Origin of the sequence: Streptomyces sp. PA03-6a (assembly GCF_033792765.1) — a bacterium.
GTDB lineage: Bacteria > Actinomycetota > Actinomycetes > Streptomycetales > Streptomycetaceae > Actinacidiphila.
Map to the genome: position 1 here is coordinate 1 of NZ_JARAVK010000007.1, position 55193 is coordinate 55193.

General features: G+C 71.8%; 56 protein-coding genes and 1 pseudogene (1 of these 57 running past the window's edge). 15 read left to right on the plus strand and 42 right to left on the minus strand.

The window, feature by feature from the left end:
* From PV350_RS03005 to PV350_RS03015, 3 genes are all read right to left on the minus strand, one after another.
* Positions 1-783, minus strand: a 783-nt coding sequence (locus PV350_RS03005; RefSeq protein WP_500332746.1) for an NADH-quinone oxidoreductase subunit C, incomplete at its 3' end; no start/stop codon positions are given.
* Entirely contained in the window at positions 780-1397 is a 618-nt protein-coding gene (locus tag PV350_RS03010; protein ID WP_499513360.1) for an NADH-quinone oxidoreductase subunit B, read from the minus strand. The genes PV350_RS03005 and PV350_RS03010, both read right to left, overlap by 4 nt.
* Positions 1388-1756: an NADH-quinone oxidoreductase subunit A gene (locus tag PV350_RS03015; RefSeq protein ID WP_326572910.1), complete on the minus strand. Its 369-nt coding sequence runs from the start codon at positions 1754-1756 to the stop codon at positions 1388-1390. Before PV350_RS03015 ends, PV350_RS03010 begins: the two co-directional genes overlap by 10 nt.
* 202 nt (positions 1757-1958) lie before the next feature.
* Between PV350_RS03015 and PV350_RS03020 the strand changes: the two genes are divergently transcribed.
* The gene (locus PV350_RS03020) at positions 1959-3122 is read left to right on the plus strand and encodes a sensor histidine kinase (RefSeq protein WP_499513358.1); all 1164 of its coding nucleotides are present in this window, start codon (positions 1959-1961) and stop codon (positions 3120-3122) included.
* Between the two features lie 57 nt (positions 3123-3179).
* On the opposite strand, the gene PV350_RS03025 is transcribed toward PV350_RS03020, so the two are convergent.
* Positions 3180-4679, minus strand: a complete 1500-nt coding sequence (locus PV350_RS03025) for an MFS transporter (RefSeq protein ID WP_499513357.1) — start codon at positions 4677-4679, stop codon at positions 3180-3182.
* Between the two features lie 157 nt (positions 4680-4836).
* Here PV350_RS03025 and PV350_RS03030 point away from each other — a divergent pair, with 157 nt between their 5' ends.
* The 5 genes from PV350_RS03030 (at position 4837) to PV350_RS03050 (ending at position 11215) form a co-directional block, all read left to right on the plus strand.
* On the plus strand, positions 4837-5568 hold the full coding sequence (locus PV350_RS03030; protein WP_500332747.1) for a TetR/AcrR family transcriptional regulator: 732 nt from the start codon (positions 4837-4839) through the stop codon (positions 5566-5568).
* 152 nt (positions 5569-5720) lie between these two features.
* Positions 5721-7034: a sensor histidine kinase gene (locus PV350_RS03035; protein WP_499516914.1), complete on the plus strand. Its 1314-nt coding sequence runs from the start codon at positions 5721-5723 to the stop codon at positions 7032-7034.
* 259 nt (positions 7035-7293) lie between these two features.
* A complete protein-coding gene (locus PV350_RS03040; protein ID WP_500332777.1) occupies positions 7294-7953 on the plus strand; it encodes a response regulator in 660 nt (219 codons plus the stop codon).
* A gap of 258 nt (positions 7954-8211) precedes the next feature.
* Entirely contained in the window at positions 8212-10137 is a 1926-nt protein-coding gene (locus tag PV350_RS03045; RefSeq protein WP_499513355.1) for a 2-oxoacid:acceptor oxidoreductase subunit alpha, read from the plus strand.
* Complete coding sequence (locus PV350_RS03050) at positions 10130-11215, plus strand: 2-oxoacid:ferredoxin oxidoreductase subunit beta (protein ID WP_499513354.1); 1086 nt, start codon at positions 10130-10132, stop codon at positions 11213-11215. The genes PV350_RS03045 and PV350_RS03050 overlap by 8 nt, the downstream gene beginning before the upstream one ends.
* A gap of 73 nt (positions 11216-11288) precedes the next feature.
* Here the strand turns inward: PV350_RS03050 and PV350_RS03055 are convergent, their stop codons facing one another.
* Positions 11289-11684 (minus strand): winged helix-turn-helix transcriptional regulator, encoded by a 396-nt coding sequence (locus PV350_RS03055; protein WP_499513353.1) that lies wholly within the window; start codon positions 11682-11684, stop codon positions 11289-11291.
* Between the two features lie 105 nt (positions 11685-11789).
* Here PV350_RS03055 and PV350_RS03060 point away from each other — a divergent pair, with 105 nt between their 5' ends.
* Positions 11790-12647, plus strand: coding sequence for an SDR family oxidoreductase (locus PV350_RS03060; protein ID WP_500332748.1), 858 nt, complete (start codon positions 11790-11792; stop codon positions 12645-12647).
* Positions 12648-12845: 198 nt separating this feature from the next.
* A complete protein-coding gene (gene rarD / locus PV350_RS03065) occupies positions 12846-13790 on the plus strand; it encodes an EamA family transporter RarD (protein WP_499513351.1) in 945 nt (314 codons plus the stop codon).
* A gap of 44 nt (positions 13791-13834) precedes the next feature.
* Here rarD and PV350_RS03070 read toward each other — a convergent pair whose 3' ends face one another.
* The gene (locus PV350_RS03070; RefSeq protein WP_500332749.1) at positions 13835-14449 is read right to left on the minus strand and encodes a CGNR zinc finger domain-containing protein; all 615 of its coding nucleotides are present in this window, start codon (positions 14447-14449) and stop codon (positions 13835-13837) included.
* 65 nt (positions 14450-14514) lie between these two features.
* On the opposite strand from PV350_RS03070, the gene PV350_RS03075 reads away from it, so the two are divergent.
* On the plus strand, positions 14515-14964 hold the full coding sequence (locus PV350_RS03075) for a VOC family protein (RefSeq protein ID WP_500332750.1): 450 nt from the start codon (positions 14515-14517) through the stop codon (positions 14962-14964).
* Positions 14965-15069: 105 nt separating this feature from the next.
* The gene (locus tag PV350_RS03080; protein WP_499513348.1) at positions 15070-15627 is read left to right on the plus strand and encodes a flavodoxin family protein; all 558 of its coding nucleotides are present in this window, start codon (positions 15070-15072) and stop codon (positions 15625-15627) included.
* Positions 15628-15637: 10 nt separating this feature from the next.
* Here the strand turns inward: PV350_RS03080 and PV350_RS03085 are convergent, their stop codons facing one another.
* The 18 genes from PV350_RS03085 to PV350_RS03170 form a co-directional block, all read right to left on the minus strand.
* Positions 15638-16510 (minus strand): ABC transporter permease, encoded by an 873-nt coding sequence (locus tag PV350_RS03085; RefSeq protein WP_499513347.1) that lies wholly within the window; start codon positions 16508-16510, stop codon positions 15638-15640.
* On the minus strand, positions 16497-17462 hold the full coding sequence (locus PV350_RS03090; protein WP_500332751.1) for an ABC transporter ATP-binding protein: 966 nt from the start codon (positions 17460-17462) through the stop codon (positions 16497-16499). Before PV350_RS03090 ends, PV350_RS03085 begins: the two co-directional genes overlap by 14 nt.
* Positions 17463-17502: 40 nt before the next feature.
* Positions 17503-18789: a LolA family protein gene (locus PV350_RS03095; RefSeq protein WP_500332752.1), complete on the minus strand. Its 1287-nt coding sequence runs from the start codon at positions 18787-18789 to the stop codon at positions 17503-17505.
* A 273-nt stretch (positions 18790-19062) separates the two neighbouring features.
* Positions 19063-20049 carry a polyprenyl synthetase family protein gene (locus tag PV350_RS03100; protein WP_499516912.1) on the minus strand — a complete coding sequence of 329 codons (987 nt, stop codon included), beginning with the start codon at positions 20047-20049 and terminating at the stop codon, positions 19063-19065.
* A 399-nt stretch (positions 20050-20448) separates the two neighbouring features.
* The gene (nuoN, locus tag PV350_RS03105; RefSeq protein WP_499513344.1) at positions 20449-22101 is read right to left on the minus strand and encodes an NADH-quinone oxidoreductase subunit NuoN; all 1653 of its coding nucleotides are present in this window, start codon (positions 22099-22101) and stop codon (positions 20449-20451) included.
* Positions 22098-23693, minus strand: a complete 1596-nt coding sequence (locus PV350_RS03110; RefSeq protein ID WP_499513343.1) for an NADH-quinone oxidoreductase subunit M — start codon at positions 23691-23693, stop codon at positions 22098-22100. The genes nuoN and PV350_RS03110 overlap by 4 nt, the downstream gene beginning before the upstream one ends.
* Positions 23693-25591, minus strand: coding sequence for an NADH-quinone oxidoreductase subunit L (nuoL, locus tag PV350_RS03115; RefSeq protein ID WP_499513342.1), 1899 nt, complete (start codon positions 25589-25591; stop codon positions 23693-23695). Before nuoL ends, PV350_RS03110 begins: the two co-directional genes overlap by 1 nt.
* Positions 25592-25603: 12 nt before the next feature.
* Positions 25604-25903 carry an NADH-quinone/ubiquinone oxidoreductase subunit 4L family protein gene (gene nuoK / locus PV350_RS03120; RefSeq protein WP_499513341.1) on the minus strand — a complete coding sequence of 100 codons (300 nt, stop codon included), beginning with the start codon at positions 25901-25903 and terminating at the stop codon, positions 25604-25606.
* Positions 25900-26697, minus strand: coding sequence for an NADH-quinone oxidoreductase subunit J (locus PV350_RS03125; RefSeq protein WP_499513340.1), 798 nt, complete (start codon positions 26695-26697; stop codon positions 25900-25902). Before PV350_RS03125 ends, nuoK begins: the two co-directional genes overlap by 4 nt.
* Positions 26694-27350, minus strand: a complete 657-nt coding sequence (gene nuoI / locus PV350_RS03130) for an NADH-quinone oxidoreductase subunit NuoI (protein ID WP_499513339.1) — start codon at positions 27348-27350, stop codon at positions 26694-26696. The genes PV350_RS03125 and nuoI overlap by 4 nt, the downstream gene beginning before the upstream one ends.
* Complete coding sequence (nuoH, locus tag PV350_RS03135; protein WP_499516911.1) at positions 27343-28641, minus strand: NADH-quinone oxidoreductase subunit NuoH; 1299 nt, start codon at positions 28639-28641, stop codon at positions 27343-27345. The genes nuoI and nuoH overlap by 8 nt, the downstream gene beginning before the upstream one ends.
* Positions 28642-28676: 35 nt before the next feature.
* On the minus strand, positions 28677-31178 hold the full coding sequence (locus tag PV350_RS03140; protein WP_500332753.1) for an NADH-quinone oxidoreductase subunit G: 2502 nt from the start codon (positions 31176-31178) through the stop codon (positions 28677-28679).
* Entirely contained in the window at positions 31175-32506 is a 1332-nt protein-coding gene (gene nuoF / locus PV350_RS03145) for an NADH-quinone oxidoreductase subunit NuoF (RefSeq protein WP_499516910.1), read from the minus strand. Before nuoF ends, PV350_RS03140 begins: the two co-directional genes overlap by 4 nt.
* 2 nt (positions 32507-32508) lie before the next feature.
* Positions 32509-33336: an NADH-quinone oxidoreductase subunit NuoE gene (nuoE, locus tag PV350_RS03150; protein ID WP_499516909.1), complete on the minus strand. Its 828-nt coding sequence runs from the start codon at positions 33334-33336 to the stop codon at positions 32509-32511.
* A gap of 26 nt (positions 33337-33362) precedes the next feature.
* Positions 33363-34697 (minus strand): NADH-quinone oxidoreductase subunit D, encoded by a 1335-nt coding sequence (locus tag PV350_RS03155; protein ID WP_499513337.1) that lies wholly within the window; start codon positions 34695-34697, stop codon positions 33363-33365.
* Positions 34694-35431: an NADH-quinone oxidoreductase subunit C gene (locus PV350_RS03160; protein ID WP_499513336.1), complete on the minus strand. Its 738-nt coding sequence runs from the start codon at positions 35429-35431 to the stop codon at positions 34694-34696. Before PV350_RS03160 ends, PV350_RS03155 begins: the two co-directional genes overlap by 4 nt.
* A complete protein-coding gene (locus tag PV350_RS03165) occupies positions 35428-35982 on the minus strand; it encodes a NuoB/complex I 20 kDa subunit family protein (protein WP_018558792.1) in 555 nt (184 codons plus the stop codon). The genes PV350_RS03160 and PV350_RS03165 overlap by 4 nt, the downstream gene beginning before the upstream one ends.
* A gap of 15 nt (positions 35983-35997) precedes the next feature.
* Positions 35998-36357 carry an NADH-quinone oxidoreductase subunit A gene (locus tag PV350_RS03170; RefSeq protein ID WP_089226370.1) on the minus strand — a complete coding sequence of 120 codons (360 nt, stop codon included), beginning with the start codon at positions 36355-36357 and terminating at the stop codon, positions 35998-36000.
* A gap of 555 nt (positions 36358-36912) precedes the next feature.
* Here PV350_RS03170 and PV350_RS03175 point away from each other — a divergent pair.
* Positions 36913-37695 (plus strand): C40 family peptidase, encoded by a 783-nt coding sequence (locus tag PV350_RS03175; RefSeq protein ID WP_500332754.1) that lies wholly within the window; start codon positions 36913-36915, stop codon positions 37693-37695.
* 318 nt (positions 37696-38013) lie between these two features.
* Here the strand turns inward: PV350_RS03175 and PV350_RS03180 are convergent, their stop codons facing one another.
* From PV350_RS03180 to PV350_RS03225, 10 genes and pseudogenes are all read right to left on the minus strand, one after another.
* Positions 38014-38397: a hypothetical protein gene (locus PV350_RS03180; protein ID WP_499513334.1), complete on the minus strand. Its 384-nt coding sequence runs from the start codon at positions 38395-38397 to the stop codon at positions 38014-38016.
* A gap of 302 nt (positions 38398-38699) precedes the next feature.
* Positions 38700-39059, minus strand: a complete 360-nt coding sequence (locus tag PV350_RS03185; RefSeq protein ID WP_499513333.1) for a DUF4180 domain-containing protein — start codon at positions 39057-39059, stop codon at positions 38700-38702.
* Positions 39052-39516 carry a helix-turn-helix domain-containing protein gene (locus PV350_RS03190; RefSeq protein WP_500332755.1) on the minus strand — a complete coding sequence of 155 codons (465 nt, stop codon included), beginning with the start codon at positions 39514-39516 and terminating at the stop codon, positions 39052-39054. The genes PV350_RS03185 and PV350_RS03190 overlap by 8 nt, the downstream gene beginning before the upstream one ends.
* A 128-nt stretch (positions 39517-39644) precedes the next feature.
* Complete coding sequence (locus PV350_RS03195) at positions 39645-40934, minus strand: geranylgeranyl reductase family protein (protein WP_499513331.1); 1290 nt, start codon at positions 40932-40934, stop codon at positions 39645-39647.
* A 132-nt stretch (positions 40935-41066) separates the two neighbouring features.
* Entirely contained in the window at positions 41067-41756 is a 690-nt protein-coding gene (locus PV350_RS03200; protein ID WP_499513330.1) for a class I SAM-dependent methyltransferase, read from the minus strand.
* Positions 41757-41842: 86 nt separating this feature from the next.
* Positions 41843-42247: an imidazolonepropionase-like domain-containing protein gene (locus tag PV350_RS03205; protein ID WP_500332756.1), complete on the minus strand. Its 405-nt coding sequence runs from the start codon at positions 42245-42247 to the stop codon at positions 41843-41845.
* An 8-nt stretch (positions 42248-42255) separates the two neighbouring features.
* Complete coding sequence (gene mqnC, locus PV350_RS03210) at positions 42256-43455, minus strand: cyclic dehypoxanthinyl futalosine synthase (RefSeq protein WP_499513328.1); 1200 nt, start codon at positions 43453-43455, stop codon at positions 42256-42258.
* Positions 43456-43508: 53 nt separating this feature from the next.
* Complete coding sequence (locus PV350_RS03215) at positions 43509-44039, minus strand: hypothetical protein (protein ID WP_500332757.1); 531 nt, start codon at positions 44037-44039, stop codon at positions 43509-43511.
* Positions 44040-44068: 29 nt separating this feature from the next.
* Positions 44069-45127: pseudogene (locus tag PV350_RS03220) on the minus strand (serine/threonine-protein kinase); the annotation flags it as partial.
* 141 nt (positions 45128-45268) lie between these two features.
* A complete protein-coding gene (locus tag PV350_RS03225) occupies positions 45269-46141 on the minus strand; it encodes a menaquinone biosynthetic enzyme MqnA/MqnD family protein (protein ID WP_499513326.1) in 873 nt (290 codons plus the stop codon).
* Between the two features lie 306 nt (positions 46142-46447).
* Here PV350_RS03225 and PV350_RS03230 point away from each other — a divergent pair, with 306 nt between their 5' ends.
* On the plus strand, positions 46448-46651 hold the full coding sequence (locus PV350_RS03230; RefSeq protein ID WP_354796699.1) for a cold-shock protein: 204 nt from the start codon (positions 46448-46450) through the stop codon (positions 46649-46651).
* A gap of 86 nt (positions 46652-46737) precedes the next feature.
* On the opposite strand, the gene PV350_RS03235 is transcribed toward PV350_RS03230, so the two are convergent.
* A complete protein-coding gene (locus PV350_RS03235; RefSeq protein ID WP_500332758.1) occupies positions 46738-46911 on the minus strand; it encodes a hypothetical protein in 174 nt (57 codons plus the stop codon).
* 214 nt (positions 46912-47125) lie between these two features.
* Here PV350_RS03235 and PV350_RS03240 point away from each other — a divergent pair, with 214 nt between their 5' ends.
* Complete coding sequence (locus PV350_RS03240) at positions 47126-47980, plus strand: MaoC family dehydratase (protein WP_500332759.1); 855 nt, start codon at positions 47126-47128, stop codon at positions 47978-47980.
* A 152-nt stretch (positions 47981-48132) separates the two neighbouring features.
* Here PV350_RS03240 and PV350_RS03245 read toward each other — a convergent pair whose 3' ends face one another.
* From PV350_RS03245 to PV350_RS03265, 5 genes are all read right to left on the minus strand, one after another.
* Positions 48133-48465, minus strand: a complete 333-nt coding sequence (locus tag PV350_RS03245) for a DUF4229 domain-containing protein (RefSeq protein ID WP_499513323.1) — start codon at positions 48463-48465, stop codon at positions 48133-48135.
* A gap of 75 nt (positions 48466-48540) precedes the next feature.
* Entirely contained in the window at positions 48541-49059 is a 519-nt protein-coding gene (locus tag PV350_RS03250; protein ID WP_499513322.1) for a GNAT family N-acetyltransferase, read from the minus strand.
* 159 nt (positions 49060-49218) lie between these two features.
* Positions 49219-50382, minus strand: a complete 1164-nt coding sequence (gene mqnE / locus PV350_RS03255) for an aminofutalosine synthase MqnE (protein ID WP_499516908.1) — start codon at positions 50380-50382, stop codon at positions 49219-49221.
* 47 nt (positions 50383-50429) lie between these two features.
* Positions 50430-50885 (minus strand): Lrp/AsnC family transcriptional regulator, encoded by a 456-nt coding sequence (locus tag PV350_RS03260; protein WP_499513321.1) that lies wholly within the window; start codon positions 50883-50885, stop codon positions 50430-50432.
* 81 nt (positions 50886-50966) lie between these two features.
* Positions 50967-51656: a UbiX family flavin prenyltransferase gene (locus PV350_RS03265; RefSeq protein ID WP_499513320.1), complete on the minus strand. Its 690-nt coding sequence runs from the start codon at positions 51654-51656 to the stop codon at positions 50967-50969.
* 261 nt (positions 51657-51917) lie between these two features.
* On the opposite strand from PV350_RS03265, the gene PV350_RS03270 reads away from it, so the two are divergent.
* Both PV350_RS03270 and PV350_RS03275 read left to right on the plus strand, forming a co-directional pair.
* A complete protein-coding gene (locus tag PV350_RS03270; RefSeq protein ID WP_499516907.1) occupies positions 51918-52454 on the plus strand; it encodes a rhomboid family intramembrane serine protease in 537 nt (178 codons plus the stop codon).
* Positions 52455-52496: 42 nt separating this feature from the next.
* Positions 52497-53135, plus strand: a complete 639-nt coding sequence (locus tag PV350_RS03275; protein WP_500332760.1) for a magnetosome magnetite crystal formation protein family — start codon at positions 52497-52499, stop codon at positions 53133-53135.
* Positions 53136-53165: 30 nt separating this feature from the next.
* Here PV350_RS03275 and mqnP read toward each other — a convergent pair whose 3' ends face one another.
* Entirely contained in the window at positions 53166-54089 is a 924-nt protein-coding gene (gene mqnP / locus PV350_RS03280) for a menaquinone biosynthesis prenyltransferase MqnP (protein WP_499513318.1), read from the minus strand.
* A protein-coding gene (locus tag PV350_RS03285) for a menaquinone biosynthesis decarboxylase (RefSeq protein ID WP_499513317.1) crosses the window boundary here: on the minus strand, positions 54086-55193 show its 3' portion. 344 nt of this gene lie beyond the right edge of the window; only the last 1108 of its 1452 coding nucleotides appear in the window; its start codon lies beyond the right edge, outside the window; its stop codon occupies positions 54086-54088. Before PV350_RS03285 ends, mqnP begins: the two co-directional genes overlap by 4 nt.

The following is a 55193-nucleotide window of genomic DNA, read 5'->3' on the forward strand; positions in this document are numbered from 1 at the left end:
CTTTGGGTGTGTCGTGGCGCTCGCCGGGGCGGTGCGGGGAGGCGTGGGCGTGTGGGGGTGCGGACGGGGCTGGCGCGCGGAGCCCCCCGGGGCGCTGCGGGTGCGCCGGGCGGGACGCTCCGCGGCGCCCGCCGCACCGGCGGCACCGGCGGCTCCGGCCGCGCGCGGGGTACGGGCGGGCCTCGCCGGGGCGGGCGGCAACTGCCCCTTCAGCGGACCCCACTCGTTGGGGTCGGGCACGCCCGGCGGCAGCATCTGGCGGCGCTTGGGGCCGCCGTGCTCGGATTCGCCCGGCTCCTTCGCGCCCGGCCACGCCTTGGCGACGCGCGCCGCCAGCACGAAGTCCTTGCGCAGCGGATGCCCCTCGAAGCCCTCGGGCAGCAGCAGCGGCACCAGGTGCGGGTGGCCGGTGAAGTCGACGCCGAACATCTCGTGTGTCTCGCGCTCATGCCAGGCGGCGCCCGCGTAGACGCCGACGGCGGTCGGCAGGGCCGGGGCCTCGTGCGGGACGGTCGTACGGATCATCAGGCGCCGCACGGAGCCGACCGCGGGGGCCACAAGGTGGGCGCAGACCCGGAACCCGGTGCCGCCTTCGTCGACGGCGCTGAGCCAGTCGAAGAAGGTGCAGCCGAGGGTGTCCCGGGCGGCCCGCAGGGCATCGGTCCAGGAGGCGGCGGGGACGTCGACGGTCAGCAGGCCGTACGCCTCCTCCGCCGTGGCCTCGGCGCCGAAGACCTCGGCGACGGCGTCCGGCTCGGGGAGCCGGTCGAAGGGCGTGGTCACTTCGCGGCCTCCCCGGGCGGCGGCGGGGCCTGGACCAGGCCGCTGCGCAGCGCGGCGGTGGACGCGGGCGGGGTGCCCCCGTCGCCGTAGCGCTCGCCGAGCGACTCGCGGGCGATCTTCTCCTGGAGCTTGAGGATGCCCTGCAGCAGCGCCTCGGGCCGCGGCGGGCAGCCGGGCACGTAGACGTCGACGGGGATGATCTGGTCGACGCCCTTGGTCACCGAGTACGAGTCCCAGTAGGGGCCGCCGCAGTTGGAGCAGGCGCCGAAGGAGATGACGTACTTCGGCTCGGGCATCTGCTCGTACAGGCGCTTCACGGCCGGGGCCATCTTGTCGGTGACGGTGCCCGAGACGATCATGAGGTCGGCCTGGCGCGGGCCGGGCGCGAAGGGGATCACGCCGAGCCGGATGAAGTCGTGCCGGGCCATGGAGGCGGCGATGAACTCGATGGCGCAGCAGGCGAGCCCGAAGTTGAAGACCCACAGGCTGTAGCGGCGGCCCCAGTTCAGGACCACCTTCATCGGCTCGGGTGCCAGCCGCGCGAGCGTACCGAGGCGGCGCGGCTCCGGCAGGTACTCGGGAGTGCTCACATCGGTCACATCGGTCACGTCCATTCCAGGACGCCCTTCTTCCAGGCGTAGAGCAGACCGACGGCGAGGAAGCCGAGGAAGACGAACATCTCGACCAGCGTGGTGCCGCCGTACCCCTCGGCGGCGAACACCGTCGCCCAGGGGAAGAGGAAGATCGCGTCGACCGCGAAGACGACGTACAGGAAGGAGTAGACGTAGTAGCGGATCTGGGTGTGCGCCCAGCCCTCGCCGACGGGGTCGACGCCGCACTCGTACGTGAGCATCTTCTCCTGCGTCGGCACGACGGGCCGCAGCAGGCGACCGGCCCCGAAGGCCACGGTCACGAAGAGCACCCCGAGCACCGCGACCAGCCCGACGACCGAGTAGCCGTGGAAGTAGTCCACGTCCGTCCGCCCCTCGTTTCTCGTCGTAAGCGCGTTGTCCAGCGATCCCGGTGGATCTTTAGACGATCTGTACGAACGGAGTCTAGGCCCTGCCTCCCGGAGCGGAACCACCCGTCCTGACCGGTGGTACGGATAACCCCACCTTGTCCTGGCAGGCGCACCCCATGGCGGTGGCCGCCCGGTCCCCGGCAGGCTTGGCGTCATGACCATCAACTCCCAGCGCGGGGAAGCCGCCCCGCTGCCGCCGGCGCGCTTCGCCTTCGACGCCGTGACGTGGAAGGAGATCGCGTATCTCCTGGCGAACCTGCCCGTGGACCTCGTGGGCTTCGTCTACGTCGCCGTCGTGCTCTATCTCGGCATCGGGCTGTCGGTGACCGTGGTCGGCCTGCCCCTGCTGGCGCTGGGGCTGGCGGGGTGCCGGTTGCTGGGGCGACTGGAGCGGATACGGGCGCGCGGCATGCTCGGGGTGGCCGTGGACGAGCCCCGGTCGCTGCGTCCCGGGCGGATGGGGTTCTTCCCCTGGCTGTGGACCTCGCTGAAGGACCCGGTGGGGTGGCGGCACGCGCTGTACTTCTTCATCCGGCTGCCATGGGGGATCGCGACCTTCACCGTCGCCTTGACCTCGCTCTTCGTGGCGTGGCCCGTGCTGCCGTTCATCGCCCGGGGGCTGGCCAACGCGGACCGCGCGATGGTCCGCGGCCTGCTGTCGCCCTCCGACGAGCTGGAGCGGCGGATCGCCGAGCTGGAGTCGGACCGCGGCACGGTGGTGGACACCGCCGCCGCAGACCTGCGCCGCATCGAGCGCGACCTGCACGACGGGGCCCAGGCCCGGCTCGTGGCGCTCGCCATGGACCTGGGCCTGGCCAAGGAGAAGCTGCAGGAGGACCCGGAGGCGGCGGCGAGGATGGTCGGCGACGCCCACGGCGAGGTGAAGCTGGCCCTCCAGGAGCTGCGCGACCTGGCCCGCGGCATCCACCCCGCCGTCCTCACCGACCGCGGCCTGGACGCCGCCCTGTCCTCGGTGGCCGCCCGGTGCACGGTGCCGGTGCAGGTCCAGGTGGACCTGGCGGGCCGGCCGGCGCCGGCGATCGAGGGCATCGCGTACTTCACCGTCTCCGAGCTGCTGCAAAACATCAGCAAGCACAGCGGGGCGCGCCGGGCCGTCGTCGAGCTGTGGCGCTCGGACGGCCGGCTGATGATCCAGGTCCGCGACGACGGGCGGGGCGGGGCGAGCGCGTCGGACGGCGGCGGGCTGGGCGGGCTGGCCGAACGGCTGGACGCGGTGGACGGCCTGCTGGTGATCGACTCCCCGGCCGGCGGCCCGACGACGGTGACGGCCGAGCTGCCCTGGCGCGACCGCGGCTGAGCCGCGTGTGGGAAGGCCGGTGCCCTCAGGCGAGGGCACCGGCCTGCCGTGCTTGCGTCAGGCGGCGAGTTCCGCCTCCTGCGCCGGGGTGGCGGAGGGCTCGGGCCTGCTGTCGCGCATGACCAGGGCGGCCAGCAGGGCGGCGGCGAGGACGCCGATCGCGCTGATGGTGAAGGTGGCCGACATCGAGGCGGTGAACGCCTCCCGGGCCGCGCGGACCATCCCGCTGTCGCCCTGGGCGACGGCCAGCGCGCCGGCGATGGAGTGCCTCGCCTCCTCGGGGGTGCCGGCGGGCATCTCGCGGGCGAAGCCGCTCGCCAGCAGCGAGCCGAGGATCGCGATGCCGAGCGCGGTACCGGCCTGCTGGATGGTGTCGTTCAGGGCGGAGCCGACGCCCGCCTTCTCCGCGGGGATGGTCGCCATGAGGGCGCCGACGGCGGCCGGCATCGCCAGGCCCGCGCCGAGGCCGAGCAGGCCGAGGGCGGCCGCCGGGACGGCGAAGCCCGTACCGGCCGAGACGGTGGTCAGCAGCGCGAAGGAGGAGGCCATGACGAGCATGCCGCCGAGGATCAGCAGGCGGTTGCCGATCCGCGCGGCGAACGTGGTGCCCAGGACGTTGCCGGCCAGCGCTGCGACGGCCAGCGGCACGAAGGCGACACCCGCCTTCACCGGCGAATAGCCCAGCACGAACTGCAGGTACTGGGTGAGCACCAGCAGCAGGCCGCCGTTGCCGATCTGGACCAGGGTCAGCGAGAGCGAGCCGCCGCTGAAGTTGCGGTGCCGGAACAGGACCAGCGGGACCATCGGCGCCGAGGTGACGTTCTCCCAGACCACGAAGGCGCCGAGGGCGAGGACGGCGACGGTCAGGGTGATCCCGGAGCGGCCGCCGAAGGCCCCGTGCTGCGGGAGCTCGATGATCCACCAGACCAGGGCGGTCATGCCGGCCGCCGACAGCACCGCGCCGAGCGGGTCGGGCTTGCTCCACGGGCCCTTGGACTCCGGCATGAGGGTGAGGCCGGCGGCGACGGCGAGCGCGACGACCGGGACGTTGATCAGGAAGATCGCGTGCCAGGAGAAGTGGTCGATCAGCACGCCGCCGAGCACCGGGCTGCCGACCAGGCCGAGCATCGACACCGAGCTCCACGCCGCCATGGCCCTGCCGCGCTCCTCCTCGTCGAAGACGGTGATGAGGATCGACAGCGTCGAGGGCATGATCAGCGCGCCGCCGACGCCCATCGCGACCCGTACGGCGATGACCTCACCGGGGCTGGTGCAGAAGGTGGCCGCCAGGGAGGCCGCCCCGAAGAGCAGCAGCCCGACGAGCATCACCTTCCGGCGCCCGAACCGGTCCCCGAGGCTTCCCGAGGTCAGCAACAGACCGGCGAAGACCAGGATGTAGGAGTCGAGGATCCACTGCGTGTCCTGGGCGCTCGCGCCGATGTCCCCGGTCATCGCGGGCACCGCCACGGTCAGCGCCATGCTGTCGACCACCAGGACCAGCGAGCTGAGGCACAGCACGATCAGGATCCACCAGCGGCGGGGGTTGCGGGTCTCCATGGGGCGTCCTTTCGGGCGTCGGCTCGTGCGTACACCGTTCCTTTGATGCGAACACTGTACGCATGGCAGAACGATGTGCGCAATACTCGCTCCTGTACGCTGATTGCGAACGCCGTACGCAGCAATCCGCCCGCACACCGGTCCCCCAAGGAGCGCCATGGCCGCCAGGACGAAGCCGAGCCCGATCCCGTCCGTGTGGGCGCGGCAGCAGCGCGAGGCCGACCAGCCCGCGCTCAGCCGCGGCGCGATCGTCCGCGAGGCGATCGCCATGCTGGACGCCGAGGGCGTCGAGGCCCTCAGCATGCGCAAACTGGGGGCCCGGCTGAACGCCGGCGCGACCTCCCTCTACCGGCACGTCGCGACCAAGGACGAGCTGATGGAGCTGGCCGTCGACGAGGTCGCCGCCGAGATCGCCGTCCCCGCCGCCGGTGGCGCGGACTGGCGCGCCGCGGTCACCGAGGCCGCCGGGTCCTTCCGCGCGACGGCGCTGCGCCACCCGTGGCTGTCCTCGGTCCTGGGCCAGGCGGGCCTCGCCTACCTCGGCCCCAACCTCATGTCGTACTCCGAGCGGCTGGCCGCCCTGTTCGCCGCCGCCGGCTTCCCCGAGCCGGGCCGGGCGATCGACACCCTCCTGAGCTACGTGATCGGCATGAGCACCACGGAGGCCGCGTGGCTCACCACGGTCGCCCGCTCCGGCGAGACCGAGGCCGGCTTCATCGCCCGTCTCATGCCCGCCGCCCAGGCCGCCGCGGCCCCCCACGACCACCTGTCCGGCTCCTACGCCGACCCCACGGCCGCCCTGGAGGACCCGGTCGCGCTGCGCGAGGCCAAGTTCGCCTACGGCCTGGACGTCGTCCTCGACGGGCTGGCGCTGCGGCTCCCCCGCTGACACCGCCCCGGTCCCGGCCGCCGCACCGCGGGGGTGGGGTTTTCCCCAGGTCCAAGACGCCGATCCGCACCATGGGCGCGAGGGCCCCGCAGGACGAGGCTGGAGGCATCACCAGCGGACGCAGAGGTACGACGAAGAGGACGGACGTGACCATGGCATACGGTTTCCCGGAGCCGCGCGAGCACCGGCTGCCCGCGGCGCTGCGCGCGCCGATCGAGGCCCGCACCTGGCGCGAGTTCCTGTATCTCCTGCTGAACCTGCCGATGGGCATCATCGGCTTCGTCTTCACGGTGACGATGCTGTCGCTGGGCGCGGGCCTGCTGGTCACCTTCCTCGGGCTGCCCGTCCTCGCCGTGATGCTGGCCGGGTGCCGGGGGCTCGGCGTCGTGGAGCGCGAGCGGGCCCGCCAGTGCCTGCGCATCGACGTGGCCGCGCCGGAACCGCTGCGCCGGAGGCCGGGCCAGGGCTTCATGTCGTGGCTCGGCGGCCAGCTGACCAGCGGCGCCTCCTGGCGGCACATCCTGTACTTCTTCGTGCACTTCCCGTGGGGCGTGTTCACCTTCTCCGTGGCCATCTCCTTCTTCACCTACGGCTGGGGGCTCCTCACGTACCCGCTGTGGCAGTGGGTGTTCCCGGCCTACACCGACCAGCCCGGGCTCCAGCTGTACGGGGACGGCAACGGCAACGGCTGGTGGCTGGACTCGCCGTTCGAGGTGGCCATGACCTCCGTGCTGGGGCTGCTGCTGGTCCTGGCCACCCCCTGGCTGATCCGGGGCATGGCGTACGTCGACCGGGGCCTGGTCGCCGGGCTGCTGGGACCCTCGCGGCTGGCCAGCCGCGTCACGGAACTGGAGTCGGACCGCGGCACGGTGGTGGACACCGCCGCCGCCGACCTGCGCCGCATCGAGCGCGACCTGCACGACGGCGCCCAGGCCCGGCTCGTCGCGCTCGCCATGGACCTGGGCCTGGCCAAGGAGAAGCTGCAGGAGGACCCGAAGGCGGCGGCCACCATGGTCGAGGAGGCGCACGGCGAGGTGAAGCTGGCCCTCCAGGAGCTGCGCGACCTGGCCCGCGGCATCCACCCCGCCGTCCTCACCGACCGCGGCCTGGACGCCGCCCTGTCCTCCCTCGCGGCGCGCTGCACCGTGCCGGTGCAGGTGAGCGTGGACCTGCCGGGGCGGCCGGTGCCGGCGATCGAGGGCATCGCGTACTTCACCGTCTCCGAGCTGCTGCAGAACATCAGCAAGCACAGCGGCGCCTCGCGCGCCACGGTCGACCTGTGGCGGTCCGGGGACCGGCTGATGATCCACGTCGTCGACAACGGGCGCGGCGGCGCCTCCACGGCGCGCGGCTCCGGCCTGGCCGGGCTCGCCGAGCGGCTGGGGGCGGTGGACGGCGTCCTCGCGGTGGACTCCCCCGCCGGCGGCCCGACCACCGTCGCGGCCGAGCTGCCCTGGCGGACCTGACCCCGCGGGGGACCGCCCGGCAGCTCGGCCGCAGGAGCCGGAAGCGCTGGAAGCGCCGGAAGAACCAGAAGAACCGCAAGGACCAGTAGGACCGGGAAGACCGGAAGAACCGAGAGGACGCTGACCGCGCCCCCCTGCGTCCCTCCCCCGCACTCCGCCCCGGCGGCAAGGCCGTGTGCCCGCCGCCGGAAGCTGGAATGCTGGGGAGGGACAGCACGTCGACGTCGACACGGGGGAGCCGGTAGCGGTGGAGGACAGGGTGCGGGTGGTCATCGCCGAGGATTCGGTGCTGCTGAGGGAGGGACTGACCCGCCTGCTGACCGACCGCGGGCACGAGGTCGTCGCCGGGGTCGGCGACGCCGAGGCCCTGCTGAAGGTGATCGGCGAGCTCGCCGCCGAGGGCGCGGTGCCCGACGTGGTCGTGGCCGACGTGCGGATGCCGCCGACCCACACCGACGAGGGCGTGCGCGCCGCGGTGCGGCTGCGCCGCGACCACCCGCGGCTGGGCGTGCTCGTGCTGTCGCAGTACGTGGAGGAGCAGTACGCCACCGAGCTGCTGGCCGCCAGTTCCCGCGGGGTCGGGTATCTGCTCAAGGACCGGGTAGCCGATGTCCGGGAGTTCGTCGACGCGGTCGTACGGGTGGCCGGCGGCGGTACCGCCCTGGACCCGGAGGTGGTCGCGCAGCTGCTGGGACGCAGCCGCAAGCAGGACGTGCTGGCCGGCCTCACCCCGCGGGAGCGCGAGGTGCTGGGACTGATGGCGGAGGGACGGACGAACTCCGCGATCGCCAAGCAGCTGGTGGTGAGCGACGGGGCGGTGGAGAAGCACGTCAGCAACATCTTCCTCAAACTGGGGCTGGCCCCCAGCGAGGGCGACCACCGGCGTGTCCTGGCCGTGCTCACGTACCTCAATTCCTGATCGCCTGACGTATCGTCAGAGGACCCCGCGGAGGCGTAGAACCGGAGCGGCGCCGGAAGGCGTCCCATATGGAGGAAGCAGGCAGCACGGGCTCCGGGGGGCGGTGACCGTGACCCATCAGGGCACAAAGGGAGCCCAGCGCGGCGTTCACGATGCGGGAAGACCCGGGAAGGCGACCCTTACCCACGTACGATGGCGCGTGGGACACAAGGTCACGGCCCCGGTCGTGAGCCGCCGCCTCGAAGGAGGTCCGATTCAGTGACCAGCCAGGTCAGCAGCCCGACAACCCCCGATCATCCCGTTCTGGGAGAGCAGCGGAAACCGGCCAAGGAGACCAGGAAGCTCGATCGGGTGGTGATCCGTTTCGCCGGGGACTCCGGCGACGGCATGCAGCTCACGGGAGATCGGTTCACCTCGGAAACGGCGTCGTTCGGCAACGATCTGTCCACCCTGCCGAACTTCCCGGCCGAGATCCGGGCTCCGGCAGGCACCCTGCCGGGCGTGTCGAGCTTCCAGCTGCACTTCGCCGACCACGACATCCTCACCCCGGGTGACGCCCCGAACGTCCTGGTCGCGATGAACCCGGCGGCACTGAAGGCGAACATCGGGGACCTGCCGCGCGGCGCGGAGGTCATCGTCAACACGGACGAGTTCACCACCCGCGCGATGGCCAAGGTCGGCTACGCGGCCTCGCCGCTGGAGGACGGCTCGCTGTCGGCCTACGCGGTGCACCCGGTGCCGCTGACCACCCTGACGGTCGAGGCGCTCAAGGACTTCCCGCTGACCCGCAAGGAGGCCGAGCGCAGCAAGAACATGTTCGCGCTCGGGCTGCTGTCGTGGATGTACCACCGGCCGACCGAGGGCACCGAGGACTTCCTGCGCAAGAAGTTCGCGAAGAAGCCCGAGCTGGCCGAGGCGAACGTCGCGGCCTTCCGCGCGGGCTGGAACTTCGGCGAGACGACCGAGGACTTCGCGGTCAGCTACGAGGTGGCCCCGGCCGAGGCGGCCTTCCCCGCGGGCACCTACCGCAACATCTCGGGGAACCTGGCCCTGTCGTACGGCCTGGTCACCGCGAGCCGGCAGGCGGACCTGCCGCTCTTCCTGGGCTCGTACCCGATCACCCCGGCCTCGGACATCCTGCACGAGCTGAGCAAGCACAAGAACTTCGGCGTGCGCACCTTCCAGGCCGAGGACGAGATCGCCGGCATCGGCGCCGCTCTCGGCGCGGCCTTCGGCGGCTCGCTGGCCGTCACGACCACCTCCGGCCCGGGTGTCGCGCTGAAGTCGGAGACCATCGGCCTCGCGGTCTCGCTCGAGCTGCCGCTGCTGGTCGTCGACATCCAGCGCGGCGGGCCCTCGACGGGCCTGCCGACCAAGACCGAGCAGGCCGACCTGCTGCAGGCGATGTACGGGCGCAACGGCGAGGCGCCGGTCCCGATCGTGGCGCCGAGCACCCCCGGCGACTGCTTCGGCGCGGCGCTGGAGGCGGCCCGCATCGCGCTGACCTACCGCACCCCGGTCCTCCTGCTCTCCGACGGCTACCTGGCCAACGGCTCCGAGCCGTGGCGGGTGCCCGAGCTGGACGAGCTGCCCGACCTGCGGGTGCAGTTCGCGACGACGCCCAACCACGTGGCGGAGGACGGTACCGAGGAGTTCTGGCCGTACCTGCGCGACCCCGAGACCCTCGCGCGCCCCTGGGCGGTGCCGGGCACCCCCGGTCTGGAGCACCGGATCGGCGGCATCGAGAAGCAGGACGGCACGGGGCACATCTCGTACGACCCGGCCAACCACGACCTGATGGTGCGCACCCGGCAGGCCAAGATCGACGGCATCGAGGTGCCCGACGTCGTCGTCGACGACCCGGACGGCCAGGCTCGGACGCTGGTGATCGGCTGGGGCTCGACGTACGGGCCGATCACGGCGGCCGTACGGCGCATCAGGGGCGCAGGGGGCGCGGTCGCGCAGGCCCATCTGCGCCATCTGAACCCCTTCCCGAGGAATCTCGGGGAGGTCCTCGGGCGTTACCAGAAGGTAGTGGTCCCGGAGATGAACCTCGGCCAGCTCGCCCATCTGCTGCGGGCGAAGTACCTGGTCGACGCCCGCTCGCACACCCAGGTCACCGGCCTGCCCTTCAAGGCCGAGCAACTCGCTGCCGCCATCCAGGAGGAGAGCGCAGATGTCTGAGGCGCCTGCCGTCGAACACCGCACGCCGGGGCTGCCGGCGCTGTCCCTGGTCCCCAAGGCCGAAGCCAAACAGTCCATGAAGGACTTCAAGTCGGACCAGGAAGTGCGCTGGTGCCCCGGCTGCGGTGACTACGCGATCCTCGCCGCGGTGCAGGGCTTCATGCCCGAACTGGGTCTGGCCCGGGAGAACATCGTCTTCGTCTCCGGGATCGGCTGCTCCTCCCGCTTCCCGTACTACATGAACACCTACGGGATGCACTCCATCCACGGCCGCGCCCCGGCCATCGCGACCGGGCTCGCCGCCTCGCGGCGCGACCTGTCGGTGTGGGTCGTCACAGGTGACGGCGACGCGCTGTCCATCGGCGGGAACCACCTGATCCACGCGCTGCGGCGCAACGTGAACCTCAAGATCCTGCTCTTCAACAACCGGATCTACGGCCTGACGAAGGGGCAGTACAGCCCGACCTCCGAACTCGGCAAGATCACCAAGTCGACGCCGATGGGCTCGCTGGACGCGCCCTTCAACCCGGTCTCGCTGGCGCTGGGCGCCGAGGCCTCCTTCGTGGCGCGCACCGTCGACTCCGACCGCAAGCACCTGACGGGCGTGCTCCGGGCGGCCGCCGCGCACCCGGGCACGGCCTTCGTGGAGATCTACCAGAACTGCAACATCTTCAACGACAACGCCTTCGAGGTGCTGAAGGACCGGGCCTCCGCCGAGAACGCGGTGATCCGGCTGGAGCACGGGGAGCAGATCCGCTTCGGCGCGGACAACACCAAGGGGGTCGTACGCGACCGGGCCACCGGCGACCTGAAGGTCGTCGAGGTCGACGCCTCCAACGAGGACGAGGTCCTGGTGCACGACGCGCACGCCGCGTCGCCCACGACGGCCTTCGCCCTGTCCAGACTCGCCGACCCCGACACGCTGCACCACACGCCGATCGGCGTGTTCCGCAGCGTCGAACGGCCGGTCTACGACGTGCTGATGTCCGAGCAGCTGGAGCAGGCCGTCGAGCAGCACGGCAAGGGCGACATCGCCGCGCTGCTGGCCGGCAACGACACGTGGACGGTCGTGGGCTGACCCACCGCGTCCCTCACACCGACCGCACCGACCGCACCCGCCGCGGCGGCCGTACGGGGCCCGGGCCTGACGATCAGGTCCGGGCCTCGTCGTATGCCCGGCGGGCCGCCATCACCTGCTCCGTGCGGCCCTCGGTCCAGCGGGCCAGGGCCCAGACCTGGTCCGCGGCCTCCTTGCCGAGCGGGGTGAGGGAGTACTCCACGCGCGGCGGGATGACGGGGTGCGCCTCGCGGTGCACGAAGCCGTCGCGCTCCAGGGTCTGCAGGGTCTGGGCGAGCATCTTCTCGCTGACCCCGCCGACCGTGCGGCGCAGCTCGCTGAAGCGCAGGGTGCCGTCGGTCAGTGCGGCGAGCACCAGCACGCCCCAGCGGCTGGTGACGTGTTCGAGGATCACCCGCGAGGGGCAGTTGCGCGCGTTCACGTCCGGGGGCGCCTGCAGCACGGCGGTGAGCTCTTCCCTTACGTCCATACCACTAGCTTACTTTGAAGTGGGTACTTTCTGGAAGTTAGTACCTGCCCTAGGGTTAGTCCCGTCATCACGCACAAGGACACCAGGGACTGGAGTGAACCCGTCATGAGCATCGTCGTCACCGGAGCCACCGGACAGCTGGGCCGGCTGGTCGTGGAGCGGCTGCTGGCCGACCTCCCGGCCGGGCAGGTCGTGGCCGTCGTACGGGACGCGGACAAGGCCGCGGACCTCGCCGCCCGGGGCGTGGAGCTCCGGGTGGCCGACTACGACGCGCCCGGGACCCTCAAGGACGCCTTCCGGGCGGGCGACGTGGTGCTGCTGATCTCGGGCAGCGAGGTCGGGCAGCGCGTGGCGCAGCACACCGCCGTGATCGAGGCCGCCAAGGAGGCGGGGGTCGCCCGGCTCGCGTACACCAGCGTCCTCGGCGGGCCGGCCGCCGACTTCCGGCTCGCCGCCGAGCACCAGGCCACCGAGCAGGCCCTGCTGGACTCCGGGCTGACCTACACGCTGCTGCGCAACGGCTGGTACACCGAGAACTACACCGCGCAGATCGCCGTCCAGCTGGAGCACGGGGTCGCGGGCAGCGCGGGCGAGGGCCGCATCGGCTCCGCCACCCGCGAGGACTACGCGGCGGCCGCGGCCGCCGTGCTGACCGGCGAGGGGCACGAGGACGCGGTGTACGAGCTCAGCGGGGACGAAGCCTGGACGCTGGCCGAGTACGCCGCCGAGCTGGCCCGGCAGTCCGGCCGCCCGGTCGCCTACGCCGACCTGCCCGCCGACGCCTTCCTGGCGGTCCTGACCGGCGCCGGGCTGCCCGAGGCGGTGGCCGGGATCTACGTCGACGTCGACGTCGCCGGCGTCTCCCGCGGCCTCCTCCAGGGCGGCAGCGGCGACCTCGCCCGACTGATCGGACGTCCCACCACCCCGCTCGCGGACACGATCGCGGCGGCGCTCAAGGGCTGACCCCGGCCGCCCGCCCGGACGGCGGCGCCCCCGCGGCGGATCCCCTCCGGCCGCGGGGGCCCCGCCCCGCGTCCGCCCGGTCCCGGTGCGCTCCCGGCCCGCTGCGGGGGTGTCATGACCGTCATGCGATACGCAGATGACGGGAGAACGCCCCGCGCGCTACCTTCGAGCGGTCGGCCAGCGCCCCGGGAGGAACGAGTGAACGAGCAGCGTGCCGGACTGCTGTACGGATTCGCCGCCTACGGGCTCTGGGGGCTCTTCCCCCTCTACTGGCCGCTCCTCGAACCGTCCGGCGCGGGCGAGATCCTCGCCCACCGCATGGTCTGGTCGCTGGTCGTCGTCTCCCTCGTGCTGCTGGTGATGCGCCGCTGGGCGTGGGTCCCCGAACTCCTGCGCCAGCCGCGGCGGCTGGCGCTGCTGGCCGTGGCGGCGGCCGTCATATCCGTGAACTGGGGCCTGTACATCTGGGGCGTCAACAGCGGCCACGTCGTCGAGACCTCGCTGGGCTACTTCATCAACCCGCTCGTCACCATCGGCCTCGGCGTCCTCGTCCTGCACGAGCGGCTGCGCCCCGCGCAGTGGGCCGCCGTGGGCGTCGGCGCCGCCGCCGTCCTGGTGCTGACCCTGGGCTACGGGCGGCTGCCGTGGATCGCGCTGACCCTGGCCTGCTCCTTCGCCACCTACGGCTTCATCAAGAAGAAGGTCGGCATGGGCGGCCTGGAGTCGCTGGCGGCCGAGACGGCCCTCCAGTTCCTGCCGGCGCTCGGCTACCTGGCCTTCCTCGGCAGCCGCGGCGACACCACCTTCGCCTCGCACGGGGCCGGCCACGCCGCCCTGCTCGCCGCGTGCGGCGTCGTCACCGCCGTGCCGCTGATCTGCTTCGGCGCGGCGGCCATCCGCATCCCGCTGAGCATGCTGGGGCTGCTGCAGTACCTCGCGCCGGTCTTCCAGTTCGGGCTCGGACTGCTCTGGTTCCACGAGGAGATGCCGGCCGAGCGCTGGGCCGGCTTCGCCCTCGTCTGGCTCGCCCTGGCCCTGCTGACCTGGGACGCGCTGCGCGCCGCGCGGCGCGGCCGGATCGCGGTGCGCGACGCCGCGGTGGTGCCCGACGAGGCGGCGCCGCGCGGGGCCGTCACCGGCTGAGCGGCGGCGTCCACACGCACGGGTGCACGGGTGTACGCACGGCACTAACCTCCCGGGGCCTCGTACGCCTGCCTGCGGGAGCGGTGGGCACGGACCTTGTGGCGGTTGCCGCAGTGCTCCATGGAGCACCAGCGACGCCGGCCGGGGCGTGAGGTGTCCACGAAGACCAGTCGGCAGTCGTGGGCGGAGCATTCACGGACACGGTCGGCGTGGGGGCCGGAGAAGAGCTCCACTGCGTCCCGGGCTACGGCCGCCAGCACCTGGGTGCCGGTGACCGGGGTACGCCAGGAGCGGCCCCCGTCGGGAGCGAGACGCAGGGCGGGGGGACGCCAGGCGGCGGCCTCGTTGAGGACGACGAGGTCCGGGGCGGGGAGGGGTTCCCCGTGGACACGGGCGACGGCGATGTGCCAGAGCGCGTCGCGCAGGTAGCGGGCCGCGGCGACGTCCTCCGGGGAGACGGCGAGGCTACCCGGGTCGGGGCACAGCCGGGACGCCACCGCCCAGCGGACCAGGTCGGCGGGCTCGTGGAGGACCTCGTGGCGCGCGTAGGCGCCGGGGCCGCCCGTGGGCAGCAACTCAAGGGCGAGCGCGCCCGGATCGAAGCGGTAGGCGACTCCTTCGGATGAATGGAGGACCAGACCGATTGCGGGCTCCGTCATGTAACCAATATAACTGGTTACAGACCGGCCGAGAGCCGGAGGAGACGCGAACGAGGGGGCTCGGCATGGCAGTTCACTGGAAGCTCGTGGTCGACGCGGCGGATCCGCACCGGCAGGCCGCCTTCTGGGCGGAGGCCCTGGAGTACACGCTCGAGGACCACAGCGTGCTGATCGAGAAGTTGCTGGGGTTCGGCGCCGTGACGCAGGACGTCCTGACGGAGGCGGCCGGCCGCAAGGCCTGGCGGGACCTGGCCGCCGTGCGCCACCCCGACGACCCCTACGACGACGAGAAGGGCTCGGGCCTCGGGCGGCGCATCCTCTTCCAGCGGGTGCCCGAGGCCAAGACGGCGAAGAACCGGCTGCACATCGACCTCCATCCGGGCACGGGACGGCTGGAAGCGGAAGTGGCCCGGCTGGAAGGGCTCGGCGCGACGGTGCTGCGGCGGATAGCGGAGCCCTCCGGCACCTGGGTCACCATGGCCGACCCGGAGGGGAACGAGTTCGACGTCGAGTAGCCCGCCGGCCCTCCGGGCCTGCGGCACCCGCCTTGACGGCGGGGGCGGCGCGGTGACAACATCTCCATGCGTACGCAACTAATGCATACGCAAGGAGATGACGGGGTGTCGGACTCAGAGCGGACCTTCCTGTTCCTGGTGGGAAGCAGCCGCGCCGACGGCAACACCGAGACGTTGGCGCGGCACGCCGCCGAGCAGCTTCCGCCCGCGGTGGACCGGCGCTGGCTGCGGCTGAAGGACCTGCCGCTGCCGCTCTTCGAGGACCTCAGGCACGACGGCGACGGCCGCTATCCCGCACCGTCGGGGCACGCCGCCACACTCCTGGAGGCCACCTTGGCGGCCACCGACATCGTGGTGGTCTCCCCCCTGTACTGGTACAGCGTCTCGACCAGCACCAAGCTCTACCTGGACCACTGGTCGGGCTGGATGCGGGTGCCGGGGCTGGACTTCCTGGAGCGGATGCGCGGCAAGACCCTGTGGTCGGTGACCGTGCACGGCGGCCAGGACCCGGCGACCGCCGCCCCGCTGGTGGGGACGCTGCGCCACACGGCCGACTACGCAGGGATGCGCTGGGGCGGGGCGCTGCTGGGCTACGGCACCCGGCCGGGTGACGTGCTGCGGGACACGGCGGCCCTGGGCCGGGCCAAGACCTTCTTCGGCTGACCGGCGGCGGTCAGGCCGTGATGTCGCGGGTGGTGAAGCGGGCCCAGGCCGCGGAGCCGAACACGGCGACGTAGAGCGCCTGGAGCTGGAAGTTGCTGCGCATCTCGTCCCAGTAGACGGGGTCGCGGACCAGGTCGGCGAAGCTCAGCCAGTAGTGGGGGAAGAGGTAGGGCTGCACGGCGTGCAGTTGGGGGATGGTGTCGACGATCTGCACGGTGATCAGCAGACCCACGGTGGTGGCCATGGCGGCGATGCCGCTGTCGGTGAGCGTGGAGATGAACAGGCCCAGCGCGGCGATGCCGGTGAGCGAGGCGGCCACGACCACGGCGACCAGCAGGGCGCGCAACAGCCCCTCGGAGAAGGGGACCGTCGTGCCCGACAGCAGGGTGACGTCGCCGAGCGGGAAGAGCAAGGCGCCGGTCACCAGTGCCGAGACGGCCACGACGAGGGTGCCGATCAGGCAGAAGGCCAGGACGGAGGCGTATTTGGAGACCAGCAGACGGGTGCGCCCGGCCGGGGCCACCAGCAGATAGCGCAGGGTGCCCGCGTTGGCCTCGCCGGCGACGGCGTCACCGGCCACGACACCGATCGCCATGGGGAGGAAGAAGGGCAGCGTCGCGGCGAGCGAGGCGAAGACCAGGAAGAGACCGTTGTTGGTGATCAGCGCGACGAAGGCCGGGCCGTCACCGCCCCCGCCGCCGGCCGAGCCGCCGTCACCGGTCTCGATCCGCACCGCGATCCCGATGAGCACCGGGACCCCGGCCAGGACGGCCAGCAGCGCCAGGGTGCGCCAGCGGCGCAGCACGGTCACCAGTTCGCTGCGGAACAGCCCGAGCGAGCGGATCGGCCACACCGACCTGGTCAGGGTGTCAGCCTGCGACATCGAAGCCCTCTCCGGTCAGTGCGACGAACGCGTCCTCCAGTGACGCCCGTTCGACGCCGAAGCCGCGGACGCGGACCCCGGCGGCGACCAGTGCAGCGTTGAGGTCGGCCAGTTCGGGGAGTGCCGCGGGGTCCTGCGGCAGTTCCCCGGTGACCCGGTCGCCGTCGACGGCCAGGCCGGTGACCCCCTGCTCCTTCAGGACGCGCACCGCCTCGGCGGGGTCGGGGGTGGTGACCACCAGGCGTCCGGCGGAGGAGAGCGCCTCCACCGGGCCCTGGGTGATCAGCCGGCCGCGGGACATCACGGCGGCGTGGGTGCAGACCTGTTCGATCTCGTCGAGGAGGTGGGAGGAGAGGAAGACCGTGGTGCCGTCCGCCGCCAGCTCGCGGACGAGCGAGCGGATCTCCCGCATGCCCTGCGGGTCCAGGCCGTTGGTGGGCTCGTCCAGCACCAGCAGGTCGCGGGGCCGCAGCAGGGCGGCGGCCAGGCCGAGCCGCTGCTTCATGCCGAGGGAGTAGGCGCGCGCCTTCTTGCCCGCGGCGGCGGCCAGGCCGACCCTCTCCAGGGCCGCGTCGACCCGGTCCCCGCGGGTGCGGGGACCGGCGGTCGGATCGGCCGCGTCGAAGCGCAGCAGGTTGTCACGGCCGGAGAGGAAGCCGTACAGGGCGGGGCCCTCGATCAGCGCGCCCACGCGCGGCAGGACGCTGCGCACCGCGCGCGGCATGGGCTCGCCGAGTACCCGCGCCGTGCCTGAGGTCGGGGCGATGAGCCCCATGAGCATGCGGATCGTCGTCGTCTTCCCGGAGCCGTTGGGCCCCAGGAAGCCGAAGACGCTGCCCCGGGGGACGGCCAGGTCGAGGCCGTCGACGGCGAGCTGTCCACCGCGGTACCTCTTGGTGAGTCCGCTCGTGGAGATCGCGTGCTCACCGGTCTCGGCGGACGGCTCCCCCATCGGCGCTCCTTCGCTCTGTGCCGCTGCCTTGCTCCGTGCCCTACTCGGCGGCCGCGTCGGCGGCCTTGATCAGGGCGTCCTGGGTCACGGTGCCCACGTAGACCTTGCCGCTGTCGGTGATCAGGGCGTTCACCAGGCGGGTGCCGACCACCGTGCCGGTGCCGAACCCGCCCTTGACCTCCTTGCCGAAGGTGCCGAGCAGCCCCTGTCCGCCGAGGCCGGGGGCCTTGTCCCCGCCCTCGGACGGGCCGGCGTTCAGCGCCTCCTGAGGCAGCTTCAGCTCGGCGATCGAGTCCCAGCCCTTGCCGAGGACGCCAAGGCCCTCCAGGCCCTCCAAGCCGTCCAGGCCGCCGAGGTCACCGAACTCCTCGTGCGCCCCGCGGGCGTCCTGCCCGGCCTTCCCCTCGGCCTTCCCGTCCGCCTTCTCGCCGGCCTTCTCCGTCGTCACCTTCGCGCCCTTCGGCGGGGTGAAGTCGAAGACCGAGGCGGCGGGCCGGGAGAAGTCGACCTTGGTGAAGGCGACGTCGACGATGGCCTTGCCGCCGCCCCTCGGGGCGAGGGTGAACTTCAGCGGCACACCGGTGCCGGCGTCCACGCCGATCCGGATCGACCCGACCGTGGAGTCGGTGGCCTTGGGCCTGACCACCAGCTGGTAGGCGTCCCGCCCGGCGATGCGCGCGGTGCCGTCCACCGTGACGGTGGAGCTGTCGTCCGCCGCGTCGAGGATCTTCTTCGCGGCTTCCTGCGGGGTGGCCGGCCAGCCCTCGGGCAGTTCGCGGTCGCCCTTGGCCCGGTCCTCACCCTGCGCCTCCCGCGGGAGACCGGTGAGGTGGTAGGCCTGGTTGCTGCCGCTGTCGTAGGCCCAGACCTCGTCACCATTGTGGATGAGGCTGTACTCCGCAGCGTTCCGGACGATCGACACCTTCTGCTTCTGCGGGCCGTCGGCCGCGACGCGCAAGGTGTGGGAGCCGGCCAGCAGCTGGGTGAGCTGCTCCTTCGGGTCGGCCGAGGAGTCCCCGCGGCCGCCACCGCCGCCGCCGAACGGCCCACCGGCGCCCGTGGCGCCGGTCAGCAGGGCCGGCAGGCCGAAGTCCGTGCTGATGCGGACCGAGCCGGAGATCGTCTGGGTGTCCGAGGCCGCGACCTTCGCGATCAGCTCCTCGGCCGTGATCCCGGGCAGATCCGGGCTGCCCGCGTTCGCGAGCGCCGGTACGAGCCCGATGGTCGCCGCGGCGACCCCCGCCGCCGCCACCGGGACCGCGTAACGTATCGCCTTGGTCCGCCGCCGGGGCTCCCGGTCGTCGTCCATGGGCTGGATGGGTGCCATTACGTCCCTACCTCCGTCGTCAACGGCGGGTTCCCGTCATCGTCGCACTCGTCCACCTCGGGCCATTGTCACCCGATCCGCCGTGTGGTGGTGCCTCTTATCCCATCAATCCGGCCACTCGGGCGCATCGCCCGCCGGGATCAACTCGGCGTACTCCTCTGGGATGACGATCCCTGACAACGGTTCAGGGCGGAAGGCACCCCTCGCCGCCGGTGACCGCGCGGGCGCCGGGGGGACGGCCGTCCGGGTCACCTCTGGGCCGACCGGGCCGAACTAGCCCGCGCGGTGCACCACGGCCTCGCAGAGCCCCTCCAGGGCCTGCTTGGCGGCACAGTCGGGGAGCGGCGCCAGCAGGGCCCGTGCCTCGTCCGCGTAGCGCACGGTGTCGCGCCGGGCCTGCTCCAGCGCCGGATGGGCGCGCATCAGCTCCAGCGCCTCGGCGTGCCGCCGGTCGTCCGTCAGATCGCCGTCCAGCAGTTCGCACAGCCGCAGGTCGTCCGCCGAGGCGAAACCGTTGGCCTTGGCCACGGCCGAACGCAGGTGCAGCACCGGCAGGGTCGGCACGCCCTCGCGCAGGTCCGTGCCCGGGGTCTTGCCGGACTCGTGCGAGTCGCTGGCGATGTCCAGCACGTCGTCGGCGAGCTGGAAGGCCGTGCCGACGCGCTCCCCGTACTGGGTGAGGATGTCGACGACGCTCTCGTCCGCGCCGGACATCATGGCGCCGAAGCGGCACGAGACGGCGATCAGCGAACTCGTCTTGCCGGCGATCACTTCCAGGTAGTGGTCGATCGGGTCGCGTCCGTCGCGCGGGCCGACGGTCTCCAGGATCTGTCCGGTGACCAGCCGCTCGAAGGCCTCGGCCTGGATGCGTACGGCCTCCGGCCCGAGGTCGGCCAGTATGTGCGAGGCCTTGGAGAACAGGAAGTCGCCGGTCAGCACGGCGACCGAGTTGTCCCAGCGGGCGTTGGCGCTCGGCACGCCGCGGCGCACCGCGGCCTCGTCCATGACGTCGTCGTGGTACAGCGTCGCCAGGTGCGTCAGCTCCACCACCACGGCCGACGGCACGATGCCGGGCGCGTGCGGGTCGCCGAACTGGGCGGCCAGCAGCGACAGCAGCGGACGGAACCGCTTCCCGCCCGCGTGCACGAGGTGGCGGGCCGCCTCCGTGATGAACGGCACATCGCTCTTGGTTGCCTCCAGGAGGCCTGCCTCGACGGCGGACAGCCCGGCGCGGACGGCGGACTCGAGGTCCTCGTCCATTACGCTCAGCCCGAAGGGCCCGACGACGGTCGTCACCTGGGATTCTCCTGTCGCTGAGATCACTTCTGCGGCTTGCGGCGTGGCGCTGCACTACACCTGGCAGAGTAACCGGTCGCCTCTCGATCACTGCGAGGGCATGGCCCCCGCGGGCCACTACGCCCGGTTTTGCCCGCGTGTACGGCAGGTCCTCTCCGGTGCCGCGCCCGGCCGCGGGGCCCCACCGCCGCCTCGCACACCCCCCGCACGGCACCCGGAGCGGGCTCCGCGAGGGGCCTGCGTCGCTGTTCCGCCTTCCCCGCGAGCCGCCCGCCATGCCGAGCCATGCCGAACGGCGCGGCCCCCGCCAAGTGCGGGGAGCCGCGCCGTGGATGGCCGCACGGGCCGGGCCGTGCGGTGGGGTCAGCGGACGAAGACGCCCGCCTGGCCGGCGAGGTCCAGGAAGTACTGGGGCGCGACACCCAGCACGAGGGTGACCGCCACGCCCAGTGCGATGGCCGTGGACGTCAGCGGCGAGGGCACGGCGACCGTGGGGCCGTCGGCCTTGGGCTCGCTGAAGAACATGAGCACGATGACCCGGATGTAGAAGAACGCCGCGATGGCGGACGAGATCACACCCACGATCACCAGTGGCACCGCCCCGCCCTGCGCGGCGGCGCTGAAGACCGCGAACTTCCCGGCGAAGCCGGACGTCAGCGGGATGCCGGCGAAGGCGAGCAGGAAGACCGCGAAGACCGCGGCCACCAGCGGGGAACGCCGTCCCAGGCCCGCCCAGCGCGACAGGTGCGTGGCCTCCCCGCCGGCGTCGCGCACCAGCGTGACGACGGCGAAGGCGCCCAGCGTCACGAAGGAGTACGCCGCCAGGTAGAAGAGCACCGAGGAGACGCCCTCCGGCGTGGCGGCGATGACACCGGCCAGGATGAAGCCGGCGTGCGCGATCGAGGAGTAGGCGAGCAGGCGCTTCACGTCGGTCTGGGTGACCGCGACGATCGCGCCGACCAGCATCGTGAGGATCGCGACGCCCCACAGCACCGGCCGCCAGTCCCAGCGCAGCTCCGGCAGGACCACGTAGAGCAGCCGCAGCAGCGCGCCGAAGGCGGCGACCTTGGTGGCCGCGGCCATGAAGCCGGTGACCGGGGTCGGAGCGCCCTCGTAGACGTCCGGCGTCCACATGTGGAACGGCACGGCGCCCACCTTGAACAGCAGGCCCATGCCGACCAGCGCGGCGCCGATCAGCAGCAGCGCGTCGTTGCCCGCGGAGTCGGCCAGCGCCGGGTTGAGCTTGGCGGTACCGTCCACGACCGACGCGATGCCGGAGTAGGAGACGGTGCCCGCGTAGCCGTACAGCAGGGCGATGCCGAACAGCAGGAAGGCGGAGGAGAAGGCGCCCAGCAGGAAGTACTTGACCGCCGCCTCCTGCGACATCGCACGCCGCCGCCGGGCGAGGGCGCAGAGCAGGTAGAGCGGGAGGGAGAAGACCTCCAGGGCCACGAAGAGCGTCAGCAGGTCGTTGGCCGCCGGGAAGATCAGCATGCCGCCGACGGCGAACATCAGCAGCGGGAAGACCTCGGTGGTGGTGAAACCGGCCTTGACGGCGTTCTTCTCCTGGTCGCTGCCCGGCACCGCGGAGCCCTGCGCGGCGAAGGAGTCGACGTGCCGGCCGTGCGCCTTGGGGTCGAGCCGGCGCTCGGCGAAGGTGAACACCCCGACCAGGCCCACCAGCAGGATCGTGCCCTGCAGGAAGAGGGCCGGGCCGTCGACGGCGACCGCGCCCATGGCGGCGATGTGGGCCTTCGTCGTGGCGTAGCCGCCCGCCGCGAGCGCCACGACCGCGGCGAAGGCGGCGGCCATGCCGACGACCGCGAGGCCGACCTGCCCGGTGTAGCGCAGGCGCCGCGGCAGGAACGCCTCGATGAGGATGCCGAGGATGGCCACACCGAAGACGATCAGGACCGGAGCCAGCTGGGCGTACTCGATCTTCGGCGCGTTGATCTTGTCGGCGGCGAGCGGTGCCGCCGTTGTCCACAGGCTGTGGACAGCAACTGTGCTGCTCACTTGGATGCCTCCAGCGCCGGCTTGGGGTCGGTCTTGTGCACGTCGGAGAGCGTCTGCTGCACCGCCGGGTTGACGACGTCGGTGAGCGGCTTCGGGTACACCCCGAGCACGATCAGCAGCGCGATCAGCGGCGCCACGACGGCGAGTTCCCGGACCTTCAGGTCGGGCATCCCCTGTACCTCGGCCTTCACCGGGCCGGTCATCGTCCGCTGGTACAGGACGAGGACGTACAGCGCGGCGAGGACGATGCCGGTGGTGGCGATGATCCCGACGGCCGGGTAGCGGCTGAACGTCCCGACGAGGACGAGGAACTCGCTGACGAAGGGGGCGAGCCCCGGCAGCGAGAGGGTGGCCAGACCGCCGATCAGGAAGGTGCCGGCCAGCACCGGGGCCACCTTCTGCACCCCGCCGTAGGACGCGATGAGACGGGAGCCGCGACGGGAGATCAGGAAGCCCGCGACCAGCATCAGCGCGGCGGTGGAGATGCCGTGGTTGACCATGTACAGCGTCGCCCCGCCCTGACCCTGGGAGGTCATCGCGAAGATGCCCAGGATGATGAAGCCGAAGTGGGAGATCGACGCGTACGCGACCAGCCGCTTGATGTCGCGCTGGCCGACGGCGACCAGGGCGCCGTAGACGATGCTGATCAGCGCCAGCACCAGGATCACCGGCGTCGCCCACTTGCTGGCCTCGGGGAAGAGCTGGAGGCAGAAGCGGAGCATCGCGAAGGTGCCGACCTTGTCGACGACCGCGGTGATGAGCACCGCGACCGGCGCCGTGGCCTCGCCCATGGCGTTGGGCAGCCAGGTGTGCAGCGGGAACAGCGGGGCCTTCACCGCGAACGCGAAGAAGAAGCCGAGGAAGAGGGCGCGTTCCGCGGTGGCGGACATGTCCAGCTTCCCGGCCGCCCGGGCCTGCAGGATCTCCTGGAGGGAGAAGGTGCCCTGGCCGAGCTGGTCGGCGGTGACGGCGTAGAGCCCGATGACCGCGGCCAGCATGATGAGCCCGCCGGCCAGGTTGTAGAGCAGGAACTTCACCGCCGCGTAGGAGCGCTGACGGGCCGCCTCCTCCTCGCCGTGCTCGTGGGCACGGTCCCCGAAGCCGCCGATGAGGAAGTACATCGGGATGAGCATGGCCTCGAAGAAGATGTAGAACAGGAAGACGTCCGTGGCCTCGAAGGAGATGATCACCATCGCCTCGACCAGCAGGATCAGCGCGAAGAAGCCCTGGGTGGGCCGCCAGCGGCGGTTGGGGTTCTTCTCCTCCAGAGGGTCGGCGTCGTGCCAGCCCGCGGCGATGACGAACGGGACGAGCAACGCGGTCAGCCCGATGAGCGCGACGGCGATGCCGTCCACGCCGAGTTCGTAGCGGACCCCGAAGTCGGCGATCCACGCGTGGGACTCGCCGAGCTGGTACCGGGCCCCGCCCGGGTCGAAGCGGACGAACACGATCGCGGCCAGCACGAGCGTCGCCAGTGAGACGGCCAGCGCCAGCCACTTGGCGGCCTCGCGCCGCGCCGCCGGCACGGCGGCGGTGGCGATCGCGCCGAGCGCCGGCAGGCCGGCGGTCAGGGTGAGCAGGGGGAAGGACATCAGGCAACACCCCTCATCAGCAGCGTCGCGGCGACCAGCACCGCGGTGCCCGCCAGCATCGACACGGCGTAGCTGCGCACGTAACCGTTCTGGAGGCGGCGCATCCGGCCGGAGAGGCCGCCGACGGCGGCCGCGGTGCCGTTGACGACGCCGTCCACACCCTTGTGGTCCACGTAGACCAGACCGCGGGTGAGGTACTCGCCGGGCAGCACCAGGGCGACGTGGTTGAAGTCGTCCTGGAGCAGGTCGCGCCGGGCGGCGCGGGTGAGCCAGCTGCCGCGCGGGGCGACGGACGGCACCGGGCGGCGTCCGTACACGGCCCAGGCCAGGGCGACGCCGAGCACCATCACCACCATCGTGGCGCCGGTGACGGCGGCCGCGCCGATCGGCGGGTGGCCCTCCTCATGACCGGTGACCGGCTCCAGCCACTTCACGAAGGCCTCGTTCCAGCTGAACAGGAAGCCCGCGAAGACCGAGCCGAAGGCCAGGACGACCATGGGGATCGTCATCGACTTCGGCGACTCGTGCGGGTGCGGCTCGTGGCCGTCCGCGTCCTGCTGCCAGCGCTTCTCGCCGAAGAAGGTCATCAGCATCACGCGGGTCATGTAGAACGCGGTGATCGCCGCGCCCAGCAGGGCCGCGCCGCCGAGGATCCAGCCCTCGGTGCCGCCCTTGGCGAAGGCGGCCTCGATGATCTTGTCCTTGGAGAAGAAGCCGGACAGTCCCGGGAAGCCGATGATCGCCAGGTAGCCGAGACCGAAGGTGACGAAGGTGACCGGCATGTACTTCCGCAGGGCCCCGTACTTGCGCATGTCCACCTCGTCGTTCATGCCGTGCATGACCGATCCGGCGCCGAGGAAGAGCCCGGCCTTGAAGAAGCCGTGGGTGACCAGGTGCATGATCGCGAAGACGTAGCCGATCGGGCCGAGGCCGGCGGCCATCACCATGTAGCCGATCTGCGACATCGTCGAGCCGGCCAGCGCCTTCTTGATGTCGTCCTTGGCGCAACCGACGATCGCACCGAAGAGCAGCGTGACCGCGCCGACCGTCACCACGGCCACCTGCGCGGTGGGCGCGGCGTTGAAGATCACGCCGGAGCGGGTGATCAGGTAGACGCCGGCGGTCACCATCGTCGCCGCGTGGATCAGGGCCGAGACCGGGGTCGGGCCCTCCATCGCGTCGCCGAGCCAGGACTGCAGCGGGACCTGGGCCGACTTGCCGCAGGCGGCGAGCAGCAGCATCAGGCCGATGCCGGTCAGGACGCCCTCACCCGCCTTGTCCACCTGGCCGAAGAGCGGCTCGAAGGTGAAGGTGCCGAAGGTGGTGAACAGCAGCATGATCGCGATCGACAGGCCGACGTCACCGACGCGGTTGACGATGAAGGCCTTCTTGGCCGCGGTCGCCGCGCTGGGCTTGTGCTGCCAGAAGCCGATCAGCAGGTACGAGGCCAGGCCCACGCCCTCCCAGCCGACGTACAGCAGCAGGTAGTTGTCGGCGAGGACCAGCAGGAGCATCGCCGCGAGGAAGAGGTTGAGGTAGCCGAAGAAGCGGCGGCGCCGCTCGTCGTGCTCCATGTAGCCGATCGAGTAGATGTGGATGAGCGTGCCCACACCGGTGATCAGCAGGGCGAAGGTCATCGACAGCTGGTCCAGCTGGAAGGCCACGTCCGCGTGGAAGCCGCCGACGGAGATCCAGGTGAAGGCGGTCGAGTGCAGCGCGCGGTCCTCGCCGCCGCGGCCCAGCATGTCGAAGAAGAGCACCGCCGCGCCGACGAAGGACGCCCCCGCGAGCGTGGTGCCGATCCAGTGGCCCGTGCGGTCCAGCCTCCGTCCGCCGGTGAGCAGCACGCCGGCGCCCAGCAGCGGCAGGAGGACGAGCCATCCGATCAAGTAGTCCACTTTCGCTACCCCTTAGAGCTTCATCAGGCTGGCGTCGTCGACCGAGGCCGAGTGGCGGGAGCGGAAGATCGTCACGATGATCGCCAGGCCCACGACCACCTCGGCGGCGGCGACGACCATCGTGAAGAAGGCGATGATCTGGCCGTCGAGGTTGCCGTGCATGCGGGAGAAGGTGACGAACGCCAGGTTGGCGGCGTTCAGCATCAGCTCGACGCACATGAAGACGACGATCGCGTTGCGCCGGATCAGCACCCCGGCCGCGCCGATGGTGAACAGCAGCGCCGACAGGTACAGGTAGTTGACCGGATTCACTTCGACGCCTCCTCGGAGCGCTGTTCCAGCTCGGCGACCTTGGCGACCGCCTCCGCGGACACGTCCCGGTACTGGCCGCGGCCGCGCAGCGTCGGGCTGACGCTGAGCTCCGAGACCGTGCCGTCCGGCAGCAGGCCGGGGACGTCGACCGCGTTGTTGCGGGCGTAGACGCCGGGCGCGGGGAGCGGGGTGATCTGCTTGCCCTCGCGCACGCGCCGCTCGGCGAGTTCGCGCTGGGTGGCACGGGCCTCGGTGCGCTCGCGGTGGGTGAGGACCATCGCGCCGATCGCGGCGGTGATGAGCAGCGCGCCGGTGATCTCGAAGGCCCACACGTACTTGGTGAAGATCAGCGAGGCGAGTCCCTCGACGTTGCCGCCCGCGTTGGCCTGGCCGAGCCCCTGGAAGTTCTTGATCGAGGCGTTGGCGATGCCGGCGATCAGCAGCACGCCGAAGCCGAGGCCGGCTCCGGCGGCCAGCCAGCGCTGCCCCTTCAGCGTCTCCTTGAGCGAGTCGGCGGCGGTGATGCCGACCAGCATGACGACGAAGAGGAAGAGCATCATGATCGCGCCGGTGTAGACGACGATCTGGACGACGCCGAGGAAGTACGCGCCCTGGGCCAGGTAGAAGACCGCCAGGACGATCATCGTCCCGGCCAGCGACAGTGCGCTGTGCACGGCCTTCTTCATCAGCACGGTCGAGAGCGCGCCGAGCACCGCGACGGTGCCGAGCACCCAGAACTGGACCGCCTCCCCGGTGGAGGTGGTGTACGCGGCCAGCGTGGTCACGTCGTTCATGCCTCGCCTCCCGTCCCGGCCGGAGCGGCGCCGCCCGTCGCGGGGACCTCGGTGCCCGCCGTGCCGTCGCCGTCCCGCTCGCCCTCCACCGTCTCGTCCGGCTTCTCGCCCATGGAGACCGCGACCTGACGCTCGGTCCCGGGGGCCGCGTGCGTCACCGCGCCGCGGTAGTAGTCGCCCTCGTCCATGCCGGGGAAGATCGCGTGGGGGCTGTCGACCATGCCCTCCTCCAGGCCCGCGAGCAGCTGCTCCTTGGTGAAGATCAGCGACTCGCGGCTGCTGTCGGCGAGCTCGTACTCGTTGGTCATGGTCAGCGCCCGCGTCGGGCAGGCCTCGATGCACAGCCCGCACAGGATGCAGCGGGCGTAGTTGATCTGGTAGACGCGGCCGTAGCGCTCACCCGGCGAGTAGCGCTCCTCGTCGGTGTTGTCGGCGCCCTCGACGTAGATCGCGTCGGCCGGGCAGGCCCAGGCGCACAGCTCGCAGCCCACGCACTTCTCCAGCCCGTCCGGGTGGCGGTTGAGCTGGTGGCGGCCGTGGAACCGCGGCGCGGTCGGCTTCTTCTCCTCGGGGTACTGCTCGGTCAGCCGCTTCTTGAACATGGCCTTGAAGGTCACGCCGAAGCCCGCCACCGGGCCCAGGAACTCAGGCATCGTCGGCCTCCTTGCCTACGAGTTGACGCTCCGCGCGGGACGGCCGCCGCGGGACGGGCGGCAGCTCCTGGCCGGGCAGCGGCGGCACGGGGTACCCGCCCGCCATGGGATCGAACGGCTCCTGCGGCCCGGCCTGTTCGGCCGCCTCCTTCGCCTTCTCGCCGCGGTCGCGGAAGACGTCGAAGACCAGCGAGACCAGGAGCAGCAGGACGATCCCTCCGCCGACGTAGAGCACGATCGACTGGAAGTCGTAGTTCTCGTTGCGCAGCGCCCGGACGGTGGCGACCAGCATCAGCCACACCATCGAGACCGGGATCAGGACCTTCCAGCCCAGCTTCATCAACTGGTCGTAGCGGACGCGGGGCAGCGTGCCGCGCAGCCAGATGAAGAAGAAGAGCAGCAACTGCACCTTCACCACGAACCACAGCAGCGGCCACCAGCCGTGGTTGGCGCCCTCCCAGAAGGTGCTGATGGGCCAGGGGGCCCGCCAGCCGCCCAGGAAGAGGGTGGTCGCCACCGCCGAGACGGTCACCATGTTCACGTACTCGGCGAGCATGAAGAGCGCGAACTTGATCGACGAGTACTCGGTGTTGAAGCCGCCGACCAGGTCGCCCTCGGACTCGGGCATGTCGAAGGGGGCACGGTTGGTCTCGCCGACCATCGTGCCGATGTAGATGATGAAGGAGACCGGCAGCAGCAGGACGTACCAGCGGTCCTCCTGCTGGGCGACGATCTGCGAGGTCGACATCGAGCCGGAGTAGAGGAAGACCGACGCGAAGGCGACGCCCATCGCGATCTCGTACGAGATCATCTGCGCGCAGGAGCGCAAACCCCCGAGCAGCGGGTACGTCGAGCCGGACGACCAGCCGGCCAGCACGATGCCGTAGATGCCGACGGAGGCGGTGGCCAGGATGTAGAGGACGCCGATCGGGAGGTCGGTGAGCTGCATCGGCGTACGGTGACCGAAGATCGAGATCTCGTTGCCCGCCGGGCCGAAGGGGATCACCGCGACCGCCATAAAGGCCGGGATGGCCGCCACGATCGGCGCCAGCACGTAGACGACCTTGTCGGCCTTCTTGACGATGAGGTCTTCCTTGAGCATCAGCTTGATGCCGTCGGCGAGCGACTGGAGCATGCCCCAGGGGCCGTGCCGGTTGGGGCCGATGCGCAGCTGCATCCACGCGACGACCTTGCGCTCCCACACGATGGAGAAGAGCACGGTCACCATCAGGAACGCGAAGCAGAAGACCGCCTTGATGGCGATCAGCCACCACGGGTCCCGCCCGAACATGGACAGGTCCTCGGCGGCGAGGGTCGTCAGTCCCGTCACGGGGTCACCTCCAGTGCGGCAGCGGCGTCCACGGCGGCCGGGGCGATCCGGACGACCTGGCCCGGCAGGGCGCCGGTGTCCGAGGCGACTCCCCCGCCGGCCGAGTTGAGGGGCACCCACACGACCCGGTCGGCCATCGCCGTCACCTGCAGCGGCAGCCGGACCGAGCCCAGCGGGCCGGTCACCTCCATCAGCTCGCCCTCGGCGACGCCGATCTCCTGCGCGGTCGTCGCCGACACGCGCGCGACCGCCGGGTGGCGGGTGCCCGCGAGGGCGTCGTCACCCTGTTGCAGCAGGCCCCGGTCGAGCAGCAGCCGGTGGCCCGCGAGGACCGCCTCGCCGCTGCCGGGCTTCGGCAGCTGGTGGCCGGTCTCCTGCGGAGCCTCGGCGCGCGGGCCCTCGTACGGGGCGAGCCGGGACAGCTCGGCGCGAGCCGAGCGGACGTCGGCGAGGCCCAGGGAGACGTCCATGGCGTCGGCCAGCATGGTCAGCACCCGGGCGTCCGGGTACTGGTGGCGCTGGACCTGCTGGGCCGGCTTGATCGCGGCCTCGAAGAGCCGTACCCGGCCTTCCCAGTTGAGGAAGGTGCCGGCCTTCTCGGCGACCGCGGCGACCGGCAGGACGACGTCGGCGCGGTCGGTGACCTCGCCGGGTCGCTGCTCCAGGCTGACCACGAAGCCCGCCGCGTCCAGGGCCGCGCGGGCCCGGGCCGGGTCGGGCAGGTCGGCCGGCTCGACGCCGCCGACCAGCAGCGCTCCGAGCTCGCCGCTCGCGGCCGCCTCCAGGATCCGGCCGGTGTCGCGGCCGTGGCGGGACGGGAGCGTGGTCACGCCCCAGACCTCGGCGACCTCGTCGCGGGCCCGCGGGTCGGCGACCGGACGGCCGCCGGGCAGCAGCCCGGGCAGGGCACCCGCCTCGACGGCACCGCGCTCGCCCGCGCGGCGCGGGATCCACGCCAGCCGGGCCCCGGACGCCTGGGCGAACCGCACGACCGCGGTCAGCGCGCCGGGGACGGCCGCCAGCCGCTCGCCGACCAGGACGACCGCGCCCTCGGCGCGCAGCGCCTCGTGGGCGGTCAGGCCGTTGCCGTCCAGGCCGACGCCACTGGCCAGGGCGTCCAGCCACTCGGTCTCGGTGCCGGGCGCGGCGGGCAGCAGGGTGCCGCCCGCCTTCTCCAGCCCGCGCGTGGCGAACGGCGCCAGCGCGAAGGTGCGCTGCTTGTGCCCCCGCCAGGCCTTGCGCAGCCGCAGGAAGACGCCGGGCGCCTCCTCCTCGGCCTCCAGTCCGGCCAGCAGGACGGCGGGGGCCTTCTCCAGCAGGGTGTAGGTGACGCCGTCGCCGGACAGGTCCCGGCCGCGGCCGGCCACGACGGCCGCCAGGAAGTCGGCCTCCTCCGCGGAGTGGGCGCGGGCCCGGAAGTCGACGTCGTTGGTGTCGAGGGCGACGCGGGCGAACTTGGCGTAGGCGTACGCGTCCTCGACGGTGAGCCGGCCACCGGTCAGCACGCCGGTGCGGCCGCGGGCCGCCGCGAGTCCGCGGGCCGCGGCCTCCAGGGCCTCGGGCCAGCTCGTGGGCTCCAGTTCACCGCTGTCGGCGTTGCGGACCAGCGGGGTGGTGAGCCGCTCCGGGCGCTGCGCGTAGCGGAAGCCGAAGCGGCCCTTGTCGCAGATCCACTCCTCGTTGACCTCGGGGTCGTCCTGCGCGAGCCGGCGCATGACCTTGCCGCGCCGGTGGTCGGTGCGGGTGGCGCAGCCCCCCGCACAGTGCTCGCACACGCTCGGCGAGGAGACCAGGTCGAAGGGCCGGGACCGGAAGCGGTAGGCCGCCGAGGTCAGGGCGCCGACCGGGCAGATCTGGATGGTGTTGCCGGAGAAGTACGACTGGAAGGGGTCGCCCTCACCGATGCCGACCTGCTGCAGCGCTCCGCGCTCCACCAGCTCGATCATCGGGTCGCCGGCGATCTGCTGCGAGAAGCGGGTGCAGCGCGCGCACAGCACGCAGCGCTCGCGGTCCAGCAGCACCTGGGTGGAGATCGGGACCGGCTTCTCGTAGGTCCGCTTGCGGCCCTCGAAGCGGGTGTCGGACTGACCGGCGGACATCGCCTGGTTCTGCAGCGGGCACTCGCCGCCCTTGTCGCAGACGGGGCAGTCCAGCGGGTGGTTGATGAGCAGCAGCTCCATCACCCCGCGCTGGGCCTTGTCCGCGACCTCGGAGGTGAGCTGGGTCCTGACGACCATCCCGTCGGTGCAGGTGATGGTGCAGGACGCCATCGGCTTGCGCTGGCCCTCGACCTCGACGATGCACTGGCGGCAGGCGCCCGCGGGGTCGAGGAGGGGGTGGTCGCAGAAGCGCGGGATCTCGATGCCGATCAGTTCGGCGGCACGGATCACCAGGGTGCCCTTCGGCACGGAGATCTCGACACCGTCGATGCTGACGGACACCAGGTCCTCGGGCGGCACCGCCGCCTCACCGGAGGCGGCGTTGGTCGTGACGGTCACGCGTTCACCTCCAGGTGAGACTTGTCGGCCCAGACCGTGGACTTGGACGGGTCGAAGGGGCAGCCGCGGCCCTCCAGGTGCTCCACGTACTCGTCGCGGAAGTACTGGAGGGAGGAGAAGATCGGGCTGGCCGCTCCGTCGCCGAGGGCGCAGAAGGACTTGCCGTTGATGTTGTCGGCGATGTCGGCGAGCTTGTCGAGGTCCGCCAGGGTCCCCTTGCCGGCCTCGATGTCCCGCAGCAACTGGACGAGCCAGTAGGTGCCCTCGCGGCAGGGGGTGCACTTGCCGCAGGACTCGTGGGCGTAGAACTCGGTCCAGCGCGTGACGGCCCGCACCACGCAGGTCGTCTCGTCGAAGCACTGCAGCGCCTTGGTGCCGAGCATGGAGCCCGCGGCGCCGACGCCCTCGTAGTCCAGCGGGACGTCGAGGTGCTCGTCGGTGAACATCGGCGTCGAGGAGCCGCCCGGGGTCCAGAACTTCAGCCGGTGGCCGGGCCGCATGCCGCCGCTGAGGTTCAGCAGCTGGCGCAGCGTGACGCCCAGCGGGGCCTCGTACTGGCCGGGGTTGGCGACGTGGCCGCTGAGCGAGTACAGCGTGAAGCCCGGGGACTTCTCGCTGCCCATCGAACGGAACCAGTCCTTGCCCTTGAGCAGGATCGACGGCACCGAGGCGATGGACTCGACGTTGTTGACCACCGTCGGGCAGGCGTACAGGCCCTCGACCGCCGGGAAGGGCGGGCGCAGCCGGGGCTGGCCGCGCCGTCCCTCCAGGGAGTCCAGCAGCGCGGTCTCCTCACCGCAGATGTACGCGCCGGCGCCGGCGTGCACGGTCAGCTCCAGGTCGAAGCCGCTGCCGAGGATGTCCTTGCCGAGGAGACCGGCCTCGTACGCCTCGGCGACCGCGTGGTGCAGCCGCCGCAGCACGGGGACGACCTCGCCGCGCAGGTAGATGAAGGCGTGGTTGGAGCGGATCGCGTGGCAGGCGATCACCATGCCCTCGATGAGGGAGTGCGGGTTGGCGAAGAGCAGCGGGATGTCCTTGCAGGTGCCGGGCTCCGACTCGTCCGCGTTGACGACGAGGTAGTGCGGCTTGCCGTCGCCCTGCGGGATGAACTGCCACTTCATCCCGGTGGGGAAGCCCGCGCCGCCGCGGCCGCGCAGGCCGGACTCCTTGACGAGGGCGATCACGTCGTCCGGGGGCAGGGCCAGCGCCTTGCGCAGGCCCTCGTAGCCCTCGTGGCGGCGGTACGTGTCGAGGGTCCAGGACTGCGGATCGTCCCAGAAGGCCGAGAGAACGGGTGACAGCACCTTCTCCGCCGAGTCGACCATGGTCACCGGTCCTCCTCACCTTCCGTCGGACGCTCCTGCGTGACGGGTCCCGCCGGGTGCTCCGGGTCGGAGACCGCGGAGTCCAACGGAGCGTCGTGGGAGCTGGGATGGGCCGGGGGCGTCTCGTCCTGCGGCGGGGCGGAGGTCTGCCGGGGCACGCCGGCCCCGGTGCCCGGCAGCGACTCGCCCCGGGCGAGCCGCAGGCCCGCCAGCGAGGCGGGGCCGGCGCCGCCGGTCGCCTCGACGGCGCCGGGGCGCTCGTCGGGGAACCCGGCCAGGATCCGGGACGTCTCCTTGTACGTGCACAGCGGAGCGCCGCGGGTGGGTTCGACGGTGCGGCCGGCGCGGAGGTCGTCGACGAGCCGCTTGGCCGAGGCGGGGTCCTGGTTGTCGAAGAACTCCCAGTTGACCATCACCACGGGGGCGAAGTCGCACGCCGCGTTGCACTCGATGTGCTCCAGCGTGATCTTGCCGTCCTCGGTGGTCTCGCCGTTCCCGACGCCGAGGTGCTGCTTGAGCTCGTCGAAGATCGCGTCGCCGCCCATGACCGCGCACAGGGTGTTGGTGCAGACCCCGACCTGGTACTCGCCGGAGGGCCCCCGCCGGTACATCGAGTAGAAGGTGGCCACCGCGGTGACCTCGGCCGTGGTCAGCCCCAGCTGTTCGGCGCAGAAGCGCACCCCGGTGCGGGAGACGTAGCCCTCCTGCGCCTGCACCAGGTGCAGCAGCGGCAGCAGGGCGCTGCGGCTGCCGGGGTAGCGCGCGATGACCTTCGCCGCGTCCGCGTCCAGTTGTTGCCGTACGTCGGCCGGGTAGTCCGGCGCGGGCATCGCGGGGATGCCGAGTGATACCTCAGTCACCGGTCGACGCCTCCCATCACGGGGTCGATGGACGCCACCGCGACGATGACGTCGGCGACCTGGCCGCCCTCGCACATCGCCGCCATGGTCTGCAGGTTGGTGAAGGACGGATCGCGGAAGTGGACGCGGAAGGGGCGGGTGCCCCCATCGCTGACCACGTGGACGCCGAGTTCGCCCTTGGACGACTCGACGGCGACGTACGCCTGGCCGGCCGGGACCCGGAAGCCCTCGGTCACCAGCTTGAAGTGGTGGATCAGGGCCTCCATGGAGGTGCCCATGATCTTCTTGATGTGGTCGAGCGAGTTGCCGAGCCCGTCCGGGCCGAGCGCGAGCTGCGCGGGCCAGGCGATCTTCTTGTCGGCGACCATGACCGGGCCGGGCTGCAGCCGGTCCAGGCACTGCTCGACGATGTCCAGCGACTGCCGCATCTCCTCCAGGCGGAGCAGGAACCGCCCGTAGGAGTCGCAGGTGTCGACGGTCGGCACCTCGAACTCGTAGTTCTCGTAGCCGCAGTACGGCTGCGACTTGCGCAGGTCGTGCGGCAGGCCCGTGGAGCGCAGGATCGGGCCCGTGGCGCCGAGCGCCATGCAGCCGGCCAGGTCCAGGTAGCCCACGTCCTGCATGCGGGCCTTGAAGATCGGGTTGCCGGTGGCGAGCTTGTCGTACTCGGGGAGGTTCTTGCGGAACTTCTTCACGAACTCGCGGACCTGGTCCACGGCGCCGGGCGGCAGGTCCTGGGCGAGGCCGCCGGGGCGGATGTACGCGTGGTTCATCCGCAGGCCGGTGATCAGCTCGAAGACGTCCAGGATCATCTCGCGGTCACGGAAACCGTAGATCATGATCGTGGTGGCGCCGAGCTCCATGCCGCCGGTGGCGATGGCCACCAGGTGCGAGGAGATGCGGTTGAGCTCCATCAGCATCACGCGGATGACCGAGGCGCGGTCCGGGACCGCGTCGGTGATGCCGAGCAGCTTCTCCACCGCCAGGCAGTACGCCGTCTCGTTGAAGAACGGCGTGAGGTAGTCCATGCGCGTCACGAACGTGGACCCCTGGGTCCAGGTCCGGAACTCCATGTTCTTCTCGATGCCGGTGTGGAGGTAGCCGATGCCGCAGCGGGCCTCGGTGACCGTCTCGCCGTCGATCTCGAGGATCAGCCGGAGCACACCGTGGGTCGACGGGTGCTGGGGGCCCATGTTGACGACGATGCGCTCGTCGTCGGCCTTGCCGACGGTCTCGGACAGCTCGTCCCAGTCGCCGCCGGTGACCGTGAAGACCCGGCCCTCGGTGGTCTCCCGCTCCGATGCCTGCCGGGGTGCGTGGTGGGTGCTCACGAGTACGACCTCCGCTGGTCCGGAGCAGGGATCTGGGCGCCCTTGTACTCGACGGGGATGCCGCCGAGGGGGTAGTCCTTGCGCTGCGGGTGGCCCTGCCAGTCGTCCGGCATCATGATCCGCATCAGTGCGGGGTGGCCGTCGAAGACGATCCCGAAGAAGTCGTAGGTCTCACGCTCGTGCCAGTCGTTGGTCGGGTAGACCTCGACGAGCGACGGGACGTGCCGGTCCGCGTCGGAGACGCTCACCTCCACCCGGATCAGCCGGTTGTGGGTGATCGAGCGCAGGTGGTACACGGCGTGCAGCTCGCGGCCCTTGTCCTCGGGGAAGTGGACGCCGCTCACGCCCGTGCAGAGCTCGAAGCGCAGCGCTGGGTCGTCGCGCAGGGTCCTGGCCACCAGCGGGAGGTGCTCGCGTGCGACGTGGAAGGTGATCTCGCCGCGGTCCACGACGACCTTCTCGATCGCGTTGTCCGGGACGAGCCCCTGCTCCTCGAGGGCACCCTCGAGCTCGTCGGCGACGTCGTCGAACCAGCCGCCGTACGGCCGGCTCGCCGCCCCGGGCAGTCGCACGGTGCGCACCAGGCCGCCGTACCCGGAGGTGTCGCCGCCGTTGCGGGCACCGAACATGCCGCGCTGGACGCGGATCGCCTCCCCGTGGTCGCCGCGCTGACCGGGCAGCCCGGCCGCGTTGACGTCCTTGTCCGGGTTCGGGGTGTCCGGGGAATCCGTCATCGGAGGAGCCCCTTCATCTCAATCGTCGGCAGCGCCTTCAGCGCCGCTTCCTCCGCCTCGCGCGCGGCCTCTTCGCGGTTCACGCCGAGCTTGCTGTGCTGGATCTTCTGGTGGAGCTTGAGAATCGCGTCCATCAGCATTTCGGGACGGGGCGGACATCCAGGGAGATAAATGTCAACAGGCACCACATGGTCAACACCCTGCACAATGGCGTAGTTGTTGAACATCCCGCCGCTCGATGCGCAGACCCCCATCGAGATCACCCACTTGGGGTTCGGCATCTGGTCGTAGACCTGGCGCAGGACGGGGGCCATCTTCTGGCTCACCCGGCCGGCCACGATCATCAGGTCCGCCTGGCGCGGGGACCCGCGGAAGACCTCCATGCCGAAACGGGCCAGGTCGTACCGCCCGGCCCCGGTCGTCATCATCTCGATGGCGCAGCACGCGAGGCCGAACGTGGCCGGGAAGACCGAGGCCTTCCGGACCCAGCCGGCCGCCGCCTCGACGGAGGTGAGCAGGAAGCCGCTCGGCAACTTCTCTTCAATACCCATGGCTATTCTCCGCCCCTAGTCCCATTCCAGGCCGCCGCGACGCCAGACGTAGGCGTAGGCGACGAAGACGGTGAGCACGAAGAGGAGCATCTCGACGAGCCCGAAGACCCCGAGGGCGTCGAACGTGACGGCCCAGGGGTAAAGGAAGACGATCTCGATGTCGAAGACGATGAAGAGCATCGCCGTCAGGTAGTACTTGATCGGGAAACGGCCGCCCCCGGCTGGCTGCGGAGTCGGCTCGATGCCGCACTCATATGCCTCCAACTTGGCCCGGTTGTACCGTTTCGGGCCGATGATGGAGGCCATGACCACGGAGAAGATCGCGAAGCCGGCCCCGAGGCCGCCCAGCACGAGGATGGGCGCGTAGGCATTCACGTCCCCGCTCCTTCCAGTCGACGATGACTGATGACGGACCGTGCCCGGACGTGCGCCCCGCGCCACCTAGATCCTCTCCATGTGAGGCAGTTCACAAGCCCAGACTGCCCGCATCCTATGCCTCCTGGTCTGTGATCTGCGACACGGGGTTCACTCTGACCTTTGTGATCTCCGACACCAGTCGAACGATCATGAACGGGGATGAGCGGTGATCTTCTCACTCAGTAATCCCAAACGATCACCAGAAGTCACATTTTCCTGCGTTTCCGCTGGTAAACAGGGGTGCCGCACTATCAGGCGCCGACGATCGAAGGCAAATTGGAGCTGGACCGGGGGACGTGATAGCGCCCCGCCACTCCTGCGGGTGAGCCGCGGAACACCCCGCTGACGGCGGCCGGAGGCACGTGAACGCGCGCACGAGGATTTGGACTTGAATGTCCCGAACATCCTGAATAAGGAAGATCGAAAAAGGGACAATACCACTGCTCGACAGCCAACTGTGGCGCATCACACTTTTGTTGAACGGAACCGACCGGGCCTGATACCCAAGTCTTCATGTCCCTTCAGACCTCGCATATACGCCGCCGGCGACGCGCCGCGCAGAGCCCCAACTGGGTGCGCCGCGCAGGAGTCGCCGGCGGCGTCATCGGAACGCTCGCCCTGACCGGAATGTCGTCTTCGGCGAACGCCGAGCCCTCGGCCGCCGACCCGGCGACCACGGGGAGCATCCCCGTCATCCCCGCCCTCTCCACCACCGCCACCGCCGCGGAGGCCGCTGACGCCATCGACGAGACCGTCGTCGAGCAGCAGCTGGACGCCGCCCGTGCGGAGGCCCGCACCGAGGCCATGAAGGCCGCCCAGAAGAAGAAGGCCGCCGCCGACGCGCGCGACCGCGCCGCGGCCAAGGCCGCCAAGGCGCGCGAGACCGCGACCGCGTCGCGCTCCGCGGGACGCACCGCGCTGGCCTCCTCCTCCAACGCGACGGGCAGCGTCGCCTCCGTCATAGGCTTCCTGAAGGCCCAGGTCGGCAAGCCGTACGTCTACGGCGCCACGGGCCCCAGCGCGTACGACTGCTCCGGTCTCACCCAGGCCGCCTTCCGCACCATCGGCGTCGACCTCCCGCGCACCTCGCAGGCGCAGTCGACCTTCGGCACCCAGATCTCCGTGAGCGCGGTCCAGCCGGGCGACCTCGTCTTCTGGGGCGGAGTCGGCTCCGCCTACCACGTGGCCGTCTACATCGGCGGCGGGCAGTACCTGGACGCGGCGAACCCGAGCAAGGGCGTCGTCATCCAGCAGATGTCCAACTACATGCCGACGTCCGCCGTACGCGTGCTCTGATCACGCGCCCCGTCCCCACGGAGGCCGCCGGCCCGCACCGGGCCGGCGGCCTCCTCCGTTCCGCCCCCGTGCGGTCCTCCGCGCCCCGGACAGGACCCACGCACCTGTGCGCCGGGCCACCCGGCGCCCTCCTCCCCCGCCGCCGCGAGGGGGAGCCGCCGCACCGCGCCCCGCGGCAGGCGGCCGCAAACGAAAGTCCGGCCCCGCCGCAAGGAGACGTACCGCACACGGGGCCGGACGACCGGGGAGCCCCGGACGGGGCTCACGGGCCGGAGCCCGGCTCCGCCGTGGCGGGGGACCGGGCTCCGGACGCCGGGTTCATCGACGGTGGCAGTCACGGCCCCCGCTGTGCCAGACCCTGACCCATTGGCCCGGCGTGCGGACCCACTTGACGCGGCCGTGGCTGGACACCCGCACCAGGCGTCCGGGACGGTACTCCAGCTTCCAGGAACCCTGCCCGATCGAGCACTGCCCCTGCCGGTCGCCCCGCCGGTCGTCGTCGCGCCGGCCGTCACCCCGGCGGTCGTCGTCGCGGCGGTCGTCGCCCCGCCGGTCGTCACCCCGCCGGTCATCGCCCTGTCGGTCGCCCGGGCGGTGGTCCGTGGGGGCCGCCGAGGCCGGGCCGGCGGCGAGCACGCCCCCTCCGGCGAGCAGGACCGATGCGGCCGCGGCGGCCAGGACCTGGTTTATGCGCGTGCTCATGACTGCACCCTTCTCTTGATCACGGATCCCCGAGCAGTGATCAAAAGTATGAGCACAACGCCTCAAATCCCGCATTTCGGGCGCGAGCTGACTCCGGGGCAGACCCATCTGACATCGATGTCAACGACATCGATGTCAAAGGATCGGCGACCTGCCCGGCCCACGCCCCTTCCCGCCGACCGGCGCCAACCGGGCCCGGCTACGGAGGAGTTCGCCGGTCCCTCCCGGCGGGCCGCTGCGCCGGGAGGGACGACGGGCGTCATGACGCGGGGAGTTCGCCCCGGGGGCGGGCCGGTGCCCGGTCAGCCCAGGCGGGCGTCGAGCGCTTCGAGGTCGTCGACGAACCACGTGCGGTCGCCGCGGTTGCACTCGCGGACCAGGTCGCGAAAGGCCGTACTGGCCGCGGTGTACGCCGAGACGTCACCCACGACGGCGAGCCGGATGCGGTAGTTGACGAACTTCTGCAGGATCTCCCCCGCCAGCCCGGTGCGCAGGGTGAAGAACCGCTCGTCGAACCGGCCGACGGGCACGGCCACCACCTCCGCCCGGGAGAAGGCGGATCCGATCACGTCGAGCGCGTCCTGGACGCCGGAGATCCTCGCGCCCTCCTCGCCGCAGACGAGGACGGGCACGCCCCCTCGCTCGGTCACCACGTCAGCCACGGCCCGCCTCCGGGTCCTCGGTGTGCTCCTCCGGGAACATGTCGTTCTCCCCTCCCAGGACGCCGTCGACGGTGCGCAGGACGTCCGCCGTCGCCGCGGCGCCGCCGAGCACCACGACCTTCAGCCGCGAGCGCTCGTCGTCGTACGCCGTCCGGACCCGGGCCAACTCGTGGGGGTCCCGCGCCATCTGGGCACCGGCCACGAGCAGGGTGCTCAGACGCTCCGCCGCGGCCGCCCCGATGCCGTCGACCTCGACGATGGCCGAGACCTCCACCCGGTGCCGGGCGGCGGCGGCCGGCGCACCGGTGAGGGCGTCCAGGTCGGCCCGGGCGACGCGGTACTGCTTGCCGATGCGCACGGCCTTCAGCCGGCCGTCGCGGATGTAGCCGCGGACCGTGCGCACGTGCAGGCCGAGCCGGTCCGCGACCTGCTCGACGGACAACCACTCCCTCTCCATGAGTACGCATCCTACCCTGTGAAGGTAATGATAGGGATGTTTGCATACCCTCCTCACGATGTGACGGCAGCAAAAAGCCGCGCCGGCCCGTGCAGCACGGGCCGGCGCGGCAAGCGGTTGCCGGGGCGTCAGGAGCGCGGCGCCACCTTCGACAGACCGTTGATCACACGGTCCATCGCGTCGCCGCCCGACGGGTCGGTGAGGTTCGCCAGCAGCTTCAGCGTGAAGCGCATCAGCATCGGGTGCGTCAGGCCGCGCTGGGTCGCCAGTTTCATGACCTTCGGGTTGCCGATCAGCTTCACGAAGGCCCGGCCGAGCGTGTAGTAGCCGCCGTAGGTGTCCTTGAGGATCCGCGGGTACGACTGGAGCGCCAGCTCCCGCTGGGCCGCGGTGCCGCGCGCGTGCGCCTGGACGATGACGTCGGCGGCGATCTGGCCGGACTCCATCGCGTAGGCGATGCCCTCGCCGTTGAACGGGTTGACCAGGCCGCCCGCGTCGCCGACCAGCAGCAGGCCCTTGGTGTAGTGCGGCTGGCGGTTGAAGGCCATCGGGAGCGCCGCGCCGCGGATCGGCCCGGTCATGTTCTCCTCGGTGTAGCCCCACTCCTCGGGCATCGAGGCGCACCAGGCCTTCAGCACCTCACGCCAGTCCAGCTCCTTGAAGGAGGCGGAGGTGTTGAGGACGCCCAGGCCCACGTTGGAGGTGCCGTCGCCCATGCCGAAGATCCAGCCGTAGCCGGGCAGCAGCCGCGGGTCGCCCGGGACGCGCCGGTCCCACAGCTCCAGCCAGGACTCCAGGTAGTCGTCGTCGTGCCGCGGCGAGGTGAAGTACGTGCGGACGGCCACACCCATCGGGCGGTCCTCACGGCGGTGCAGGCCCATCTGGAGGGAGAGCCGGGTGGAGTTGCCGTCCGCGGCGACCACCAGCGGCGCGTGGAAGGTGACCGGGGTCTTCTCCTCGCCCAGCTTGGCCTCGACGCCCGTGATGCGGCCGGTGCGCTCGTCCCGGATCGGGGCGCCCACGTTGCAGCGCTCGTACAGCCGGGCGCCGGCCTTCTGCGCCTGGCCGGCGAGGAGTTCGTCGAAGTCCTCGCGCTTGCGCACGAGCCCGTAGTCGGGGAACGAGGCCAGGTCCGGCCAGTCCAGCTGCAGCCGGACCCCGCCGCCGATGATGCGCAGGCCCTTGTTGCGCAGCCAGCCGGCCTCCTCGGAGATGTCGATGCCCATCGCGACCAGTTGCTTGGTCGCCCGGGGCGTCAGGCCGTCGCCGCACACCTTCTCGCGCGGGAAGGCGGTCTTCTCCAGCAGCAGGACGTCGAGTCCCGCCTTCGCCAGGTAGTAGGCCGTCGTCGAGCCGGCGGGCCCGGCACCCACGACGATCACATCGGCGCTGCGTTCCGAAGCGGCGGTCTCGGTCACGGTGCTCCTCGCTGCTCTGGGCTGGTGCGGGCCTGTCTGCGACCGGCCGGCGGCGGCCGGACCGGACCCGTGCAGTCTATGTGGCCGCTTTCGCGCGGGCCGGGCGCCCCGGCTTAGAGGCCGCGCGGCCTCTCAACGCACCGCGCGGTGCAGTGCCACGATGCCGCCCGACAGGTTGCGCCACGCGACCTTCGACCAGCCGGCCTTCTGCAGTCGCGCGGCGAGGCCGGGCTGGTCGGGCCAGGCCCTGATGGACTCGGCGAGGTAGACGTACGCGTCGGGGTTGCTGCTGACCGCGCGGGCGACCGGCGGCAGCGCCCGCATCAGGTACTCGGTGTAGACCGTGCGGAACGGCGCCCAGGTGGGGTGGCTGAACTCGCAGATGACGACCCGGCCGCCGGGACGGGTGACCCGCAGCATCTCGCGCAGCGCGGCGTCGGTGTCGTGGACGTTGCGCAGCGCGAAGGAGATCGTGACGGCGTCGAAGACCCCGTCGGCGAACGGCAGCCTGGTCGCGTCGCCCGCGGTGAGCGGGAGGAAGGGGTGGCGGCGCTTGCCCTCCCGCAGCATGCCCAGGGAGAAGTCGCAGGGCACCACGTGGGCGCCCGCCTCGGCGAAGGGCAGCGAGGAGGTGCCCGTGCCGGCGCCGAGGTCCAGCACGCGCTCGCCGGGACGGACGGCGAGGGCCTGTGCGACGACCTTGCGCCAGCGGCGGTCCTGGCCGAGCGACAGCACGTCGTTGGTCAGGTCGTAGTTGGCCGCGACGTCGTCGAACATCGCGGCGACTTCGTGCGGCTGCTTGTCCAGGGAGGCTCGGGTCACGCCCCCCATTCTTCACCCGGCGGCCCCGCGTCCCGCGCAGGGGCCCTGGCTACCGCCACGGGAGGCCGGGCCGGCGGGTGGGCCGGTCAGGCCCTGCGGTGCAGGAGCCGGCCGCCGACGACGGTGGCGAGGCAGGCGCCCTGCCCGTCGAAGACGGCGAAGTCCGCCCGGACGCCCGGTTCCAGGGGCGGGGCCTGGCGGGCCGGCAGCAGCCCGCTGCGGTCCAGGGCGGAGCACAGCGCGGGGTCGGCCGGGGCGGTGGCGACGGCGGTGACCCCGCGCAGCAGCAGTGCGTGCACGCGTTCGCGCGGGGTGGGCGCCTGCGGGAGCCCGCCCTCGTGGGTCAGGCCCGGACGCAGCGCACCCGGCCAGCTCCGGACACGGGCGCCCGGGTGGGCCGCCCGTAGCGCGTCGAGCGGGCCGACGGCGGCCACGAGGCCGCCGTCCACCAGCAGGGCCGTGCCGTCGGTCCCGGAATGGATCGTCAGCATCGGCGGCGTCAGGAGGTGCTGAGCAGCTTCAGCTCCGGGTGCGCCGTGCCGCCCTCGATGGCGGTCGACGACAGGTGGGAGACGACGTGGTCGTCGACCGGGTCGTTCGCCGGGTCGTCGTGGACGACGAGGTGCTCGTAGGTGGTGGCGCGCTGGGCGGGGACCCGGCCGGCGGCGCGGATCAGGTGGATCAGCTCCATCCGGTTGGAGCGGTGCTTGGCGCCGGCCGAGGAGACCACGTTCTCCTCCAGCATCACCGAGCCGAGGTCGTCGGCGCCGTAGTGCAGCGACAGCTGGCCGACCTCCTTGCCGGTGGTGAGCCAGGAGCCCTGGATGTGGGCGACGTTGTCCAGGAAGATCCGCGCGATGGCGATCATCCGCAGGTACTCGAAGAGCGTGGCCTGCGTGCGGCCCTTCAAGTGGTTGTTCTCCGGCTGGTAGGTGTACGGGATGAAGGCGCGGAAGCCGCCCGTACGGTCCTGGACGTCACGGATCATGCGCAGGTGCTCGATGCGCTCGGCGTTGGTCTCGCCGGTGCCCATGAGCATCGTGGAGGTCGACTCGACGCCGAGGTTGTGCGCGGTCTCCATGATCTCCAGCCAGCGCTCGCCGCTCTCCTTCAGCGGGGCGATCGCCTTGCGCGGCCGGGCCGGCAGCAGTTCGGCGCCGGCGCCCGCGAAGGAGTCCAGGCCCGCGGCGTGGATGCGGGTGATGGCCTCCTCCACCGGCACCTTGGAGATGCGGGCCATGTGCTCGACCTCGGAGGCGCCGAGGGAGTGGATGACCAGCTGCGGGAAGGCCTGCTTGATGGCGCTGAAGTGCTTCTCGTAGTACTCGACGCCGTAGTCGGGGTGGTGGCCGCCCTGGAACATGATCTGGGTGCCGCCGAGTTCGACGGTCTCCGCGCAGCGGCGCAGGATGTCGTCGAGGTCGCGGGTCCAGCCCTTGGCGGTGTCCTTGGGCGCGGCGTAGAAGGCGCAGAACTTGCACGCCGTCACGCAGACGTTGGTGTAGTTGATGTTGCGCTCGATGATGTACGTCGCGATGTGCTCGGTGCCGGCGTAGCGGCGGCGGCGTACGGCGTCGGCGGCGGCGCCGAGGGCGTGCAGGGGCGCGGAGCGGTAGAGGTCGAGCGCCTCCTCGGGCGTGATGCGGCCGCCGTCGGCCGCACGGTCGAGGACGGACTGCAGGTCGGCGTTCTCGCTCACCGGGGCATCCCTTCCGGGGGTCGTGACGGACGCGCCCAGCCTACGCCAGGGGGTCAGCCGCCCTGCTTCCTGAGGTCCCCTTCCGGCTGACCGGCCAGGGAGTCGCCCGAGCGGTAGTGCAGCGAGCCGTCCGCGTTGAGCGTGAACCGCTCGTCCGCCGAGCCGTCCGAGCAGACCCCGGGATGCGGGTTGGTGCCGCCGCTGGTGTCGAGCACGACGCTCTTGCGGGTGGCCTCGGCGAGCTTCCAGTCGCCGCTGCAGTCGTAGGACTGGCCGAGCAGGTCCAGCACGCTCTTGTCGCGCCCGACGACCGCGCCGACCTTGCCCTCGCGGAGGGTGATCTCCATCGTCCCCGGCACGCCGTGGGCGGTGACGGTGTCGCCCTTCCACGTGCCGACGAAGCCCTTGGGGAGTGCGTCCAGCCGCGGTTCCGAGGCCGGCGGCGAGGACGGCGACGTGGCCGAGGAGGTGGCCGAGGTCGCCGTCGGGGACCCGGAGCCCGCGCTCCGCGAGGGGGTGCGCTCACCGCCCTTGGCCTGGTCCGCGTCGTCGCCGAGCCCCGGCAGCACGAGTGCCAGGGTCACGGCGGCCGCGACCAGCAGGATCCCCGTCGCGGCCAGCGCGGCGGCGCGTCCTGGGGCTCGGTCAGCGAGGGCGGCGGGCCGAACGACCCGTACGAGGGGTGCGAGCCGTACGAGCCGTAACCGCCGCCCGGCCCCCCGGCGGTTACGGCCGGGGCGCCGCCGACCGGGCCGTTCGCACCCGGGGGCGGGGTCGGTTCGAGGTCGAGCAGCTCCACGGCCTGCCGCCCCAGTCGCTCCGTCAGCGGGGACGGCAGCCAGCCGGCCCGCACCAGCGAGGCGGCGTCGCCGCCGGCCGTCAGCAGTTCGGCGAGCCGGCGGGGCGTCGGGCGCACCGAGGGGTCCTTGGCGAGGCAGGACTCCGCGATCCGGCGCAACTCATCGGGCATGCCGTCGAGTTCGGGCTCCTCATGGGCGACCTTGTAGAGCAGGACGGCCGCGCTGTCCCCGGTGAAGGGGCCGCGGCCGGTCGCGGCGAAGGCCAGCACCGCCCCGAGGGCGAAGATGTCGGCTGCGGGGCCGGTGGGTCTGCCCGTGACCTGCTCGGGCGCCATGTAGCCGGGCGAGCCGACGACGACCCCCTTGCTGGTCAGGGCGGCCGTGGCGTCCATGGCGCGGGCGATGCCGAAGTCGATCAGCACGGGACCGTCGAGCGAGAGCAGCACGTTGGACGGTTTGATGTCGCGGTGCACCAGCCCCCGTTCGTGCACGGCCTCCAGCGCCTCGGCGAGTCCGGCGCCCAGCGCCCGTACGCCCTGCGGCGACAGCGGCCCGAAGGTGGCGACCGCCTCGGACAGGGCGGGACCGGCGACGTAGCGGGTGGCCACCCACGGCACCGGCGAGTCGGTGTCGGCGTCGAGGACCGGCGCGCTCCACGCACCGCCGACCCGGCGCGCCGCGTCGACCTCGCGCTGGAACCGGGTGCGGAACTCCAGGTCGTCCGCGAGCTCCGAGCGCACCACCTTCACGGCCACCGTCCGGCCACCGGGGCTGCGCCCCAGGTAGACCCGGCCCATCCCGCCGGCCCCCAGCCGGCCGAGGAGGCGGTACGGGCCGATCGCCGGGGGGTCGTTCGCTTGCAGGGGCTGCATCTGCGCGCCTCTCGCCGGTGCGGAAGGTCAGTGGAGTTGTACCCGTGGCCGCCGTGGTCACCCCAGCCGGGGCCGTCGCCGATCGTAGTGGGCCCGCGGGCCGGGCCCGGGCCGGCGGCGGGCTGCCGCCGGCCGTGCGGATCAGCCCCCGGCGCCCAGCAGTTCGACGCGCGCCTGCGCCGGGAAGCCCACCCGGCGGGCGAACTCGGCGATGCCGGTGAGCTGCTCGGGGCCGAGCGAGAAGTCCAGGGTGGTGAAGTAGCGCTGCAGGGTGCCGGCGTCGAAGGCCTCCCAGCGGGCGGCCTGTTCGGCGACCTTCTCCACCTCCTCCATGCTCAGGTCGCGGGAGGCGAGGAAGGCCTGGTGCACCTCGTGCACCACGGCGGGAAGCGCCTCCAGGTAGTCGCGGCGGGCGGCCCAGACGGCGAAGACGAAGGGCAGCCCGGTCCACTCCTTCCACATCAGCCCGAGGTCGTGGACCTCCAGGCCGAGCCGCGGCGCGTCGTGCAGCGAGGCGCGCAGCGCCGCGTCGCCGATCAGGACGGCCGCCTCGGCCTCCTGCATCATCAGCGAGAGGTCGGGCGGGCACGTGTAGTACTCGGGTTCGACCCCGTACTGCTCGGCGAGCAGCAGCTGGGCCAGGCGGACCGAGGTGCGGCTGGTGGAGCCGAGGGCGACCCGGGAGCCGTCCAGCGCGCCCAGCGGCACCTGGCTCACGATCACGCAGGACATCACCGGCCCGTCGCAGCCGACGGCGATGTCCGGGAGCGCGATCAGCTCGTCGGCGTTCCGGAGGTACTCCATGAGGGTGATCGGGCCGACGTCCAGGTCCCCGGAGACGAGCTGGGCGCTGAGCTTCTCGGGCGTGTCCTTGGTCAGCTCCAGGTCGAGCAGGGCACCCGTTCGGGCGAGCCCCCAGTAAAGGGGCACGCAGTTCAGGAACTGGATGTGCCCGACGCGGGGCCGGGCCCGGCGCACACCACCGGCGGAGGGAAGGGGCGCAGATTTGTCCACATCAGGAGGCTAGACCCCCGCCCCCGGGATCTTGCGGCGGGTACCGGCCTCCCACGCCGGGCCACCCGATTCCGGCACCGCGTCCACGCCGCATTCGCGCGCCCCGCGGCACGGCCGAAAACCGATCTTGTCGCTCTTCCCCGCCGCAGATGCTCCGTGCTACTGTCGTCGCAAGTTGCAGTTTGGTTTCCCTTGCAGTACAGAGCCTGCGGAGCATGTGACCGCGGGCTTTTGTAGTTTTCAGACTTCTTGCAGTGCGCAGGGCAGGTTCTGGAGCAGGGCAACCCTTTGGCCCAAGGAGGGCTTATGGCTACCGGAACCGTCAAGTGGTTCAACGCCGAGAAGGGCTTCGGCTTCATCGCCCAGGACGGCGGCGGCCCCGATGTCTTCGTCCACTACTCGGCGATCAACGCCTCCGGCTTCCGTTCGCTGGAGGAGAACCAGGCGGTGACCTTCGACGTCACGCAGGGTCCGAAGGGCCCGCAGGCCGAGAACGTCTCCCCCGCCTGATCGCGGACTGACACGTAGTACCCAACGAGCAGTACCCAAGGAGCCCCGCACGGTCGTGCGGGGCTCCTGCCTTTGCGGGGCCCCGGTCAGGACGTGACGTAAAGCGCCTCGATCTCCTGTGCGAATTCGGCGGCGACGACCGCCCGGCGCAGTTCCATGAACGCGGTGGGACGGTCCGGCCGCTCCGTGAATTCGACGGGGAGGGCGGTGTAACGGCGTAGGAACTCGGCGCGGTAAACGGTGGAATGCGCGTCGTCCACGGCGGAGACCGGGGCGCCCGGGCGGGCCCCGGTCCTGTGGCGCATCCGCTTCCGGCGCTCCAGCCGGGGCCGTTGCGGCTGTTACTTCCGGTAACCTCATGTGTGGGTACATCTACCTCCGCGTGAGGAGAAGGCCGACGGGCCACCGGTCGTCCGCCGGGCGCCTGACCCCGACCGCCGACCGACCGCCCACCGACCCGTGCGGGAACCCACGATGCCCCTGCTCCTCACCCTCGTCCGAGGCGTACTGACCGGCCTCGGCAAGCACCCGGCCGCCGACGCGCCGCTGCCCGCCGGCCACGTGACGGCGCCGGGCGTCCGGGTGGACCCCCGGCGGCTCGCCGCGTACGCCGAGGTGTGCGGCTTCCCCCCTGCGGAACGGCTCCCGCTGACCTACCCGCACGTCCTCGGCTTCCCGCTCGCCGCCCGGCTGATGGCCCGGCGGAGCTTCCCGCTGCCGTTGCTCGGCCTCGTGCACACGTGGATCGAGATCGTCCAGCGGCGCCCGCTGCTGCCCGGCGACCGCCCCGACCTCACCGTGCACGCCGAGGAGTTGCGCGCCCACCGGCGGGGCGTGGAGGTCGTGCTCGTCACCGAGGCGTCCGTCGGCGGGGAGGTCGTCTGGCGCGACCGCAGCGGCTACCTCGCACGGACCCGCACGGGCGGTACGGGAGGCGGGGCCCCGGGCGGCGGCGCCACCGCGGCCGCCGAGGGGGCGGAACTGCCCGCCGTGGCGCAGTGGCAGCTCCCCGCCGGCCTCGGGCGCCGGCACGCCGCCGTGTCGGGCGACTGGAACCCGATCCACGTCCATCCGCTGACCGCGCGGCCGCTCGGCTTCCCCCGCGCCATCGCCCACGGGATGTGGACCGTCGCGCGCTGCGCCGCCGAGGCCGTCCCCGAGGACGCCGGAACGGTCACCCTGCGGGCCGAGTTCAAGGCCCCCGTCCTGCTGCCCGCCACCGTCACCTACGCGGCCTCGGCCCCGGACCCCTCCCGTCCGGGCAAGGGAAGGAGCTTCGCCGTCCGCTCCGGGGACCGGATCCATCTCACCGGGACCGTCGGACCCTAGGGTCCGGGCGCGGGCGCGGGTGCGTGGGACGGCGGCCTCACGCGAGGCGTCCGCCTCGGCCGCGAAGGGCTCGCCGGTGGTACGCGCCTGACGGCAGGGGACGGCCCAGCCGTCGGGGTGGCCGGCGGTGCGCGCACCGGCCCCCGGGTGTGTCAGCCGCGCTGCGCCGCCGCACGCGAGGCGTCGTCCGCCTCGTCCTCCTGGGAGGCGCTGGCGGCGAGGTTGGCCTTCGTGCGCTCCACGCGCGCGGCGACCTGCACGGAGGCCTCCTCGCGCACCCCGCGCAGCACGACGAAGCTGAGCGGCGCGCTGATCACCAGCGCGAGCAGCATCACCCACAGCAGGTTGGAGTCGCCGAGCCCGGCGGGCAGCACGTGGACGTAGACCAGGCCCCAGATCGCCAGGAAGCAGGCCGCGAACAGGCCGAGACGCATCAGGGAGTAGCGCAGCATGGGGCTCGGCTTCCAGCTCACGGTCGTAGCCACTTCCTTCGTTCCCTCGTTCCGGCCTGCGGGAGGTACCGGACGTACCCGTATCAGTGAAGCACGGGCCCCTGAGGGTCAGGTCAGCGGGAGCCACATCGTGATGTCGTCACGGTCGTCACCTGCGGCGACACGTATCGCCGCGGGGACACGCCCGACCTCCTTGTAGCCGGCCGAGGCGTAGAAGCGCTCCAGACCCATGCCGCCGCGACAGGTGAGCTTCAGCCCCTCCAGTCCGAGGTCGCGGGCGGACCGCTCCGCCGCCTGCAGCAACTCCGCGCCGTTCCCGCGGCCCTGCAGGGACGGGTCGACCATCACGGTGTACAGCCAGGCCCAGTGCCTCATCAGGCGGTGGGTGTTGAAGGTGAGGAAGGTCGAGGCGGCCAGCCGGTCGCCGTCGAAACCGGCGACCATGTGCGCCCTGCCCCCGGACAGTGCCGCGTAGTGCCGTTCCGCCTCGAGGGCCACGTCGGCCCGGGCCACGGGTGCGACGAAGCCGACGGCGCCGCCCGCGTTGGAGACGTCGGTCCACAGGGAGACGAGCTGTTCCCGCAGTTCGGGGGTGAGCTCGGGGTCGAGGGTGAAGCGCAGTGCCATGGCGCACACCCTAGGCATCGAGGCTGACACCGATCGACGGGCGTCCGGCCGCCGGACGACATCAGGGTGAAGGGGAGGCCTCGAAGCCCCCGGGTACGCCCCGGGGGCCGGGAAATGTGCGCTGGGCGTGCGCCGTCGCACGACGGCGCACGCCCGGGCTCACAGACGCATCGGCTGCGGCGACTCGCGGCGCGCCGCGTCGGGACCCGGGTACTCACGGATGATCTCGTAGCGGGTGTTGCGCTCCACCGGACGGAAGCCCGCGTCCTGGATGAGCTCCAGCAGGTCGTCGCGGGTGAGCTTGTTGGGCGTCCCGTAGTTGTCGGCGTCGTGCGTGATCTTGTACTCGACGACCGAGCCGTCCATGTCGTCCGCGCCGTGCTGCAGCGCGAGCTGGGCGGTCTGCACGCCGTGCATGACCCAGAACACCTTCACGTGCGGCACGTTGTCGAACAGCAGCCGGGAGACCGCGAAGGTCTTCAGCGCCTCGGCGCCGCTGGCCATCGTGGTGCGCGCCTGGAGGGTGTTGCGGACCTTGCCGTCCTTGAGGTCCACGAAGTCGTGCTGGTAGCGCAGCGGGATGAAGACCTGGAAGCCCCCGGTCTCGTCCTGCAGCTCGCGCAGCCGCAGCACGTGGTCCACCCGGTGCCGGGGCTCCTCGATGTGCCCGTACAGCATGGTGCACGGGGTCTTGAGGCCCTTCTCGTGCGCCAGCCGGTGGATGCGCGACCAGTCCTCCCAGTGGGTGCGGTGGTCGACGATGTGCTGCCGCACCTCCCAGTCGAAGATCTCGGCGCCGCCGCCGGTCAGCGACTCCAGGCCCGCCTCGATGAGCTCGTCCAGGATCTCGCTCGCGCTCATCCCGGAGATCGTCTCGAAGTGGTGGATCTCGGTGGCGGTGAAGGCCTTCAGGGAGACGTCCGGCAGCGCCTCCTTGAGCGCCTTCAGCGAGCGCGGGTAGTAGCGCCACGGCAGCGTCGGGTGGAGGCCGTTGACGATGTGGAGCTCGGTGAGGTTCTCGCCCTCCATCTCCTTCGCCAGCCGGACGGCCTCCTCGATGCGCATCGTGTAGGCGTCCTTCTCCCCCGGCTTGCGCTGGAAGGAGCAGTACGCGCAGGAGGCAGTGCAGACGTTGGTCATGTTGAGGTGACGGTTGACGTTGAAGTGGACGACGTCACCGTTCTTCCGCGTCCGCACGTGGTGGGCGAGACCGCCCAGCCAGGCCAGATCGTCGGACTCGTAGAGGGCGATGCCGTCCTCGCGGGTCAGCCGCTCACCCGCGTAGACCTTCTCCTCCAGCTCGCGCTTGAGCCCCGCGTCCATCGCCCGCCTCGCCTTCACCATCCGTAAACGACCGTCCGACCTTACGCCTAGATGCTCTCGGGGAGTTCCCCGACCCGGTTCTCCCACTTCGTGGAGAGCACGATGGTGGTGCGGGTCCGGGCGACGCCCTTGGTGCCGGACAGCCGGCGGATGGTGTGCTCCAGGCCGTCGACGTCGGGGACGCGCACCTTGAGCATGTACGAGTCGTCGCCGGCGATGAACCAGCAGTCCTCGATCTCGTCCAGGTCGCGCAGCCGGGTCGCCACGTCCTCGTGGTCGGCGGCGTCGCTGAGCTGCAGGCCCACCAGCGCGGTGACCCCGAGGCCCAGTGCCGCGGGGCGGATCGTGGCGCGGTAGCCGGTGATGACACCGGCCTGCTCCAGCCGGTTGATCCGGTCGGTGACGCTCGGTCCGGACAGGCCCACCAGCCGGCCCAGCTCGGCGTACGAGGCCCGGCCGTTCTCACGGAGGGCCTGGATGAGCTGCCTGTCCACCGCGTCCATCAGACTGGACCCCTTCATTCGTGCCGCGACTGCGCTGTCAGGACAAGAATCTAAGGCATGAACGGGGATGTGCCCTGCGCATCAATCCGCGGCAGCCCCGTCGACCCCGGCCCCGGCGGCCCCCAGCTCGCCCTCCCAGCGGCGGTACAGCTTGTGCGGCACCCGTACGGCGTCCAGCGCGCGGCCGGCGACGAAGTCGACCAGGTCCTGGATGTCCCTGGCCCCGGCGTAGAAGGCGGGCGAGGCCGGCAGCACCACGGCGCCCGCCTCGTCCAGCGCGACCAGGTGCCTCAGGGTCTGCCCGCCCAGCGGCGTCTCCCGTACCGCGACCACCAGCGGACGGCGCTCCTTCAGGGTGACGCTCGCCACCCGCTGCAGCAGGTCCTTGGAGAGCCCGAGGGCGACGCCCGCCACGCAGGCGGTGCTCGCCGGCACGATCAGCATCCCCTTGACCGGGTACGAACCCGAGCTCGGCCCGGCCGCGAGGTCCCCGGCGGACCAGTACCGCACCCGGCTCAGATCGGTCTCGAACCGGTCCGGGGTGCCGTCCGCGCCGCGGGCCAGCCAGCGGGCCAGGTCCTCGCGCCAGTGGGCGTCCCGGAAAGGCGCCCCCGTCTCGTCCAGGACGGTGAGCCGGGCGGCCCGGCTGACCACCAGGTCCACGGCCTCGCCGGCGTGCAGCAGCGCCCGCAGCACCGCCGCGGCGTACGGCGTCCCGGAAGCCCCGGAGACCCCGACCACCCACGGTGTCCCGCGCTCGCTGTCGTCCATGCCGCGAGCCTATCCGGCCACCCGTGGCACGGCCCCGGCCGGTCCGGCCGGGCGAATGGACGAGTGGGCCCGGGAACCGCCACGGACGCCGTCGTCGTTGTCTACCGTGAGGGGAGCCCGGCCGGACCGGCGGGCGGTCCACCACCACGAGGGGGGCCTGTGGCGTACGAACCCATCGCCGGCCATGACGCCGGTGACGCCCGGCGGCGCGTCCGCGGCGACGCCGCTCCGGGAGAGCGGGCGAAGACGGCCGCGGCGATCATGTTCATCTGGGTGGGGCTGCTCTGGCTGATCGAGTGCGTGGACGTGATGACCCATCACGCGCTCGACACCTTCGGGATCGTGCCGCGGCAGATCGGCGAACTGCGCGACATCATCCCCGCCGCGTTCATCCACTTCGGCTTCGACCACGTCGCCGCCAACAGCCTGCCGCTGCTGGTGCTGGGCTTCCTCGCGGCGCTGCGCGGCACGACCCGCCTGCTGAGCGTGGTGTTCGTCATCGTCATGGCGAGCGGCGGCGGGGTCTGGCTGGTGGCGCCGCCGCACACCAACACCGCCGGCGCCTCCGGCATCGTCTTCGGCCTGTTCGGGTACCTGCTGGTGCGCGGCTTCGTCGACCGGCGCCTCATCGACATCGCGGTCGGGCTGGTCGTCGCGGTGGCGTACGGCTCGATCCTGTGGGGTGTCCTGCCGACCGCGCAGGGGGTCTCCTGGCAGGGCCACCTGTTCGGCCTCCTCGGCGGCGTCGTGGGCGCCTTCCTCTTCCGGGACCGCCCCGCCGACGGGCTGATCAGATGAGGCCGTAGGATCCGGGGACCAAACGACGGGGGGCGGTTCTCCATGACCGATTTCAGCAAGCACGACGACGTACCGCCGCGGGACACCGTGCCGCCCGTGCCGCCCGTGCCACCGCAGCCGGGTCCGGCGCAGGGGCCCCACACCATGCCGTCGCCGCCCCCGCCGTACCCGCCGCCCGCACCGCCGCAGCCCCCGTACGGCTACGGCTACGGCCACGCCCAGGGGCCGCTGCCGTTCCCGCCCCCGCCGCTGCGGCCGCCCACCACGCCGGCCATGTGGGCCCACCTGGGCGCGCTGCTCACCGTGGTGGCGGGCAGCAGCATGTGCTGCCTGGGCTGGGCGCTGGCCTGGGTGACCCCGCTGGTCATCCGCTCCAACGAGCGCAACAAGCACGACCCCTTCATCCGGCACCACGCCGCGCAGGGGATCAACTACGGCATCACCGCGGCCATCGCGGGCCTCCTGGGCATCGTCGGCTACGCCGGCGGCCTCGCCTCCGTGGCCGCGTACGACCACGGCGGACCGGTCTGGCTGCCCTTCGTGGGCTTCGGCCTGATGGCCCTGGCCGCGCTGCACCTCCTGACCGGGGTGATCTTCTGCATCATCGGCAGCACCAAGGCCAACAGCGGCCAGTGGTGGAGCTACCCGAAGTTCGTCGCCCTGCCGTTCGTGCGCCGCTGACCCGGCGCGACCGCGCCGGGCGCGGGGGCGTCACACGCCCAGGCCGCGCACCGCGAGGTCGAGCAGGGCGCACAGGAACAGCGCCATCCCGATGAAGCCGTTGACCGTGAAGAACGCCCGGTTGAGCCTGCTGAGGTCGCCGGGCTTCACGATGCTGTGCTCGTAGACGAAGGCACCGCCCACGATCAGCATGCCGACCCACCAGAAGGCCCCGGCGCCGACCGCCAGTCCGTACCAGACGAGCAGCACGGTCGTCACCACGTGGCTCACCCGCGCCCCGTACAGCGCGCCGTCGACGCCGAAGCGGGCCGGCACCGAGCGCACCCCGTGGGCGCGGTCGGCGGCGACGTCCTGGCAGGCGAAGATCAGGTCGAAGCCGCCGATCCACACGCCCACCGCGAGGCCGAGGACCACGGCGTCCCACGACCAGGAGCCGGTGACCGCGAGCCAGGCGCCGACCGGGCCCATGGCCTGGGCGAGGCCGAGGATGGCGTGCGGGTAGTCCGTGAACCGCTTGCCGTACGGGTAGACCACCATCGGGACCACCGCGATCGGCGCCAGCGCCAGGCACAGCGGGTTGAGCAGCGCGGCGGCGCCCAGGAAGAACACCACGGCGATCAGCGCGCCGGTCCACGCCGAGCGCACAGACACGGCTCCGGTGACCAGTTCACGTCCCGCGGTGCGGGGGTTGCGGGCGTCGATCTCGCGGTCGATGATCCGGTTGCACGCCATCGCGAAGGTGCGCAGGCCCACCATGGCGACGGTGATCAGGAAGAGCTGCCACCAGTGGACGGACCGGTCCTGCGCGAACATCGCGCTGAGCGCGGCGATGTAGGCGAAGGGCAGGGCGAAGACCGAGTGCTCGATCATCACCAGCCGCAGGAACGCCCGGACCTTGCCGTCCGGGCGCGGGGAGGGTCCGAAGAGATCCGGAGTCGCGGATTCGGCGCTCACAGGCCGTACTCCTTCCAGCGGCGGTCGACCTTCGCGGCGGTCTCCGGGTCGGAGAGCACCATCTCGGGCCAGCCGCCGTCGCGGGTGTAGCCCTCCTCGGGCAGCTTCCGGGTCGCGTCGATGCCCGCCTTGCCGCCCCAGAACTGCTGGTAGGAGGAGTGGTCGAGGTGGTCCACGGGACCTTCGACCACCGACAGGTCACGGGCGTAGTCGGTGTTGCCCAGCGCCCGCCAGGCGACCTCGTGCAGGTCGTGCACGTCGCAGTCGGCGTCGACCACGACGATCAGCTTGGTCAGCGACATCATGTGCGCGCCCCAGATGGCGTGCATGACCTTCTGGGCGTGCTTCGGGTACTTCTTGTCGATCGAGACGATCGCGCAGTTGTGGAAGCCGCCCGCCTCCGGCAGGTGGTAGTCCACGATGTCCGGCACGATCACCTTCAGCAGCGGGAGGAAGAACCGCTCGGTGGCCCGGCCCAGCGGGCCGTCCTCGGTCGGCGGCCGGCCCACCACGATGGACTGCAGCAGCGGCCGGCGGCGCATTGTCACGCAGTCGATGGTCAGCGCCGGGAAGGGCTCCTGCGGGGTGTAGAAGCCCGTGTGGTCGCCGAACGGCCCCTCGGGCAGCATCTTCCCGGGCTCCAGCCAGCCCTCCAGGACCACCTCCGCCTGGGCGGGCACCTGCAGCGGCACCGTCTTGCAGTCGACCATCTCGATGCGCCTGCCCCCGACGAAGCCGGCGAGGAGGTACTCGTCGATGTCGCCCGGCAGCGGCGCGGTGGAGGCGTACGTCACGGCGGGCGGACAGCCGAACGCGATGGCCACCGGGAGCCGTTCGCCGCGCCGCTGGGCCACCTGGTAGTGGTTGCGGCTGTCCTTGTGGATCTGCCAGTGCATGCCGATGGTGCGGCGGTCGTGCCGCTGCAGCCGGTACAGGCCCAGGTTACGGACGCCGGTCCCGGGGTCCTTGGTGTGCGTCAGGCCGAGGTTGAAGAAGGAGCCGCCGTCCTCGGGCCAGGTGAACAGGGCCGGCAGCGCGTCCAGGTCGACGTCGTCGCCGGTGAGGACGACCTCCTGGACGGGGGCGTCCTTCACCTTCTTCGGC

What these genes read in the sequence shown, in the direction of transcription:
- PV350_RS03010 (WP_499513360.1), bottom strand. Translation starts at nt 1,397, where the DNA reads ATGGACGTGACCGATGTGACCGATGTGAGCACTCCCGAGTACCTGCCG.
- PV350_RS03020 (WP_499513358.1), top strand. Translation starts at nt 1,959, where the DNA reads ATGACCATCAACTCCCAGCGCGGGGAAGCCGCCCCGCTGCCGCCGGCG.
- PV350_RS03025 (WP_499513357.1), bottom strand. Translation starts at nt 4,679, where the DNA reads ATGGAGACCCGCAACCCCCGCCGCTGGTGGATCCTGATCGTGCTGTGC.
- PV350_RS03030 (WP_500332747.1), top strand. Translation starts at nt 4,837, where the DNA reads ATGGCCGCCAGGACGAAGCCGAGCCCGATCCCGTCCGTGTGGGCGCGG.
- PV350_RS03035 (WP_499516914.1), top strand. Translation starts at nt 5,721, where the DNA reads ATGGCATACGGTTTCCCGGAGCCGCGCGAGCACCGGCTGCCCGCGGCG.
- PV350_RS03050 (WP_499513354.1), top strand. Translation starts at nt 10,130, where the DNA reads ATGTCTGAGGCGCCTGCCGTCGAACACCGCACGCCGGGGCTGCCGGCG.
- PV350_RS03055 (WP_499513353.1), bottom strand. Translation starts at nt 11,684, where the DNA reads ATGGACGTAAGGGAAGAGCTCACCGCCGTGCTGCAGGCGCCCCCGGAC.
- PV350_RS03060 (WP_500332748.1), top strand. Translation starts at nt 11,790, where the DNA reads ATGAGCATCGTCGTCACCGGAGCCACCGGACAGCTGGGCCGGCTGGTC.
- PV350_RS03070 (WP_500332749.1), bottom strand. Translation starts at nt 14,449, where the DNA reads ATGACGGAGCCCGCAATCGGTCTGGTCCTCCATTCATCCGAAGGAGTC.
- PV350_RS03075 (WP_500332750.1), top strand. Translation starts at nt 14,515, where the DNA reads ATGGCAGTTCACTGGAAGCTCGTGGTCGACGCGGCGGATCCGCACCGG.
- PV350_RS03085 (WP_499513347.1), bottom strand. Translation starts at nt 16,510, where the DNA reads ATGTCGCAGGCTGACACCCTGACCAGGTCGGTGTGGCCGATCCGCTCG.
- PV350_RS03090 (WP_500332751.1), bottom strand. Translation starts at nt 17,462, where the DNA reads ATGGGGGAGCCGTCCGCCGAGACCGGTGAGCACGCGATCTCCACGAGC.
- PV350_RS03095 (WP_500332752.1), bottom strand. Translation starts at nt 18,789, where the DNA reads ATGGCACCCATCCAGCCCATGGACGACGACCGGGAGCCCCGGCGGCGG.
- PV350_RS03100 (WP_499516912.1), bottom strand. Translation starts at nt 20,049, where the DNA reads ATGGACGAGGACCTCGAGTCCGCCGTCCGCGCCGGGCTGTCCGCCGTC.
- PV350_RS03110 (WP_499513343.1), bottom strand. Translation starts at nt 23,693, where the DNA reads ATGTCCTTCCCCCTGCTCACCCTGACCGCCGGCCTGCCGGCGCTCGGC.
- PV350_RS03125 (WP_499513340.1), bottom strand. Translation starts at nt 26,697, where the DNA reads ATGAACGACGTGACCACGCTGGCCGCGTACACCACCTCCACCGGGGAG.
- nuoI (WP_499513339.1), bottom strand. Translation starts at nt 27,350, where the DNA reads ATGCCTGAGTTCCTGGGCCCGGTGGCGGGCTTCGGCGTGACCTTCAAG.
- nuoH (WP_499516911.1), bottom strand. Translation starts at nt 28,641, where the DNA reads ATGTTCGGGCGGGACCCGTGGTGGCTGATCGCCATCAAGGCGGTCTTC.
- nuoF (WP_499516910.1), bottom strand. Translation starts at nt 32,506, where the DNA reads ATGGTCGACTCGGCGGAGAAGGTGCTGTCACCCGTTCTCTCGGCCTTC.
- nuoE (WP_499516909.1), bottom strand. Translation starts at nt 33,336, where the DNA reads ATGCCCGCGCCGGACTACCCGGCCGACGTACGGCAACAACTGGACGCG.
- PV350_RS03160 (WP_499513336.1), bottom strand. Translation starts at nt 35,431, where the DNA reads ATGACGGATTCCCCGGACACCCCGAACCCGGACAAGGACGTCAACGCG.
- PV350_RS03165 (WP_018558792.1), bottom strand. Translation starts at nt 35,982, where the DNA reads ATGGGTATTGAAGAGAAGTTGCCGAGCGGCTTCCTGCTCACCTCCGTC.
- PV350_RS03175 (WP_500332754.1), top strand. Translation starts at nt 36,913, where the DNA reads ATGTCCCTTCAGACCTCGCATATACGCCGCCGGCGACGCGCCGCGCAG.
- PV350_RS03180 (WP_499513334.1), bottom strand. Translation starts at nt 38,397, where the DNA reads ATGAGCACGCGCATAAACCAGGTCCTGGCCGCCGCGGCCGCATCGGTC.
- PV350_RS03190 (WP_500332755.1), bottom strand. Translation starts at nt 39,516, where the DNA reads ATGGAGAGGGAGTGGTTGTCCGTCGAGCAGGTCGCGGACCGGCTCGGC.
- PV350_RS03205 (WP_500332756.1), bottom strand. Translation starts at nt 42,247, where the DNA reads ATGCTGACGATCCATTCCGGGACCGACGGCACGGCCCTGCTGGTGGAC.
- PV350_RS03230 (WP_354796699.1), top strand. Translation starts at nt 46,448, where the DNA reads ATGGCTACCGGAACCGTCAAGTGGTTCAACGCCGAGAAGGGCTTCGGC.
- PV350_RS03240 (WP_500332759.1), top strand. Translation starts at nt 47,126, where the DNA reads ATGCCCCTGCTCCTCACCCTCGTCCGAGGCGTACTGACCGGCCTCGGC.
- PV350_RS03250 (WP_499513322.1), bottom strand. Translation starts at nt 49,059, where the DNA reads ATGGCACTGCGCTTCACCCTCGACCCCGAGCTCACCCCCGAACTGCGG.
- mqnE (WP_499516908.1), bottom strand. Translation starts at nt 50,382, where the DNA reads ATGGACGCGGGGCTCAAGCGCGAGCTGGAGGAGAAGGTCTACGCGGGT.
- PV350_RS03260 (WP_499513321.1), bottom strand. Translation starts at nt 50,885, where the DNA reads ATGGACGCGGTGGACAGGCAGCTCATCCAGGCCCTCCGTGAGAACGGC.
- PV350_RS03265 (WP_499513320.1), bottom strand. Translation starts at nt 51,656, where the DNA reads ATGGACGACAGCGAGCGCGGGACACCGTGGGTGGTCGGGGTCTCCGGG.
- PV350_RS03270 (WP_499516907.1), top strand. Translation starts at nt 51,918, where the DNA reads ATGTTCATCTGGGTGGGGCTGCTCTGGCTGATCGAGTGCGTGGACGTG.
- PV350_RS03275 (WP_500332760.1), top strand. Translation starts at nt 52,497, where the DNA reads ATGACCGATTTCAGCAAGCACGACGACGTACCGCCGCGGGACACCGTG.